Source organism: Polynucleobacter necessarius (genome assembly GCF_900095185.1).
GTDB lineage: Bacteria > Pseudomonadota > Gammaproteobacteria > Burkholderiales > Burkholderiaceae > Polynucleobacter.
Genome location: NZ_LT606948.1, coordinates 113,607 through 167,172, shown reverse-complemented (window position 1 = coordinate 167,172; position 53,566 = coordinate 113,607). Strand labels below are relative to the sequence as shown.

Sequence of the window (53,566 nt, the reverse complement as noted above, 5' to 3'; positions counted from 1 at the left end):
AAGTCTTATCTCTGGCTGGGACGCTTAATGGGGTTAACTGCAGGATTCACTTCATTTGTTGCTCATATCGGTGGACCCCCAATCACAGTGTATATGTTGAGGAAAAAACTAATACCGATGGTTTATACCTCAACCTTAGGAATTTTTTTACGATTATTAATGTTGGAAAGCTAGCGCCTTATGCCTATTTGGATCTAGTGAATTACAAACAATTTGCAACCTCGATTATTTTATTGCCCTGCGTTCCCATTGGGGTTTATTTTGGCTTCTACTTAGCCAATAGAATTTCCATGAAATGGTATTGCCGTATAGTCCAATTCTTTTTACTGATTGCCAGTATTAAATTAATTGCAGATGGCCTTATTGAGCTGCTAGTACGTCTTCCAAGAAACGTGAAATATCCATGAGCTCCTCCTGATGAACTGAGTGCTCCATGGGATATTCATTCCAGTCCACCTGGTAACCCATTTGTTCTAACATGGCTTCGGATGCCTGTGCACGATCTAGTGTCACGACTGGATCATACGTGCCATGCGCCATGAAGATGGGTGTATTAGTGTTAGCAGAGTGCTTTTCTAAATTGACTGTGATTGCAAGGGGTAGGTACCCTGAAAGGGCAATGATGCCTGCAAGTTTATGAGGAAAGCGTAAGCCAATGTGTAATGCCATTGCACAGCCTTGTGAAAATCCCGCAAGAACAATCTTGTCATAAGCGATACCACGACTAGCTTCTTTTTCGATCAATTGAACAACCGACACTGCTGATTTTTGTATCCCTACAGAATCCTCCTGATCCATCAGATTTCTTCCAATAATGTCGTACCAAGCAGGCATGACGTATCCACTATTCACTGTGACAGGCATACTAGGTGCACTGGGAAACACAAAGCGAATACCAGGACATCCAGCTAGCTTTAACTCTGGAACGATTGGAACAAAGTCATTACCATCAGCTCCGAGACCATGTAGCCAGATCACTGCGGCCGATGGGTTTGGGCTAGTTTCTAATTCGAGACAAGGAAGCATATTTCAGTCTCAGTAGTGTTGTTTGAGGGGTAAAGCTCATTTAAGGCATTTAATTTGTTCTTGATAATCAGTGGCCGTATGGGTGTAAGATCATTTTATAGAATTAATCTCGATAAGGTGTATGCATGAAATCCTACCCTATTGCTTTAGAGTTAACTGTTTGGGAAGATCTTGGTCTCAATCAATACGAGGTGACTATTGACGAGGTTTCTAAAATTTCAATCAAACGTACCGATGATGTATTACGCACAAGAGATTTATCTGGCAATGAAGTGAGTACTCTGATTGCTGCAATTGAATCGCTCAGCGTTCCGGTTAGCGAAGAGCCCGAAACCATTGAGGGTAATAAGCCTGCGTTGAGTTATGAGCTGATCGTAGAGTCTGCCCACTTCTCACTTGAGTTTAATTGGGAAGATGTTGATACGCATGGAAAGTGCTCAAAAGCGTTTGAATCTGTTGTGACATTGACTGCTGTAGTTGAGAGTTTAGATTTAGCGCATTAGATTTCTACTACAACAAACTCACCAAGTGATACTTTCTCTCTCAATTGGGAGAATGAAAAGAGCGCTTTTGTTTTCCGTGTATTCATCACCTCAATTTTTCCCTCGGGAGTCAGATTAGCAAGGTAATCCCCCTCGGGAAAAAGGGCTTCTGGAACGCTCTCTGTATCAAATAATTGGGCTGGCAAAACCAAGTTTTTTGTAATTTTGATGCGCATAAGGCATCTTAAGTTTTCGTTATCGAATCGATACTTAGGTTTGCACAAAGTAAAAACTATTCGCACCATTTCGGTGTTTGATTGAGCCCCCTTGGACAATTAATAAAACTGTGTTTTTGCATGCCGATTTGACCTGGCAGCCTGGAATGTGCACTCATTAAGTGCATCCCGGATTTTTGCTAATTTACTTCGGTTTAGCGCTTTTGCGAGTCTTCTCATAGAAGGCATCTGGCTTAGAAGATACCCATTGAATAAATTTTTTCATCTTTGGATGTTCTTTTAGGATTTGGGCGTGATGGTATTGCTGTGCTAACTCAGTTTCTGTAAAAAGTGCATGAATTTGTTCGTGACAGATACGGTGAAGAAATTCAGTCGTCTTTCCATCTTTTGATTTTGGGATTAGGTGATGAGCGTCTTTCTGGGAATCAGGAATAGGCCGATCGCAAATCGGGCAAATTATTACTGAGGCCTTCTACATTTGTGGACGGTCTAAGGCGATCAGTTTTTGACGAATTTTGCCAATCATGAAATCAGTTTGATGGTGTGAGGGGTCAGGTAAATGGGTTCAAGCTAGTTTGGTAAATAAGTCTTAAACTTGCTTGATGCCAAAAATAAATCCCAAAAACCTCACTGAGCCAGACTTATCACGTCTTATTGAAATGGCATGGGAAGATCGTACGCCGTTTGATGTCATCGAGAAAAACTTTGGAATAGGGGAGCCACAGGTGATTGCGATCATGCATACATCATTAAAGCGTAGCTCCTTTGAGTGGTGGCGAAAAGAGTAACGGGCAGCGCAACAAAGCATCATGCTTTACGGGGTGAAGATGTGACCCGGGTGTATTGTCCAACTCAATATAAAAACAAATGAAGCACCTTAAGCGTTTAATTCTGATTCTAGGAGATCAGCTAGATTTACAAAGCGCTGCCTTAAAAAACTTTGATTGCAAGGCAGATGAGATCATCATGATTGAATCGGCGAATGAGGCCGGACCCATAAGGCTAAGATTGCTTTATTCCTGACAGCAATGCGTCATTTTGCGGATGAGTTAAAAAGACAAAACTATCCAATTGCTTATATACAAGAATCACCACTTCCGATTGTGCAGGCTCTCAAAGAGCACATCTTAAAGAGGGGAGTTTAGCGCCTGGTTTGTGTTGAGCCTGGCGAGTGGCGTCTTAAGCTCGCCATTGAAGCATTGGCAAAAGAGCTTCAATTAGAGCTTGAGATGGGTGAGGATGAGCATTTTTATTGCACTCGACAGAAGTTTATTGATTGGGCGGCAAACAAGAAAGAGCTTAGGTTAGAGTATTTCTATCGTTTGATGCGCAAAAAGCATCATATGTTGCTAGATAGAGGGTAACCCTGAGGGGGCGGTCAATGGCATTTTGAGGGGTCTGCACACTTCAAAATCTTCAGACCTTCCATGTCTTTATGCCCGCACTGAGTGCACCCCTAAATTTGAGTAATTTCTTGTTCAGTTGCGAGCCCACATGCATTACACGGGAGCCCGCGTTTAATGTCTTTAATCCAAAACCCAGGTGTTTGACATTGGGGGTAGCGGGAGATTATCTTATTTGCTAGATCTTCAGCAGCTTTAAAAATGTTTTCCATTCTGGTGGGATTAGCAAAGGCGCGTAAATCATTTTCTACGTAGACAATTCCTTTTTTGGATTGAGGATGATATTCATCGGTAGGCTTCACCACCAAATAGTGTGAGGGAAAGAGTACGGATTCAGCAAACTTTTGCGATTCCTCCCAATGGCCTGTATAGCTATGTTCATTTTGTGCTGGCGCACTAGAAAACCCAGTGATTTCCAGGCCATGTTTTTGATCAATTAGGACCAATAGCTCATTATTCCAAGCCAGCATTCCCGCACATAGGGGTCGCTGACAAAAGCGCCCTCATTAGCGAGTCCCAAATCAAGCTTGAGAAGATCCATACCGATGACTGCCTTTTTACGGGCAGCGTCTAGAGCGGGAAAGTGATTCCTAATGACATGCCCATATATAAGGCTGGGTTAACTTCAGGTAGCGCATGCCGAAGGACTGTTGGCACTGCGATATAGGATGCGCTGGATGCCAGCACCATGAGCAAGATAGTATTACCTAAGGCTAGTCCAAGTAGCTTACAAAATACTAGCGCAAGTAAAGCATGTGATAGAGGTGGGCCGATCGCATAAAGCAAGGTAATTGATGATGGTTTTCCTCTTAAGCCACTAAAGTTTCTTGTTGCCATGAGGCTTATATTCAAATATTGGGCGCAGGTGTGTTGGTTTGGACTGCCGCCAAGATGATAATTTCAGAGCCTTTTGTACGTGATTTGCAAGTGTTTCAGAACACTGAATAAATACTGGTCATTCTGGGAGTGTTGTTTGGAGGCTGTATTAGAAGCAAGCTGGCACTAGAGGAGACAATTGCGCTAGCCGCAGTAGAACCCGCTGTATCCCAAACACTGCCTAACGAGCAGTCCCAAATCTTAGGAGGTAGTTCAATGAACAAAATTCTTGTGCCGGTAGATGAATCAAGCAATTCAATGATGGCTCTCACGCATGCTGTTAATACTTATGACAGAGATCCACAAGCGCAATTCCATATTTGCAATGTTCAGCCAACCTTGTATACCCACATTCGAAAGTTTCTGAAGAAGAAGACTATTGTGGAGTGGCAAGCAGAGCGTGCAAAGATGGCTGCCCAGGCTGCTGCAGATTACCTAGAAAAGGCTGGTGTGAATTTCTCATTCACATACGTGATTGGCGATAAAGGTGAGGCATTGCGAGATGAAGCGCATCGTCTAGCTTGCAATCGTATTGTGATCGGCACAGCAAAGAAAAATACGCTAAGTCGTTTGTTTGAAAATTCGACCACTGCTAAATTGCTAGAAATCAGCGAGGTGATTACTGGAAAGTTTTTAACTACTCTAGAGCGTTGTGGGGCATCCCAGCAGTTGGCGCTAGCGCAGCAACCGCCCTCATGACTGCTGTTATCGATTAGCTGTAAATCCTGCTGTTCTTTTTGCCCTCTCCGTGAGGGCATTTTTTTGGTTAAATACTCAGTTAAAAACAGAGTATAGGTCAATAATATTCTGCTTTATTAAGAATAAAGATGTCTTTATATTGATCCTACATTCACTACAAAGGAGATGAAAGATGGATGTCATATTAGAAACTAAGGATCAGATAGAGTCAGACTTTAAGGTGTTTACCGAGAATCGCGTCAAGTTTTCACTCAAAAGACTATTTTGGTTGGTGCGCAAAATTAAGGTGAAATATTCTTCAGTGGATCACGCCAAATCGCGTTGCAACCAAAACTGCATCATTGAGTTGCAAACTTTTGATAACCGCCAGATTGAAGTGAGCTTTACTGCTAGAGATCGCCGTACCGCTTTAGAGATGGGTTTGAAAAAGGTCTATAAACATATACAGAAGGCATTTAATAAAGCTCAGAGATATGGCCGTTTATCTAGGCATGTCTATGTTTAGTCTAGAAATCTACGATGTAGTTAAATGTGATCTAATTAAATGAATAAACGGGGAGTAGCCTGCCCCGCAATGGATCTCACATTTCGTCATTACGATCAATTGGTCCAGTATGTGAGCTATGAAGGCAAGACCATTTACTTTTTATTAAATGGCTAAATATTGATTCTTCATCTGAAAACTGTCTGCTTCCGTAGACCCCTACGAGCTCATGCCCCGAAAATAGGGGCATTTTCTTGCTCAGCAATCGAGTAGGTTGGATAATTCTCGTTTACATTCTTTACGAGTTACTCGAATGGCGCTGTCTCGTTGGCTGGCTTTAACTTTTATTGGCGCATTAATGATCGCTAATGTCAGCGCACAGACCAAGAAGTCATTCACGATGAATGAGCTGATTGTAATTTCTTTGGAATCCAGTCCCCAAGTTTTGGCTGCGCGTGAGCAAGTCAAGGCGATTAAAAGACAATTATCCACAGCCAGAGCAATTCCAAATCCTGACTTTGAAGTTGGCACTGGGCAGCAACGCTCTGCAACCGGCCCATTAACCATGGGCAGTGTTTCTTCATGGGCTGTTACGCAGCCATTAAATATGCCTTATACTCGCTTATCTCAGGGTGAATGCTGCTGAAGCAAATTTGCGCGCAGCTGAGGCAACTAGGATTGCTTGTGAGATTGAGGCTATATCTCGAGTGCAGCAACGTTGCTATGAATTAATGCGTCGTGAAGCAGAGCAAAAAGCTGCTGAGGAAGATATGAGTCTGACAAAGCAAATTCGTGACCGTATGCAAATTCGCTATGACGTAGGGGAAACAGCTCGCTTTGAGCTCATTCGTGTTTAAACAGAATTTTTCAATGCACAAATTGCAGCAGAGTCGAGTAAGTTACGTGTGGAGTAGGCTCGCAGTCAGCTACGTCAATCAGTAGGTCATCAGCTACCCGCAGACTTCACTGTTGTTATAGAGCAACCTAAGACCGAAGTATTACCTTCTTTAACTAGCCTTTTAGGTGAGGCTCAGGCACAAAGTCCAGAGTTACAAAAAGCTAAAGCGGAGGTAGAGGCTGCCGAATCAAAGCTCAGTTTTGAAACAATGCTCGCTTACCCCATTTGGCTTTTAAGGTTTCTTAATACAACGCCCCTAACTTTACTGATCGTCTCTATGGGTTGCAGGTCAGTCTTCCAATTTGGGATTTTAAGGCTGGTCAAGTCGCCGAGGCTGCAGCTAATGCTTCAAAAGCTAAGAAGCAATTCAATGCCCAAAGTCAAACTTTAGATCAGTACATGGAAACTGCTTACAAGCTTTATCAAATGACGAGTTATCAAGTGAAGGTACTCAGTCAAGAGGTAGTGCAATTGGCGGCTAGTGCGCAGCGTATCGCAGAGGTCTCATATCGTTATGGGGAGCAGCGTGGAATGCTTGAGTATTTAGATGCACAAAGAACGTTTCGTGCTGCTAGAAATGATTTGATTAAAGCGCGTTTTGATTTGGTATCGGTAACGACCGAGATTCAAAGATTGAGAGCAAGTCCAGAATGGCTTGCGAAGATAGAAAGTGGAATGCAATGAAGCAAAAACTGAAAAAAATAATTAGAAAGGTAAAAGTCTGAAAGACCTTTTTGGTTCGAAAGCTTAAAGTTCATACAAAGGACTTGTCTAGCCAAATTCTGCAGACCCAAACACAGCTATATGAAAAGGGCCACCAATAGATTGCAAGTCATGTGCCTGCAGTCGGTACTCGTTATGACAAAACCCCTCCATGGTTTAAGAGGGGGATATTTTATCTGCCTTGGTTTGTTGCATTTATCCTTGTCTTAAATTACTTCAACGTCTTCGATCTAAAGCCTCCTGTTAAGTCAGTCCAGGACCCCCCAATGTGGTTGTTGTAAATACTGATTTGCAAAAGACGGTTACCGATGGCAAAGCCCAGATATCACCTTTTGTAGAGGAGTTACGTACCTCGGGAAGAATTGATTTCAACGAACGTTTTCTCTCGCGCATTGGTGCAAATGTTACAGGATGTGTCTCTGAAATTTTAGCTGTACCGGATCAGATGGTGAAGCAGGGGGCACATTCTGGCCAAGATTACTTCTACTGAATTAACCCAATCTCAATTGGCATATCTAAAAGCCAAGAGTGCCAGGCAGCTAGCTGATCAGACGGCGAATCGCGCTAAGATTCTCTATAAAGAAGACGTGATTGCATTGGCTGAGTTGCAAAGACGTGAAGCCGAATCCAGTAGTGCTAAAGCTGAAGTCCGTGCTACTAATGATCAGTTGAGAGTGCAAGGTATGGATCAGGTCAGTATTGATAAGCTTGCTAAATCCGGTGTAATTGAGTCCATTAATAATGTGATTGCTATCATTCCCGGTGAAATAGTAGAGCGCAAGATCAACAAGGGCCAAGTTGTGCAGCCATCAGATGCATTATTCACCGTTGCTGACCTTGATACCTTATGGGTAATTTCTGAAGTTCCAGAAAGTAACTTATATTTGATTCGCAAGGGTTAAAAAGCTTCGGTAATTATTCCTGCATTGCGAAATCAAGATATCGTGGGTGTTATTGCGCATGTTGATTCGATTGTGAACCCTCAAACTCGAACAATTGTAGTGCGAATGGAGCTTCCCAATCATGATGGCCAGATTAAGTCGGGCATGTTGGCAACCATGCTTATTGAGAGTAAGCCTATTGATAAATTAGTGGTACCAGGCAGTGCGGTGGTGCGCGAGGATAACCATGACCATGACCATGTTTTTGTGAAATTAGATGATGAGCTTTATCGCATGGTGCCCGTTAAGCTTGGCCCCGAAGGAAAAGGTTGTCGTCCAGTGATTTCTGGTTTAAAAGAAGGTCAAGAAATTGCAGTACACGTAGCCTACCATCTAAATACTGAACGTAAACGTCAGTTACGTGGTGGTTAGCATGATTGAAAGAATCGTTCGTCTATCGCTACAGCACCGCCTTCAGGTGGTTGTTATTGCCATTGCATTATTTATCGCTGGATTATTAGCAACGAAACGTTTATCAGTTGATGCGTTCCCTGATGTCACCAATGTCCAAGTACAAGTAGCTTCAGAGGCGCCTGGTAAATCTCCAGAAGCAGTTGAGCGCTTTGTGACCATTCCTATTGAATTAGGTATGACTGGTTTACCAGGTTTAACAGAGATGCGCTCTTTCAATCGCCATGGTCTTTCGATCATTACTTTGGTATTTACCGAGAAAACAGATATCTATTTCGCGTGTCAATTAGTTACCGAGAGACTGATTAAAGTTGCCTCAAAAATGCCAGTGGGTATCACACCTGTTTTAGCCCTACCGTCTACTGGTTTGGGTGAGATTTATCAGTACACACTAGACCACCCATTGGACCAAGAGTGTGAGCTTACTGTGGATGAGCTCTCGGATCGACGTGCAGTGCAAGATTGGAGTGTGCGTCCAATGTTGCGCTTGATTCCTGGTGTAGCTGAAATTAATACTCAACGCGCATATGCGCGAGAGTATCAAGTTCTGGTTAACCCAGAGCGCTTACGCCACTATCAAATTAGTTTGCAGGAGGTCTATCAAACCCTTGCAAGAAACAATGCCAATTCTGGTGGCGGCCAATTACCCACTTATGCAGAGCGATATCTTATTCGTGGTTTGGGTTTAATTAACAAACACGAGGGATTATTCTTCAAGAAGTGAAAGGTATACCGGTATACGTTAGAAACGTTGCTGAAGTGACAATTGGTCGTGAAATCCGACAGGGTGCTGCGATTAAAAACGGCTACACCGCAAGTGTCGCCGGAATTATCCAGATGATGCAGGGTGGTAATGCGCAAGAGGTGGTGAATCAGTATCACACTGAAAGTCGACGAAATTAATGCAGGAAAGTTGTTGCCCGATGGTTTGCAGATTATCCCCTTCTATGACCGTGCTGATCTAGTCAATGCCGCCATATTTAATGTGGCGAAGGTTCTACTGGAGGGTGTCATTCTTGTCATTATTTTGCTCTTCCTTTGCTTGGGCGAGGTGCGCTCTTCATTAATAGTCGTTGCTACCTTATTACTTACACCGCTGTAGACGTTTTTAGTGATGAATCGTTACGGAATATCCGCAAACCTGATGTCATTGGGAGGTTTAGCAATTGCGATCGGCATTATGGTTGATGGCTCAGTCGTAGTGGTTGAGAATACATTTGCAAAATTGGGTGAACGTCTCAAGTCGGACGAATCCAAGAGCAGGATCATCTTAGAGGCTGCTACCGAGGTAGGAAAGCCAGTGCTTTTTGGTGTAGGCATCATTATCTTGGTATTTATGCCCCTCCTCTCGCTTGAGGGGATGGAGGGCAAAATATTCGCCCCGATGGCAATTACGATTGCAATTGCGTTAACAATCTCATTGATTGTGTCTTTTACTTTATCTCCAGTGCTGTGTTCCTACATCTTGAAGGGTGGTAGCGGGGATGACACCAAAGTAGTTAAAAAAACTACGTGGCCCTTATGAGCGTTGGCTTCATTGGAGTTTGTCTCATCCTAAATTAGTTGTGAAGCACTCTTTGATAGTGCTGGGCATCAGCTTGGTGGGGTTTGTTTTGCTTGGTAAAGCGTTTATCCCTGTGATGCAAGAGGGGTCCTATTACTCCTGTGATCGTCCGAGCACCAAATATTTCGTTAGATAAGTCGATTAAGTTGGAGTTTGAGGCGATCAAACGTATCATGACTATTCTCGGTGTTGAAATGGCAGTATCGTGTTTGGGTAAAGGTGAATCGCCAGCTGATCCGGGTCAACCTAATGAGTCCGATCCCATCGTGCCTCTAAAGCCTTGAGGCGACCGCGATCTCAGCCAAGAAGCAATTGCCCAGCAGATTCGTGAAAAGCTAAACACTCTCCCAGGTATATAGAGCTCGCAATCTCGCAGCCGATTGCTGCTAGGGTAGATGAGATGGTTTCTGGTGTGCGTTCTCAAGTTGCCATCAAGATCTTTGGCGATGATCTCGCGGTATTACAAAAATTGGGCTCGCAAATTAATCAAATCCTGACCAAAATGAAGGGTAGCAATGATCTTTGTATCGAACAGGCTTCAGGATAAAACTATCTTAATATCAAAATTGATCGAGATGCGATTGTTTGTTACGGTATCAATGTTTCAGGACGTACATGAGGCGATAGAGACTGCAAGTGGAGGGAAGCAAGCAAGTGCAGTCTATGAGGGTGAGCGCCGCTTTCCATGAGTACTTCGTTACCCTAGTCCCTATAGGAATAATATTGATGCTATTCAAAATAGCATTATTCTGCATGCTCCAGATGGAGCGCAGGTGCTGATGCGCGATTTGGCAGAAATTAGTTTGGTTGAGGGCCCCGCTCAAATTTCACGTGAATCTGGTAAGCGTCGACTAGTTGTTGGTGTGAATGTTCAGGGGCGTGATTTAGGTGGTTTTGTAAACGAGGCTCAAGAGCTAATTGCTAAGAATGTTGATTTACCTCAAGGGTACAAATTGCAATGGGGTGGTCAGTTTGAAAATATGCAGCGTGCTATGGCTCGCTTGATCATCATCCCATTAACTATTTTGGCCATCTTCTTTTTGCTCTTTAAGCTATTGAAGTCTGTTAGACTGACTGGTCTCATCATTATGGTTTTACCATTCGCATCGATCGGCGGGGTATTTGGCTTGTTTATTACTGGCGAATATTTATCCGTCCCGGCAGCCGTAGGATTTATTAACTTGCGGGGTATCGCAGTTCTCAACGGCGTTGAGTTGATTTCCTTTATTAAGCAAATGCGCGAGGACGGCTACAGCATGGAAGAGGCATTACTTCATGGATGCGGACACCGTTTTAGACCGGTAATGATGCCTGCTGCTGTTGCGATGCTAGCGCTTGTGCCGATGTTGTTCTCGGGCGGCCCTGGATCAGAGGTGACTCGTCCCCTTGCAGCGGTTGTGATTGCTGGCTTGATTACTTCAACAGCATTAAGTTTATTGGTATTGCCTGTCTGATATAGATGGTTTGAAGAGAAAGAGGTGGAAGCATGATGGAAGTGAAAGCGGTCATTCGCCCTAATAAATTACCAGCTCTGCGCACGGCCCTGATGGAGACGCCTGGTTTGCCAGGCCTGGCTGTTGCTAAAGTCGAGGGCTGTAGTGCGCCTTCCAAAACCAACAAGGCAAACATTAAAGATGAGCTGACTGAGTACTCTGCCAAGGTTAGAATAGAGATTATTGGCAATAATGACATTGCTGAAGTACTGATGGATAGGATCGTAATGGTTTGCCAAACGGGGCAAGTAGGTGATGGTGTAGTGTGGTGCACCGAAGTACCAAAGGCATACTTTATTGCCAAATCATCTACTTAGGATTTAATAATCCCCAAGGCTTCTTTGAATAGAGGATTTTCTGCAGATCCGAGCCACTCAAACGCCAGCATCTCTGTTGTTAAAAAAATTGCGCTAGCTGAGGCTAGCCGATGAAGTGCAATATCTCGATCCAGTGGTCTGCGTGAACCAACTGCATCAACCAAAATTGAAACCCGAAAGTTTTGACGCAATCGCTCTAAAGCGGTTTGCATGACGTAAACATGAGTTTCGCAGCCAGCGAAAATGAGGTGCTCTCGATTTTTGGAGAGTACATTGACAAGACCGTTTTGGCGGCCGTCAAAATACTCTTTTGAAATCATTTGTTCGCAAAATGGAGTAATTTCCGCCGCATTATTTCCAAGGCTTTGAGGGCTTTGCTCCGTTCCAACAATAGGAACCCCAAGAAGTGTGGCAATCTTCGCAATCCTGATACATTGTTGTAGCACTTTCTTTTCCTCATAAATTGAGGGCATCAAGTCACTTTGTAAATCGATTCAAATCAGACTTGATTGTTTTGGGGTTAATTTCATGAATGCAGTATGGTTCAGGCAGATGCCAATCAATTCAACCTGAAGGAGTTGGAGTGCCTGGTGTGGGAACCCTTCTCGAAAATGAAGGGTGTTAGTGTGCTGGTCGCCAATGACGACCAGCACAGAGGTTCGCCGATATTATTTGACCAATAAACAGGCTGTTTTGCAGAGCTAGAAACTCGCTGTGCTACTGAGCCAATCAACACATCTAGTAAACCACTGCGACCTTTGGCGCCCATTGCGATGATGTCTACCTTGTCTTTGTTCGCCAAAGCAATAATCTCTTGTGAGATAGGCCCGCGTCTGATCACCATATTGTGTTTGACGCCTGCTCAACGAATTGCTTAACGTGACCAAGACCAACATCATCATGGACACTGACTAAAGTCACATTCACAGGGCTACGTGAATTCTTGGCAAGCTTATTAGCAACGTATTTGACGGCATTTCAAGAGGATTTAGATCCATCTATTGGCAGCAATACTTTCATTTCTTATTACTCTTTCTTGATTCATTAATATATTTTTAGTTTCAGCCAAATACAGAGCGTGAACCATCATTGTTTTAAGATCTATATGGCCTAATGATCTCTTCAAGACCATATGCATCATCTTTGTCTCCCATTGCATCGATATGCTTTCTCAGTTTGCCGACCTCTCTGCAGTTCATTTTTCTGAGCTTCTTGGGGGGTCAATACTATAGGTATCCACCAGATGTCTTCGACGTGATGAGCATATTTGAAGTCGGATGATCTAAAAGATTGCAAATAATGCGGAAGAAAGAAGTAAAAATATTAATGTCATGCTTTCATCTCATGCTCATTTAAAAGACTTGTCATGCAAATGAGCGCTTGAGGAATTCAGTCAAATATTACAAATAAAATAGTCTGATTACCTAATTTATTGCCTCAAGAAATGTTGGCTGAATAGTGTTGTAGCGGGGGAATGATTAATGCCTGCTTTAGTGGCTACCAGTAGGTTTCTCTTAGCCCATGGATCCTCTAGTAGCACTGTCTTGAGTCCCATGGCTTTAATTTGGGCTGCACAGGCTTGAATAGGTAATACACCAATGCCGAGATTTACTGCAATCATTTGACACATTGCATCATAGCTACGTACCTGAATGCGTAGCCGCATTTGTTTGCCTCTAACCTTTCGGCGCTTCGAGAGGTGAGTTACAGAAGGGAGCTGCCTCGATTGAGGCCAATAAAGTCATATTAAAGAGATTCCTCAAACGAGATACTTTTTCTTTTATTGATCGCTACCCATAACTCTTGTATCAAGACCAGCGGTATTGGTGGGCCCATCAGTAAAAACGCCGATATCGGCTTATGCCATATCCATGAGTGCTATGACGATATCACCACTGATCTGCTCCTCAACTTCTACTTGGATGTCTGGGTAAGACTTTAGGAAGCTAGTCAATTCCGCTGGTAGAAATTCGGTTAAAGCAGACATATGGGCCCAGAGTTGCACATGCCCTTTGACCCCCCCTTTTTTTTGTGGAATATTCGCTAAACTCATTGCTAAGCTGCTCAAACCCCTGAAACAGTCTCAATGCGTGTTACATCACTGCGTGACCAGCATGCGTCAATGTGCCCCCCTTAACTAATCGGTCTAGGAGCGCGCCATACCGATGGTTTCTTCGAACTCAGAGATCCTTCTGCTAGTCGCAGAGAGGGCTAGATTACATTCATTGGCACTTTTGGTAATGCTGCCAGATGGTGGACAATCGCACAGAATAGCTTGAGGGTAACAAAGTCGACTCTGGCGGGGTTTAGAAGGGATGTCATAGGCTTACCATACCTTCGAAAAATGAGCAGGCTATATCTCCAAATAGCAATTTTCAAGCGGAATGCAGCGAGGTAACTTGAGGTAAATACAAATTTAGGAGAGGTCATGGAGCCGCTAGCGAAGATAAAAGTAGTCGAAATGGGGCAACTCATTGCTGGGCCGTTTGCTGCTAAAACCTTGGCTGATGTTGGCGCTGATGTGATTAAGATTGAGCCGCCAAAAGTGGGTGATGCATTATGAAAGTGGCGACTATTAAAGACGGTACATCTATTTGGTGGCAAGTGTAGTCGCGTACGACAAAATCCTTATCACTAGATCTCAGACAAGTCGAAGCACAAGAAATCGTTAGGACCTTAGTTAAGGAAGCGGATGTTTTAATTGAAAACTTTCGTCCTGGGACATTAGAGGGCTGGGGTCTTGATCCACAAGAATTGCTTGAACTCCATTCAAAATTAATTGTTTTACGAATTAGTGGTGACGGCCAAACAGGTCCTTATAAAGATAAGCCTGGATTTGGTGTGGTAGCTGAAGCAATGGGCGGTTTACGGCATCTGATGGCTGAACTTGGAAGGGTGCCGGTGCGTGTGGGAATCAGTACATGGTGTGCTTGGAATTTTGCTGGCATTACAAGAGCGCCATATATGTCAGTCTTGGAACAGTGGTAAGGGTTAGATCATTGATCTTGCTCTGTATGAGGCAGTTTTTAATTGCATGGAGAGTTTGTTGCCTGAATCCAGCGCTTTTGGAGAAGTGAGGCAAGCTGCCGGTAGCGCCTTGCTAGTAGGCATTGCCCCAACTAACGCCTATCAATGCGCTGATAGCGGATATGTATTAGTAGCAGGGAATGTGGATGGTATTTTAAACGCCTCATGACAGTCATTGGACGGGATGATCTAGGCAATGATCCTGAGTTAGAGAATAACGATGGTCGCGTTAAGTGCGTGGTCGAACCTGATCGAGCGATTGGTGAATGGGCAAAAACAGTTAACACAGATAAGACTTTAGAAATGTTAAATTCTGTTGTCGTACCTGCAGACCGAATTTATACCGTGGCAGATATAGCTAATGATCCACATGACAAAGCTCGAGAAAATATTCAGACGATTCAAATGCAGGATGGCTCAAAATTAGATGCGCCTGGAATTATACCAACACTCTCTCGCACCAATGACTTCATCAAAACTCTGGCCCCAGATATTGGCGAGAACACTGATGAGATTCTCAAAAGTATCGGTTTGAATGACTCGCAAGTCGCCTCTCTAAAAGAGCGCAGGGATTGCCTGCACGAAATAAATAATCAATTCAAAAATATAAAAGAATATCCCGGGAGCAAGAAACAACTATGACCAGAATATATTTCAACGATGTTGTAACAAGAGATGGATGTCAAATTGAACCGAACTTCATTCCTACTGACGATAAAGTGAGATTGATTGATGAGCTGAGTGATTGTGGCTTCGTCAAGATTGAGGTCACCTCCTTCGCATCGACTAAAGCAATACCGATGTTGCGTGATGCCGAAGAGGTGATGGGACGAATCAAACGTGCCCCTGGTGTCGAATACACTGTATTGGTACCCAATTTACGTGGCGCTGAGCGTGCTTTTGAATCGAGGCAGATGAATTTAACTTGGTGCTGTCCACTTCTAAAACTCATAACTTAGCTAACCTCAGAATGGGACGAAAAAAGAGCTTTGCTGGACTAGCGGAGGTCATCAAGTTTGTTCATGGCAGAACACCGATTAATGTTTCGCTCTCCACTTGCTTTGGTTGTCCTATGGAGGGGGAAGCTCCTCAAGTGGTTGTGGAAGAATTTGCTCAGCGTTTTGCAGACCTTGGGGTGAGGGGTATAAAAATTTGCGACACAACTGGTATGACTAACCCAGATCAAGTGAACAAGATGTGTGAAGGATTGCAAAAGCGGTTCCCGAATTTACAGCTAACCTTGCACTTTCATAACGCCAGGGGTATGGGTTTAGCTAATATCTTGGCGGCTGTGCAAACAGGAATTGTGCGCTTTGATGGGTCTTTGGGTGGCTTAGGTGGCTGCCCATATGCTCCAGGTGCAAGCGGGAATATCTCCAGTGAAGATGCGATTCATATGCTCGACGCTATGGGTTATGACACTGACTAAGGAGTTGCCAAAAATTGTTGGACATGCAGTGCCAGGGCAAGTTGCTAAAGCAGGAAGTACGTTCACATCACATCCTGAGCCAAGTTCCGTTGATAAACTCCGTCGTGCGCAATAAATTCTATTCAAAGGATAGATATGATTGACCATTTAGATCATTTGGTGTTGACTACCGCAAAGGAGTCGGAGTGCGTTGATTTGTATACTCGTGTTATGGGTATGAAGCTAGAGTCATTTATTGGTGGGACCCCACCAGTTGCGCGAAAAGCGTTTAAGCTTGGCAATCAAAAGATCAATCTGCATCTTAAAGGTAAAGAGTTTTAGTCTAAAGCTGATATTCCAACGCCTGGAGCGCTCGATCTTTGTTTTATTGCAGATCGTCCGCTAGAGCAGGTGATTGAAAAATTAAAAGTAGAAGCTTGGCCCATCATTGATGGTCCAGTCATCCGCACTGGTGCTACTCAAAAAATCAATGCCATTTATGTTCGTGATCCAGACCAGAACCTGATTGACATTTCTGAATGAATGTAATAGAAAATAATCGAGAGGAAATGAAAAAGTATTGATTTATAAAAAATTTAGCAGTTCTTGCATTAGTTGGCATTACTTCAATCTGTATTGCGCAGGAATCCTCTCCAAACAGGCCAATTACATTAATTGTCCCTAGTCCAGTCGGCGGCACAACAAACGTTACGGCACGCTTCATCGCCGAGCCATGATCTAGAGCGCTCGGCCAACCCGTGATCGTTGACAGTAAGGGCCGTGCCTTAGGAAACATTGGGGGGCAGGCTGTTGCAGTTGTTAAACCTGATGGCTACACCTTACTAGTTGCTTATAAGTGGCTATCAGGTCGGTAACCCACACCTTTTTAAGAAGGCGCCATGGGACCCTATCAAAGACTTTGCTCATATAGCATTTTAACTACGGCACCACAAGGCATTGTTGCCACTCCAGGTCTGCCAGTAAATGACTTAACAGAGTTGGTTGCATACGCCAAAGTAAATCCAGGAAAGCTCAATTACGCTTCATCTGGAAACGGATCAGTTCAACATATTGCCGCAGAATTATTGAAGCAAATTACCGGTGCACAAATGGCCCACATTCTCTACAAGGGAGCGTGGCCCGCAGTTCAGGATTTGATGGCGGGGCAGGTTGACCTCTTTATTACAACTCCAGCTTCTGTGATTGGGCAAATTAAAGGCGACAAGCTAAAAGCTTGGGCGGTAACGAGTGCAATAAGACTTAGCGCATTACCAAATCTGCCAACGGCAAGTGAACAAGGCATTAAAAACTGTAATATTGACTCTTGGTTTGCCAAGTATGCGCCTGCGGGAATGCCTCCAGCAATTATGAAGAAGTTTAATTCTGAAATTAATAAAAGTTTAGCTCGACCTGATATTCAAAAAAGGCAGAGGATTCTGGAACTTTTGTTGAGCAAATGACTCCAGCGCAGCTCGATACTTTTACGAAGAAAGAATATGACCTTTGGGGTAAGGTTATTAAAAGCGCAAGCATTACCGCTGAATAATTAAATGGTTAACAGAACTTCTCTAGTAATTAAAAAGATTTTCTTGATCTGGTGATTACCTTTCCGATTTTTTAGTTCAATATTGCCAGCCCTGCTAGGGGTCAAAGAACTAAAGTGGATTACAAAGTAACAACGTGATCCAGAGCTAAAGTAATTCTAATCTTTTCGCCAATGCCATGATTGTGGTGGCTTGGCACAAGGGCTAATATTTCTGCGCCTGATTGGAGTTTGAGGGTATAGAGAAAATCTGCACCTCTAAATGTTTTGCGAACAACTTCTGCAAGCATGGGGCTATTGTCATCATGCTGGATATCATCTGCTCGGAGTAACACTTATATTTCCTTGCCAATATCATTGCTGTGGTCGCGCTCGAGTGGTAGTTCGCCAATTTCAAGTTTGATCTTATTGCCAGATTGAATGATGCCTTTCATGAACACCCCTCGTCCTATGAAATCAGCGACATAGCGGTTGGCTGGTTGATGATAGAGTTCATAAGGCATATCCCATAGAAGAACTTTACCGTCTGCTATGACACCAATTTTGTCTGTAATTGCAAATGCCTCAAATTGATCATGAGTGACCAGTAGGGCAGTAATGGTTATTTGCTTTGAGAATATCGCGCATCTCCACTGCAAGTCGCTCCCGAAGTTCAATGTCTAAACTGGATTAACTGGCTCAAACCCACAGATCGCCCTCAATATGGTAGCTTTACCATAGCCTGAGGAGACTAACAGGCAGCCAATCTCACCTTCCATGCGATCGAGATCGAGATTGAGACCGTTAACGGCAATAACTCGGCTTTGACTATCTCGGCTTGGATAGTCAATTTTTAATTCTTTGACAGAAAGCAGTACGTGCGCTGAGTGCAGCCCTATAATTTTCTCATCTATGCTGGTGGTTTAATGCATATCAAGAGTCTAAACGGATTACCGAATTCATGAAACGTGTAGTGGTGCCAATTGCCTTGTTTTTATTTTTGCCATTCCTTTTCCCATCTGGAGGCAGTACAGGAGTATTGGCCTCTGGAACGTTGAGTCATTTATGGAACTATGTTCTCCGTGGTTCTATTGTTTCAACCCTCATCCTAATTATCGGGGTTGGTGTAGGGGGTTTTATATTGGGCGTGGGTAACGCTTGGATTATTGCGAGCTATGATTTTCCTGGTAAGAGAGTCTTGGAGTGAGTGTTAATCCTTCCCTTGGCAGTCCCCACGTATGTGATGGCTTATCTTTTTGTAGATCTTCTGCAGTTTTCTGGACCTATTTAGACAGCTCTTAGGGTAATGCTCAATATGGAGTCTCTTTGATTCTTTCCTGATCCAAGATCAATGGCTGGTGCTATCTGGACCTTCTCAATTAATGGAGGTCTTGGCTGATTTTGGTGCGGTCTTCTACTTTGGTGTACAAACTTTTCTAACTGGTATCTTTAAAGTCTGGCTTGCATTCAGTGATCGCTTAGCTGCAGTCCAGTTGGCCTTGGGATTGTTGCGTTGTGTATTGCAAAGTGTCGAGGGGGAAAAAATTTTGCGGTTTCTCGTGCGCTAACGTATTTATATGCTCATCCCGATATTGATGAGCGGGTCAAGCTAGCGAATCAGCACCTAAAAGATAATAATCTTGTATGCCAAGGTCTAATAGCCGACCCATCGTCAAGGATAACAGGAAAGTCTGGCCCTTTGCAGTGATAATTAAAGTTGGCGATTGTATTAGAAATAGCGGCTTTTTGCTTTCACTACTCAGGTCTCAGTTAAGGTGAGATACGCCTAAACATTATTCTTAAACTGGTGATAAACGGATTCAAGGTGAATGATTAGGAGTATTTATTGGATGCACATAGCATCCATACCTTTACTGAATTCATCTATTACTATTGGGCTTGTAAACAAATAGGCATCGCCATAAGGACCAAATATCAAACCCTTGATTGAAATCGTTACTCCTGCACCCAAAGGAAGTCTGCACGGTAATCGCGTCACTGCATTGCGTTGGCAGGATTTCTTGGAAGAGCTTGGCTATGCAGTGCTTGTTACCGAGTCTTGGTCGGGTAGCGATGCTGCCGTATTAATGGCGCTTCATGCCTATCGCAGTCATTCGTCAATTATGGAGTTTCACAAAAAACACCCTAATAGGCCTATTATCAATTCCCGTACACCTTCGCTATAAAGCTCAAGTGATTTACCAATCAGTGCGGGTTGATATTGCAAATGCCACTGCTGGACAAGGTTTTCGGGTGGTGGTCATTGGCCATCTTCGGGAGGAGAAAGATCCCTTTTGCATTGTTCGCCGTCTTCCCTTGCTGCCACCGAATCCTAAAATCACCGTTCAGCATTTAGGAATGGCTATGAATGAGCAAATGGAGCACACCGCCAAGTTATATAAGGAATCTCTGGAGCGTTACCAATGGGTTGGAGGGGTCGGACATTTAGAGGCGTTGAAGATGCTTGCTAATAGCCACCTCATGGTTATTTCTAGTCGTATGGAAGAGGGGCGCTCACGTGGTATCAGAGGCAATCGCGCTAGGGATTCCGGTCATAGCCTCCGAAATACCAGGTAATAGAGGTCTACTTGGAGACGATTATCTTGCTTATTACCCGGTTGATAACGAGGTGGCTCTTGCAAGTCTGCTGTATCGCTCTGAGACGGTGCCAGATTTTTATAGCGCACTCAAAAAAACAAATCGAAATTTGAAAAGATCTCATTCGCCCAAAGCGAAAGAGGCAGTCTATTCAAGAATTGATGAACCGGTTAATGAAGAATTAAGAAAATTGGTAATTTTGAAAATACATCACTGAATACAGATACTCTACTGGGCGTTTACAAAACAGACTAAAAAGTGTTTCTTTGGGTCGGTTTAGCAGATAATATCGCCGAACCCAGCGCGACGTAGCTTTTCCACAAAATATTCTTGGATATATTTATCGCTATTTTCAGTATGAATTAAATCACCAGCACTGAATGAAAGAATAGGATTCCCTCTCGCTTTATCTGAGATGATAATTTGTACATCTGAGCGTGCTCGTCAGTGCATTTCAATGTGTGATTGAGCGGCATCATAAAAGACATGGTGCTCCCAATCCCGAATCTGGAAGTGACTATTCAGCAGTATATTTAAATTAAATGCTGCGGTGACGCCTAAGGAGTCGTTGTAGGCGAGATCTAGAGTTTCAATATCCTTGACTAAATCAACGCCAATAAGAAGCCCCGCATTGCCATGACACTCATTAGCTAAATTGATCAAAAACTGATCGGCTTTGTCGGGGTCAAAGGTGCCGATCGAAGAATCTGGATAAAAAAATACCTTACGAAAATCTTCAATATTAGGAAATGCAAGAGACAAACTCAAGTCGATAGCATGAGCGGACATCTCAATTTGCGGAAACTGCTTTTGTAGATCTGCGGCGGCGATTTCCAGATATTCTTGTGAAATATCAAGCGCTCTATATTGCTTTGGCTTGAGGGTGTTAAAAAGCATGCTTGCTTTCCCGCAGTTGCGAGCACTAAGATCGACTAAAACATCACAATGAGCTACTGCATCAGCTATATCTTGCTGATATTGATCCATGATCCATTTTGCTGTACGCGTTGGATAGTATGCTTCAAGCAGCGTAATAGCATCAAAAAGATGAGAGCCAATGTCATCGTAAAAAACTTTGGCGATATCGAAGGCGTGTCCGCGCTAAGGCTGAGAAGTAATTCCTGAGTCAGCATTGTGTTCATGTGATTCATTATCTATGAAGGCCAGTTAGCGGGCTGCTTACCCCAAGTTATGCATCTGCACTCGACGTAGTTTATTGACTTGAATGGGAAGCTCTCCAAGCTCAGATACATATAACTCTTTTAAGATGTTTTTACTAACATTGCTAGAGGGTAAATCGAAGACCACATGACCATCCCGAATGCCAATAATACGAGGATACCAGCGTAGGGCAATATTGACTGCATACAGGCTAGCAACTAGCGTTGCATTTCTTTTCTTCGCTTCTTCAATGAGTACACCAATAGTTTGAGTCGAAAGAACTGGATCCATTGCGGATACTGGTTCATCGGCCAATATCAGCTGAGGTTCTTGATAAATTACCCTTGCAACTCCGACGCGTTGTAGCTGACCACCTGAAAGGCAGTCACATCGATCGAATGGCTTATCAGCTAGCTCCAAGCACTCTAAGCAGGATTGTGGATTTGCTGCAACGTGATAGGAGGTGCTTGATGAACTAAACCAATTTTTGAGCGCAAGAGCCTAAGCGATGATTTGGAGGGTCTCTAAGGATTCTCCTCTAGGTGCTGCAGCAGTACCTTGTGATGGCTTCAACGCTGTGGCTAAGCTGCTGCTTAGGAGCGTAGTCTTGCCTGAGCCCGAAGGTCCAATAATGGCGATGCATTCGCCAGCTTCTGCTGCTAGTGAAATTTGACTAAGTGTCGACGTTCCAGTGCTGTGTGCAAACCTGAGATGCTGTAATGAAAATCCTACGTGATTACTTAATCAATCCAGCGGATCGAGCTGCCTTTTCAATATCATCATAATTTGACGACTTGGTTGGGACATATTTATTGGCACGCTGTAGATCCATAATGTCTTTGTAGTTAGGATTATTTGCATCTAACTTTAAAAATGCCTCAGTGATTTTCTTGACTGTTGTAGGGTCAAGATCCCCGCGTGCTGTCCAGTTGTAGTCAAAGTAGGGGGGTGTAGTAGAAAGTACTTTTGACTTTAGAGCATTAGGATTTTTTTCCTCATCTAGTTTTGCCCAAACGGATGCATTCATGGCGCCAACATCAGCCTTGCCGCTTGCTACACAGGCAACAGTTGCATCATGTGTACCAAAAAAGGCGATGTTTTTAAAATATTTATCTGGATTTACGCCAGCTTGCATGAGGAAATACATTGGCATAAGGTGGTCTGATGTTGAGGATGGCGAGTCAAATGCAATCGTCTTGCCTTTTAATGCACTTAATGATTTTAAGGGGCTATCGGCTGGCACAATAAAAAGACTCGTGAATTTTTCATCTTCAGTTCTTTGTATGATTGGGTTTGCAGTGCCATTAGTTCTTATCCTGCACATAAGTAAAGCCACCTAGCCATGCCATATCAATCTTTTCCGCTGCCAATGCTGCTACTGCTGCTGCGTAGTCAGTGACAGGTGTGAACTCAATCCTCATGCTAGTTTCTGTTGAGAGGTACTCACTCAAAGGTTTAAATTTGCGTTGCAACTCAGTTGGTGATTCATCAGGAATTGCAGAAATTCTCAGTGTCTCCTGCGCTTGGGCCGGACTAATAGTAATAGTTGTAATAGTGGCAATGCTAATTACAAGAAATGCGTGAATGAAGTACTTCAGCGTGTTTAGCTTGATTGATTTCATAAAAATGATTTTCTATTGAAGTGGATACGGTTTGAGTTAGGGTGGTTTCAGTCAACAGATAAACCTTTGCCTGACACAAACTGACCAATTTTTTGAGCACTATTGAAACCATCTGCATTCAAGATGGCAAGGACTTCTGCCTCTTGTTCTGGCGCATATGAAATTAGTAATCCGCCACTGGTTTGTGGATCAGTCAGGACATTTTGTTGCCAGAGGGCTATATCGCTTGCGAGCTCTATTTCATTACCGTAATCAGCCCAATTGCGTGTGGAGGCACCTGTAAAGATGTCGGCTTTAACATGTTCGACCGCTTCTTGAATCACTGGAATTGCATGCCAATTCACTTGCGCTTTTAAGTGCGATCCTCTAGCTATCTCCAGTAAGTGTCCCGCGAGGCCAAAGCCTGTGACATCGGTCAAAGCATGTACGCCGTCTAATTGCGAGAGTGCAACACCAGGTTTATTGAGTTTTGTAGTGAGCGCAATCATTTCTTGGTAGCCTTCCTCTGAGAGTACTTCTTGCTTGAGAGCCGCAGAGAGAATGCCAATGCCCAATGGCTTGCTGAGGATGATGCTATCACCCGCTCGAGCACCGTTATTGCGCTTCAATTTTTTTGGATCAACTACGCCAATTGCAACTAAGCCATAAATCGGCTCTACTGTATCAATTGAGTGACCACCAGCAATCATGATGCCTGCATCATTACAGACGGACCCTCCACCAGAAGTCACTTGCCGGATTACTTCTAGGGGTAAAATTTGCATTGGCATGCCCAGAAGTGCAAGTGCAAAAAGGGGTTGAGCGCCCATTGCATAAATGTCAGAAATTGCATTCGTTGCAGCGATACGGCCAAATTCAAACGGATCATCCACAATTGGCATAAAGAAATCAGTTGTAGCAACAATCGCCTGATTTTCATTAATTTGATATACGGCGGCATCTTCATTGTTATCCGAGCCCGCTAATAGAGCAGCAGGTAGATTGCGCATCGGCGCAGCTTTCAAGATGTCACTTAATACGCCTGGCGCAATCTTGCAGCCGCACCCTCCGCCATGAGATAAAGAGGTAAGACGGCCGTTATATGATGTAGTCATAGGGGATTAATAATTTATATAAGGTTGGAAATCGACACAACATCATGAGCTTGCTCAATTTAGAGTAAATACGTACGAAACCCACAAAAATGATCGCTTCTGTGGGTTTGATAAAAATTGCGAAACCCCACTCTCCTGAGGCGATCAGGCGTAAATGGGCTTCCCCTTTTTGGTACTTGATAGGTGCCATCAAACCAGGGCTGTGAATAGTCGATATAGGGATTTGCGCTGAATCCAGGGAAGGGCGCGAAAGTGCTACTTGTCCACCCCCATAAATTCGAGGGTTGTCACGCTATCTGCTTTTGTGTCATTAATAGGCTGAGCTCATGTTCATTAGGTAAGCGTACATGAAGATGTACGCAAAAACATAAGGCATCTGTATAACTATAATATGGCGTACAGCTGATGATGGATTTAAGGGAGGCCACTGATTAAAAAATCGCTCAAGCCAAACACCCCCCCCCTCTTTTTTCCAGAGAGAGGGCGGTGTAACGGGTTTAAGTTCAGATTGCATGGGTTGCGATTCTAGAAACTCTGGATATTCACCATTAGTGACTGGTCTACTTGCAATATCAAAGGCAGGGAGATCGATGGAGTGCGCCCATTTTTCATTATCAAAAATAAAACCAAAGCCAGGTTTAGAGCCAGCCTCTATTGAAGATTCTGAAAAATGAGTCCAGCTTTGTTCACCTATCTCAGGGGTGGTAACTTTAGTGAGCGGTTCAAAGGGCGGGGAGCGTCCCAAGGACTGCCACATATACGCAAACGCCTCATTGTGCATATCCTGATGCAGGATGGCAAGTTGAACAAAGTAGGCAATTTTATGATCGATTGGTTTAGACAGCAATTCTTGGGTCCTGCTAACCATGGCTATGGTTGTAGTCCAACAGGCTATCTAAGGATGGAATTGGGGTAGACCAGCGATCATGATGCGCTATCTCTGAGGAATTAAATAAGCAATCGACCTTCTCTATAAATGAGGGTTGTTTCACTTGACCGTTGCGATGAATACAGGTGCCGACACCAATAACGGTTGCTGATGCCAAACCCGTCATGATGACTGGACGAGCATATGGAAGTTCTATTGAAATGAGTAATTTTCATTCGTTGCAACCTAGAGCTAAGGCCGCCTCTTTTAAATTTGTAGGAACCTCTATCAAGCTAATATGGGTCGCATTAACAATCGTTAATAAGCCATAAAGAAACAATACTAAAACTGCTAGGATAGCCCCTATTGGATCCAGGAGGGCAATCAATATTGTCAGCAGTGTAAGCGAAGGGATAGTTTGTAAAATCCCAGTAGCTCCTAAGATCTAAGCGGCATATCGAGGGCGTCGATAGGCAAGAATACCCAGAGAAACGCCGATGAGAAGGGCTATGACTGAAGAGATGGTGACTAGAAGAACATACTAACGAAGAGCGGTAAAAGAATCTGGGCCAATAAGTGGTTTAAAAAATCTAGAGAGTTGCGATACCTTCAATTGATCATTTGTGGATGCCTATAAAAATGTACGAGCTACTTTTTCAAAACTGACGCCTGACCCAGCTAATCCATTTAACTCTGCCATTGAAGTCTCATCTAATCTTCCTGCTAAGTCTTGTAAGGACTGTTCATTAAAATCGGAGCGCATTAAAAGTACTGCGTCATAGCGTGGAAATGCGTTTCTATCATCCTCCAATAGGATTAAGTCCTATTGCTTAATCGCTGCATCAGTAGAGTAGGCATCCACGAGATCAGCATCGCCTCTTACAAGAGCATCGTATGCTAAACCATGTTCCAACACCTTTCCAGGATTTACTTTTAAATCATAAGTCTGAACAAGCATGGGCCAGCCATCAGTCCTAGTCTTAAATTCTGAGGATAATGCAATTCGAAGGGTGGATTGCTTCTCAGTGCTCCGCTTTGTAAGATCACTGATACGTTTTAAGCCCAGCGCTTTCACCTGTTCTGCTCTCATCGCAAGTGCCCGGTATATTCTGGGTAAATATCAAGCTGACCATTCGTTAGAGCTTGAACAATAATTGTGGTGTTACCAAGGCCCTGTCGATGAATAGATTGCACGCTTTGATCGCGCAATGTTTGATTGAGTATCTTCCCCAATACATAGCTTTCTGTAAAACGCTTTGAGTCAACCACAATATTCTTTTCCGTTGGCTGTGCAAAGGCTATATTGCCTATGCCTATGCCTATGCCTATTGCAATGCAAAAGCTGAACTTAAAGCATAAAAGAGACAGGGTTCTACTGGAATACAAGGGGGCTTAACCTTATGACAGATGTAAAGACTCATCATCAAAGCCTTTGGCCAATCTTGCCTGGCTGCACTTCTATAAAAGGATCGGTTGCCGATGGCAAATTCGACGCAATGCGATAGTTTGACATACCCTATATGACTGAGGGTTAAGGTGACTGAACGTCTAAAACACGCGTATTGTCACCTCACCATTAGTGAGCTTTACTCAGTCAATTGTATGTAGACTAGCATTGCATGCTATTAATTTAAATCTATTTATTTAATAGTATTTCTCTGGTGGCACAAAAGTATTATTTTTTGTAATATGGAAGAACAACACAGAAAGAATAAATGAAAAAATTGTCCTAGCATTTTGTGCTGCAATCACTTCTTCTATGAAGTGTATGGCGGCGCCACAAGAGCCAATTTATTCTGTTGTTGAAAAAGAGCAAAAACCATTCCTATCAACACTAAAGGAATTAGTGTCAATTGAGTCAGGTAGCAGGGATCGTGATGGGCTCGATAAACTATCCAAGCTCATTTTTAATCGCCTCAAATCACTGAGGTGGGCAGGTTGAATTTATTGAGCCGGATGCAAGTATGTATCGCATGCACGATACACCTGCAAAAGCTGGACGCCTGGTACAGGCTGAATTCAAAGGTGCTGGCACGAAAAAAGTGCTTTTGATAGCGCATATGGATACTGTTTATCTTAAGAGGATGCTAGCAAAGCAGCCTTTTAGGCTATATGGGGATCGTGCTTATGGCCTCAGTATATCAGATGATAACCAAGGGATCGCATTAATTTTGCATACTATTGATAGTTTAAATAAGTTGAAATTTAATGAGTATGGAAAAATTACAGGACTCATGAATGGTGATGAAGAGATTAGTCCTCCAGCAGCTAGGGCATATTTATCCAAGCTTGGCGCGGAACATGATGTAACTTTTTCATGTGAGGCATCACAGGTTAAGTCAGACCGCATTGCACTGACCACTGCAGGAGTTGGAGCCGTGAATTTAAATATTATAGGCAAAGCATCCCATGCTGGCTCTGCCCCCGAGTTAGGTCGAAATGCCTTGGATGACCTTTCATTTCAGATACAACAAATGCGTGACTTGTCTGATCCCAAGGTAGGAATCAAAATGAACTGGACTTTCGCAACTGCTGGTACTAATCGAAATGTAATACCTTCAGTTGCATTTGCCACTGCTGACGTTCGGGTAATGAAAAAAGAAGATTTTGATGTCGTGGAAAGCAAAGTGCGTGAGCGTCCCCAATCACAACAAATACCAGATGCTAAAGTAGACATTGTGTTTGAGCGCCGTCGCCCGCCCTTGGTGACTAGTCCGCAAGCCTTGCAAATGTCTGAGTACGCGAAAAAGATCTATGCAGAGCTTGGGCGTGATTTAGTTTTAGGGACCATTGCCGCTGGCGGTGGTACTGATGCCGCATTTGCGGCATTAAATACTCAAAACCCGGTAATTGAGAGTATGGGTGTCCAGGGGTTTGGTGCTCATTCAAACGATGATGAATATATTTTGGTGAGCTCCATTACACCAAGAATGTATTTGCTCTCGCGACTAATCATGAATATATCCCAAGGCAAAGTTCAAAGTAAGCAATAAGGCTCCAGATTATTAAATAGCTAATATTCATAATCATGTCGTATCTCCAATATATAGTTACACTTAACTTCCTGATATTTATTTTCGGAGCTTTTTTTGAAAAATACTGAGTTGCCGTTAATTGATGACATTCGTCTATTGGGAAAAATGCTGGGCGATATCGTTCGTGAGCAAGAGGGTGATTCGGTATATGGGTTAGTGGAGCAAGTTAAAAAACTATCTGTAGCCTTTCACCGTGATGCAAAGCACAAGGCCAATCAAGAATTGGGAAAACTACTTAAAGGGCTTAGTAGCGATAGTGCTGTAAAGGTATTTCGAGCTTTTACTTACTTTAGTCATTTAGCTCATTTGACTGAAGATAGACACCACATTTGCCGCCGAGTAGCGTATGAGCGAATTGGTAGTTATCAAGACGGCAGTATTTCAGTGGCCATGAAAAAGCTTCACGCCGCTGGTGTCACTAGCAGCATGATCTCGAAGACACTGGAAGAACGCTTGATCTCACCGGTGCTCACTGCACATCCAATCGAGGTTCAGAGAACCAGTATTTTGGGAGCCGAGAGAGATATTGCCAACTTGCTGACTATTCGCGATCAAATTAAAGAATTTTCTAAGGCTAATAACCCACAAAAGGACGCTTTGCTCGTTTAAGCGTTAAAGGCCAATGAAGAACAAATTCGTGCGCACGTACTCCAGTTATGGCATACCTGCTTGTTAAGATTTACCAAGCTTACTGTTGCTGATGAGATTGAGAATGATCTGACGTATTACAAAACTACTTTTTTGAGAGAAATTCCAAAAATATATGCACAACTAGAGGACTTGCTTGCAGGAAATTCTGTAGCCAGTTTTCTGAAAATGGGTCAATGGATCGGTGGTGACCGAGATGGTAATCCCAATGTTAGTGCTAAGACGCTGGAGTATGCTGCCTCTAGACAGGTAGAAATGGTATTGCGTCATTACTTAACTGAAGTCCATTATTTGGGTAGGGAGTTGTCTGTCTCTGCACTTCTCCTAAGTTTTCCAAAAAAGATGCAAGAGCTTGCCGCTAGTTCGCCAGATACTAATGAACATCGCCAGGATGAGCCATACCGATGGGCGCTCACAGGTACAGATGCTGCGCGACATGTGGGTTCCGCCACAAAATCCCTATACAAGTGCACAAGAATTGTTATCGGATCTAAGGACAATCGAAACTTCTCTCGTATCTCAGGGTGCAAAGGCGCTAGCTGATCGCCGCTTGCGTGACTTGATGAGGAGGGCGGTTGAGGTCTTTGGTTTTTATTTGGCTACAGTGGATTTGCGCCAAAGCTCAGATATGCATGAGGCTGTCCTCTCTGAGTTGCTGTCCGCAGCATCCATTCAACAGGACTATTCTAGTCTCTCGGAGGAGCAAAAACGTCAGCTCTTGCAATCTCTATTAAAAGATCCTAGACCGCTTAGGGTTGTGGGTCATCAATACTCTGATTTTGCTATTTCTGAAATCGCTAGAGTTTTGAAATGGCTAAGAGAATGCGCGAGCTATTTGGCGATGAAACGATCCGCCATTACATCATTAGTCATGCAGAAACGGTTAGTGACTTGCTAGCAGTTGTACTGCTCCAAAAAACGTAGGCTTAATGCATGAAACGTTAAGCAAAAAGTCCTCAGCTGACCTCATTGTTGTCCCATTATTTGAAACAATTGAGGATCTTCCGAATACCGCACCCATCATGCAAGAATTTTATGCGTTGCCAGGTATTCTCGATTTGGTAAAACTAGCTGGTGCTGAGCAGGACTTATGTTGGGCTACTCCGCCTCTAACAGGGATGGTGGAATTGTCACTAGCAATTGGGAGTTGTATTGTGCAGAGCTTGCGTTGATTAAGGTATTTGAGTCTTTCGAACAAAAGCATGGAATAAAACTTCGTTTATTCCATGGCAGGGGCGGTACAGTAGGTCGTGGAGGTGGTCCAAGCTATGAGGCTATTCTGGCGCACAGCCTCCAGGCACTGTGCGTGGTCAAATTCGTTTGACTGAACGGGGGGCGAAGTAATTGGGTCAAAGTATGCCAATCCTGAGATTGGTCGTCGCAATCTAGAAATCTTGGTAGTTGCCACATTAGAAGCTACATTGTTAAAGTCACCTAAGCAAGCAAGGCCTTTTTGGATGCTGCTGCACAAATTTTACAAGCTAGTATGGATGCTTATCGGAGTCTCGTATACGAAACCCCAGGATTTGCCGAATACTTTTGTGACGCAACACCCATTCGAGAAATTGCAAAACTGAATATTGGCTCTCGCCCGGCTAGTCGAAAGGCGAGCCAAAGGATTGAAGACTTGGGCTATCCCTTGGGGATTTCGTTGGTGTCAGTGCCGTTTCACACTTCCTGGATGATTTGGTTTTGGTTTTGCGGTAGAGAATTTCTTAAAGCAGCCCAAGGCTGCCGATAGACAAGCTGCGTTCGCTCTTTTACAAAAAATGTATCAGGATTGGCCATTCTTTGGGACCTTGCTATCAAATATGGATATGGCTCTAGCTAAGAGTGATTTAGCGCTAGCCTCACGTTATAGCGAATTGGTTCCTGATGCAAAGCTTCGCAAGACAATATTTACCGCTATCGAAGCTGAATGGAATAAAACCGTAGAGGCTTTGAACTTAGTTACAGGAGAAAAAGTTCGCTTGACTAAGGATCCATCGTTGGCAAGGTCAATTCGCAATCGCTTCCCCTATATCGACCATTGCATCACTTGCAGATAGAGTTAGTAAGGCGATATAGAGCTGGTAAGCATGATGAGCGGGTGCAAAGAGGCATTCCATATTGCGATTAATGGAATCGCGGCTGGACTTAGAAATACTGGTTGATATTTTCTTTGATAAGGGGTGGTGTGGGCGAGATTGATTCTATGGAAACTTCGTTTGGATTCCGTTATGGAACTTAAAAATACCAATCTATTCAGTTGCATTCCAATGAAAAAATTCTCTCTATTCTTGCTCGATGTAATTGCTTCAAGCTGCTTCGCGAATTCCGATAAGCCTATTACACAAGTTGAAACAGGCTCGCTTCAAGGTATTGTTGAATACAACATGATTGTTTTCAAAAATATCCCATATGCAGCGTCGCCTGTTAGTGATTTATGTTAGCGCCCACCGCAGCCTGCGGCATCTTGGAGCAGTATTCGAGATGCATCCAAATTTGGTGATTCCTGCCCGCAAATGTATGTCAAAAATCTAAGTACAGGTCTTGGCTTGCCAGGTAATGAGGATTGCTTAAATCTGAATGTTTTTACACCTCAAAAGCCAGGTAAAGATTTACCAGTGATGGTTTGGATTCATGGCGGCGCATTACAGACCGATAGTGCCAAGGATCCCTTATACGTACCAATTAATTTGGTAAAAAATGGCGTTATCGTAGTAACCTTGGATTACCGTTTAGGTTCACTAGGTTTTTTGCTAGCGAGGAATTAATTGAGGAGGCAAAAATAAATGGTGAGCCGGTAGGTAACTACGGTACGATGGATCAGATTGCCGTACTCACATGGGTCAAGCGTAATATTGCGGCGTTTGGTGGGGATCCTAATAATGTGACCATTTTTGGTGAATCTGCTGGTGCGCGAAGTGTTACTTGGCTAATGGTCTCTGATGCAGCTAGGGGTCTATTTAATAGAGCAATCGCTGAGAGTGCGCAGCAAAGTCCCATACGAGGCTTAACTGAGAAGCGTCTAGGAATGGCTCCAGCAATAGAAATGGCTAGTAAGTATAGGACTACGCTCGGAGCGAAGTCATTAAAAGAACTGCGAAGTTTGCCCACTCAAAAGTGGGCATTTACTGCAGATAATTTAAAAGCAGGGGGAGTGTGCCAGCTCCATGATTGATGGCAAGATTCTTAAGGGTGATCCAATTCCGCTGTTTGCATCGGGTCAGCAAGCTAAAGTAGCTTTTATGATCGGAACCAATGCTTGGGAGGCAAGTCTATTTGTATTCAATCAACCTCCTATTGATGTCCTAGCAAAGGCATATGGCGAGGACCAAAGAATTATAGATCAGCTCTATAGCAATATCCCAGAAAAATGCGCTTTATCCGCTGACTTAATGGGTGATATGCTATTTCGTGCCAGTACAAAATTTTTAGCAGACAGGATGAATGACATTGCTCCAGGGTATGCTTATTATTTTGATTACTTCACCAAGAGTATTAAACCGTCTTATCCTGGTGTTCCGCATGCATTTGAGTCAGTTACGTATTTGGAAGTTACGGCTTACTCTCTCAGGCAGTAAAAACAGTAGCAACCTCCAAACACTATTGCTCTGAGATTGAAGCAGCAACTGCTGAAAATAAAAAAGGTGTTTGGCCCGTGTATTTTTATCTCAGCACCAACAAATTCGATCCACAAGATATTGCAATATCTGAAAAGATGGCTAATAGTTGGGCGCAGTTTGCAAAAATCGGTAATCTGAATATAGAAGAAGAGGGGCAAGTAAATTGGCCAATTTATAGCCTCAAAGATGAGGTCATGAGAAGCTTTTCTGAAAAGGGTGAAACCATCAAAGGCATGCTGAAAGATCGTGTGGATTATCAACCGCTTCATTTGAAAAAACTCTACATCTCTGAGTGATTCAACTTAATGTAAGGAGGGCATTATGAGTCGAATAATTATTCCTATACTTTGTCGAACTGTTTCCATCACTTTATTTGGATGCAGGAAGAAGGCTTCTGAAGCTACAGATTCATCTAAATCGAGTACAGCAGCTGCCGAGGCAAAAGTAAAAGAGGCTAAGTCAATTGCATTGGAAGCCTATGTGGATGGTTATTTATTGCTGACTACTGCAGTAACGCGAGTACAGATCTCTCATGTCCCTAAGCAAGAGGGCTTGAAGTCACCAATGGGGCAATTTACCAACGTGCCTCGATCTCCACCTGCAGATTATCGAGGGGTATCCGCGCCAAATGCAGATACGTTGTACTCAATAACTTGGGTAGATTTAGCTGAGCCTGTGGTTTTCAGTCACCCAGATATGGGTAAACGGTTTTCTCTGTTTGAGATGGTGGATTTGTGGATGACGATTGTGCAAACGCCAGGAAGTCGACCTAACGGCGGTAAAGCAGCTCACTACCTTATTAACTGGTCCAAACTGGAAGGGTGAAGTGCCCAAGGGTATGACTCAAATTGCTTTTTCCAACACGATATGCCGTGATCTTGGGACGCACCTACGCGGATGGTACGCCAGCTGATTGCAAGCTTGTAAATCAATTGCAGGCAAAGTATTCATTAATTCCTTTGACTGCATTTAGTAAAAAGTTGAAATATGAGGCGCCTGCGATCAATCCAGAGCCGGGTTTTTCAATGACGGATAAACCGTAAGATGTAATTTTGGGTATGGATACGGCCGCTTATTTCAATCGAATGGCAAATTTGATGTGTAAAGATGCTCCACCAGCCCCCGAAGATACAGTTTGGCGCTGACTATAGATGAAGCGAGCTGTTGTTGCTGCATTTGGATGGCCATCTAACCTTCAGGAAGATGAGTTTATCCCTATGCTGAGGTGGATAGTGCTGGTAAAAAATTAGTGGGTACTAATAAGTACACCCTGACTTTTACAAAAGGAGCTACTCCACCAGTTGAGGGTTTTTGGTCCATTACCATGTATGTGATCGATGGTGGTTGGTGGTTGGTGGTGTGTGCCAAATGCTTTAAATAAGTTCACTGTCAGCCCGCGAGATCATTTGAAATCAAATCCAGATGGTTCGATAACGTTGTATTTTCAAGCTGAATCACCAGGTAAGGCATTGGAACCAAACTGGTTACCAGCACTAAAGGGTAATTTCATCCCAATGATGCGAATGTATGGGCCTAGGACTAAGAATCCTTCTATTCTTGATGGAACCTGGGAGCCGCCTCCGATCGTTAAAGTGCAGTAAGGAAAGCTTCAAGAGTATTTTATGCTATCGAAACGGGACCACATTGCTGTGATCCCTTCGTATAACTGGTGGGATGGGTGAGCTTGTCTTTGTCGAAACTTTGTTTCCGAACTCACAGCTATTGGATTACCATTTGATTGGCGTACCTCTGAGCCAGCGCCACCAACCAATCATCTTCCAGTAAGCGTCTCTTTGTCTGTAGTCAATAGGGTCAATTAACCCAATGGCGCCTAAGCGCAATATTTGCTTGAGTGAGTTAAGGCTGCTGATGTAATGATCATTCATTGCAATTGCATACCAGGAATAAAAACCTGTAATTGCATACATCAATAGACCGTATATAAAAAAGGAGTAATAAGAAAGTAGGCTCAGGACGATGCATACCCAAAGAGAAATGATGCCTAATAGCTCAATGACAGGAGCAAATGTCTCAATAAAAATAATATGTGGAAAAGAAACCCAACCTATCAGAGTATCTTCCTTGTTACACATCAGTTCTTTATGCCAGCTTAAGATTTGCAAAGCGCCCCACATCCAGCGAATATGCTGCTTTTTTAATCCGACTTTATCTTTGTGGGTACCCTAGTCCAGCATATCACTTCTGGAATGGTCCATATCTTGTAAGGGGGCTTATGCTTTAAATGGTAATCATGAAGAGACAGAATAATTTCCAAATCTTCACAAAAGGCGGCTTTTTTGTAGCCTCCGACTTTGAGTGGCACATCCTTTGTCAATACAGTAAGCGCACCTTCAATAATGAGTAGGCCATCTAAATATGACCAGCCAGTTCTCCATGAAGTGAAAGAGTGTAAGTACTCAATAATTTGAACCCCTACAAATACTGATTGGGAGCCCCGCTTTCTTTTAATCCTACCTTCTTTGACAATAATTTCATTACTAGGTGCTATGCTCCGAGCGCAACTAATGTTGGCTCATTCATACATTTAATAGCGAGTTTCCCGAGTGCATCAGGAGTAACAATTGAATCGCTATCAATGCAGCATACATAAACACCGGTGCTATATTGAATCCCAACATTTAGGCTATCAGCCTTTCCGGTATGGTCTTTTTGAATAACCTGAAGTCGTGAGTATTTTTTAGATTTGTAAGTGCTTAAGACTATGGACTCACTGACTGCGTTTGAGGGATTTATGCTGTGCTCTTCAAGTTCGCAGTGCTCCCTAAGATAGTCAAATGTTTTATCGCTAGAGCCATCATCAACAACAATGATTTCATAATTTGGGTAGTCTGCAGAGAGTGCCGCCTGGATGCTCTCAACAATTCCTTGAGCCTCGTTGTGAGCTGGAATAATAACGCTCATTTTTGGGGCGCTCAACTTTTCAAAAGGTACGTTTTCCTGATTAATAGATCGGTAGCCGAGGTGACGTAAATGTTTCCTAAGAAGAGCCGCGACAACAATATAGGTAATTAATGCAACTAATAGATGCAAATGAAAAAATACTCCATATATCGAACTACTTGAGATGAGAGAGTGGTGATGTTCATCTAGGTCAGCTCAAGATATTGAAAAATTTGATTTGGAAGATTTGTTTGAGTTAAGTCCTTTCTATAGTTAAAGATTTGCTCATCAGGAATCTCTACTATGGCAGCCAATGCTTGGGTTGTTAAAAGCACACCTTTTTCATAGGCATGAATGATCAGTGGAAGTGACTCCTTACCAATCATGCGAGCTAGTGCCACGCAGGCATATGGTGAAACAATTTCCTGATCTGTATATAGTTTTACATGATTGATATGGCTATTAAAATTGGATAGTCCAATGGCTTCAAGAGCTATGCATTTCTCTTCCAAACCTCCGCTATTGAGGCAGTGAGGGATGCATTCAAGTACATTTGTTTTGGTTGCAACGACTATGTATTTTGGGCGATCTGATTTAGGGGTGTTCTCGAGCAATCTTACCTATCCATATGCAATATCTATTTTATGAAGTCGAATTAAAGTGTTAATACGGCTTATCTGATCTTGAGTATTCTTGCCCTCTTCACAATGCTTTGCGGTTTGATGTAATAACAGAATAAAATGATTGTGTATTTTTTCACTTTGTAGGCGGCTATGCTTTATCACAATAGTCAGTATTAGGATAAAAATTCCGCCAAATAAACTAGCAGTTAGGGTAAGCGCATAAAGCAATAAAGGGTCAACAAGCCAATCGAAGTCCAATTTGCCACCCATTTCTTTGGTAATGACTACCTTGTTTTGCATGCCATGCGGCTAAGGTAAGTCCAATTTCATTGTTTAGCCAATAGAGCCCATCTACAAGGTATTATTGTGTATCTATAGTAGTGAGATTTCCTATGTTGACTACCGTTGGTTCGTGACCGCTAGAGTATGTCAGTCCAATGCGGTGATTATTTTTTGCAAACCATTGGACTTGATATCTGCTTAACCAGCCGCTTTTTTGGCTATTTAGAGTTGAATAAGTTGCAACATAAGCCATCCTCCATTGATCAATATATTTATCTATTCCCAAATTTTGATTGCTAGTCCTGCCATCCAAATAACTGCTCTCTCGTCCAGAAATTCAATAATTAAATTCATAAGGCAATTTACCGCTCAAGTCAGCACCATAAAAATTTTGTGCAAGAAATTGAGGGTTATGGGCGTGAGATCCCTCAATATTCACTACGCCATATTTAAGTGGATATGCATAATTGAGGTAAGCGGCTTGGTCTATCTGGGTAAATCGCTCTGCATTCAGTATTTGCAGATAAACAAATCCATTTTGTTTTAGCGGTAGCATTAGATCAAAATACTGACTTTGCCATGGGACATATCCGTTTGTTAGCCGTTCATAGCTTAAACCAATTTCTGCATAGGGTTTTGAATTAAAAATTGCAGGTCTATCTAGCAACTCGGTAGGTGAGTTTTCTGTCTGTGCAGAAGAGCCGAGAGAGATCATCGTCGTAGTAATGATGAGTGCATTCAAGGCTTTTCACATATGTATTTAATAATTAGAACTATATGTTCCAGAATAGGCTTCTCAAAATAGAAGTGCAAGCGTTTTTGAAGGTGGGATGGTTTATGTCCGGTAAAGCCCTTATTGATTTGACTAATTATGGTGCTTAATTATTTAATTTAATTAATATTAGTCCTATCTTGGTAAAGGGCAACCCATATTATTTAGGTCGAACGAGAATTCTTGCTTCAGTCGCTGTAAAGTCTTGGAGATGAAAAAGAAAAAGGACTGCATTGCTGTGATCCCTTTGTATAGCTGGTGGGTCGGGCGAGATTGACTTCGTCAAAACTACGTTTTTGCACTCGCGACCAACGGATTAAATGATGTGAAATTGTATTTGAACAGTTGTTATGACATTAGCTTAAACCTGCGGGGAAAGTGGTGCGATATCAGCGGCTGGTCTTCTTGGCTTGATTGGATGGAGGTGGAGGTCGTATGGCATTTGCAGCGTTTAATTGGAGTGTCTGGTTAAATGACGCTTGGTTTATCAGATCAAGAAGGTATTGTATAAGGGAGCCATAATAGATATGGCCCAGTTATTTCGTAATCTTGGGCGAAATTCACAAATAAATCTAGGGACCAAACTAATAAGAAATAGACTTTTGCAGTAGGTTAGGCATTATTGCAATAGGGCTCCTAGTAAGCTGACCAGCAACCTATCTGGGATGGAATTTTTTTTGACAACTTAAATGCTGGGTCATAAAAAACTTCTTGAGACTGCCCTTATCTAGATGCTTCAAAGCTATATGTTTAGAAGCATTTTGACTTGGCAGTTAATGAAATGAATTACGATGATGAGCAGAAACCTGCTTACTGAATATTGAAGTATTTGACTTGATTTCTACCATTGTTCTTGGCTTGATACATCGCTAAATCAGATGGATTTAATGCCTCATCAACTGTCATTTCTTGGTCACAGGTAATGACCCCAATACTAATCGTATATTTAATTGTCCTGTGATCTATATTACAGGCGCTTGCCTCAACTAGAGAGCGTAAACGTTCTGCAAATTGCAGCGCGGAGTGCTCGCTTGTATTTGGTAGAAGAATGGTAAATTCTTTACCACCGATTCTGAAGACGCTATCCTCTTCGCGAAAATTTTTTTTGCTAAAGATGCAAAATTAGCCAAAACTTGATCACCAATATGGTGACCGTATTGATCATTGATTGATTTGAAATAGTCAATATCTCATCTTCAGTAGAGATGAAGGCATTTTTATTCTTTTTTAATAACCCTAAAAAACTCTTCTATTAAATCAATTAGTCAGGCTGTCGAATTTAGCATAGACACGTAGTTGTTTGGCTGTTGATTCGTTCAGAATCATGACTATTCCTAGGGCGAACAAAATGGAAATTACTAGCTGTTCGTAAAGGATGGCATCAGTATAGGGCTAAGGTTGATTAATTTTGATCAGACCATCTGCAACGGGTCTGCTGGAATAGTCTTGAGCGAAGGGTATTAAATAAACCATGCAACAGAAGAGAGAAGCCAAAAAGAAATTGAATTGGAAAGACTTCTAACCCACCTTTCGTAAGTTTCATGCCTGCGATAAAAAAATTCCGGATACCAGGCTAGCGATAAAGAATCTAAGGGGCTGATTTGGCTCAACGACTGTCAGGTAAGTTGCTAGTAAGAGGTCAATTACGATAACGGTCAGAACCATCTTGCTATGCTTAAAAACCTCACCGACATGAAGATAACAAGCGCGTATCGTTAAAAATCCTACGCACATCAATGCTGATTGTTCATCAGAACCAATACTACTTTTGGAAAAAAGGGGGCTGTATGTGGAAAATGGAGAGATTACAGCAGTCCAGTAGAAACGCAAAAACCCAATCCCGTAAACCGGGAACATTTCTATTAAATTTGTATAGAACAAATAAAATGGTGGTCTATGTGCATAGACTTAACCATAAAGCGAGAAGAAGACTGTTGTTATAGAGCATTTGGAACTGCTATGCAAGACACATTAGCGTGGTTTCGCCATATTGGCCCTTAGGCCTTAAATGATAAAATTTGTAATTAATTTGAGAATAACATGTTTAATGGTTTGGGCTTAGAATATAAGAAGCCTTGAAAGTGATTGCAGTCATTTTCCATGAGGGCTTTTTCTTGTTCGATACTTTCAACTCCCTCCGCTATCACAGTAACGCCAAAGGTTGGTGCAAGTGCGACAACTGACTGATGGCAAGACTCTCAAAATCATCTGGTAAATCATGTGCGAAGGATTGATCAATTTTTACCTCATCAATCGGGAACTAGCGAAGATAATTGAATGATGAGTAACCCGTACCGAAATCATCTAGAGAAAATTTAAAACCAATATTTTTCAGCTTTAACATCTGAGTTTTTGATTTTTCTAAATTGTTCACTAAGCTGGTTTCAGTAACTTCAATTTGTATTCTATGAGGATCAACCGATGCCTCGGCTGCCATATTTGACAATTGCTCAAACAGATCGGCTTGTCCCAAAAGAGAGCCGCCAATATTACTTGACACTAATAAGGCTGGATTATTAGATTTGGAGACTAATTCATTAACATCTTTACATGCTTGTTTGAAGACCCAACGATCAATCTCTGAAATAAGCCCAGCATGCTCGGCTATAGGGATAAAATCTACTGGCAATAAAAGACCTCATCTCGAGATGATTCCAGCGTATCAGAGCCTCAACTCCAATTAGCTCTCCTCTTGCATTGACTTGGGGCTGATAGTAAATTTGAAATTGGTTGGTTATTGGGGCAACTCGAATCTCTTCTTCAATTTTGATTCTTTGTGAGACTGATTCTTGCAAGATGGGATCAAAAAATCTTGAAGTATCTTTGCCATCATCTTTTGCTGCATAAAGGGCAAGCTCAGCCTAAACCATTAATTCATGAAGGGAATATTTGCTTCCGAGCATCACAATGCCAATACTTGTCGAGAGGGCAATTGTATTGTTCGACACCGTAAAAGGCTCTTGAATGCGCCTTAATACATGACTGGCAAAATCTTTTGTTAGCTGTTTAGCGTCAGCAGGATCCTTGTTCACATCTTCTATCAGAATGGCAAAGGCATCCCTTACAATGCGTGCAAGATAATGCTTAGCATGCAGGACTTCTTGAAGCCTAAAGACAAACTTTTAAAGAATCAGATCTCCGGTTGAGTGACCATGAACTTCATGGATATATCTAAAGTCATCAAGATCTATATGAAGAAGAGCGCCCACATTTTTGCCTTCTACATTGAGTTTTTCTAAATCCTCTAAATGCTCTATAAGATACCTTCTATTTGGTAGGTTAGTCAGGGGGGTCAAAATAGGCAAGGTTGTGTACCTGAGTTTCAAGATTTTTACGGTCTGAAATGTCTCTGGTCAGTAAAACTAATGATTTTTACCCATTTTCTGGAGTCCAAAGGTGCCTACCTCGCGCTTCAAATTGCAAGGTGCCATTTGACGTCACCATTGGGTATTCAATCGGTTTTGTATCTCCATCCTTTATTACAGAGCGAACCCATACTAAGAAAAAGTCTGCTTGCTCTTTGGGCAGCACTTCATGCAGAGTTTTATCAATGACCTGGTCTTTTGGTAGAGCAAGCAAATTTTCATTGGCAGAAAATATCTCTAAGTATTTTCCATTTTCATCGAGCACTAACAATAAGTCTGGTATCGCTTCAGAAATAGTATTTAAGCATGCCAAGGCTCTTTTGGTTTCTTCTGCAGCCGTAATCTGCTTTTGTTGGTGTTGCATGAGTAGGCAGAGCAGAAGGTTGGCGAGACAGGAAGAAGGAGGCGTTCAACCGCCAAAAACTGTATGTTTTGAAAGGCAGTGGTTGTTAAGGTGAGATAAACAAGAACAAGAAGTGTGGAGTGTGCAAGAAACCCCATTAAAAAGAATGAAATTCCTTTGGCTGGAATCCATTTTTGTTTAATGGCATAGTGAAATGCCGCTCCAATGGTAAAAGCGTATAGGATTGACATCACCACCGATGCCTCCCACATAGAGCCGAAACGCGGCGGCAATGATTGCAGTCGTTACCCCAGTGATGGGGCCACAAAACAAAGTTGCTGCATTGATGACAATTAAGCGAATGTCAAAAATAATCCCTTGAAAGAGGGATGCCGGACTATTCATGCTAATGACAGTAACAATTTCTAGGGCGATTCCAGCCAAGACTCTGCTGCTAATGGTGGTGTTAGACCAAACTCTAAGAGTCTAAGTGATGAGCCAATACAGCACAAGTGCTATTGCTGAGGCTTCTATGAATTGTTTGATCATAGATGTTTTCTCATACTATGAGGAATATCGCAAAACCGTAATAATATATTAGCCCTATAGTTAATAATCTGCAAACATTGCCTAAAAACGATTTTTTTAGGGTGTGTGAGTATCATTTAGCCGATGAAACATCAATTTACTGTATCAATTGAATTTTGCCAACAGATGTATTCGACCAGCATTTATTACAAACATTACTAGATTGGCAATCTTGCTCGGTCAAATATCCTAAGCTATCAACAAGTGCCCTATTTTATGTAGGGCACTTCTTTTACTGAGTTGATTAAACCAGTGAGAGATCAACTTCAATGTTTCCACGAGTTGCGTTGGAATAAGGACAAACCTGATGAGCTGTATCCACTAAATCCTTAGCAACTGATTTTTCTAAGTCGGGTAAGGCTATGGCCGATTTGACAGCGATACCAAATCCTTGTGGAATTGGACCAATGTCAACACCAGCAGCGATAGAAGCATCATCAGGCACCTTAACCTTTTTTAGTCCAGCAACATGCTTGAGTGCTCCCATAAAGCAAGCTGAATATCCAGCGGCAAAGAGTTGTTCAGGATTGGTTGCTATACTGGTGCCACCCATTCCTACCGCCAGTGGTGTGAGTATGGGCTGTTTACATTACTTTTTCAAGTGTGTTCATGGTATTACTCCTCGAATTAAAAAATATGATGACTGTGTAAGTATTGGGTGGTGCAAATGGCGATTCCAGCAACATCAATGGCGTCGCCGATAATCAATCGAGTAGGTTCTGTTTTTCTCAAGGCATCGATGATCATGGCTTGCCTCCATTGATGATATTGCTGAAGAATTTTGTCAAGTCTTTTGCAAACTCATGATTGAGAAAGTACAAGCTCTCAGATACGTTGAAATGGTTCTTCATTTCTCGATTCTTTCGTTTATTAATGGCGATGGAGAGATTCTGAACCGATATCTGTTATCAGTCCAAGGAATTAAAGTGAATTAAATAATCAAACAAATCAATAATTAGTGAACGCCTTGTTTTTTTAAAGCATTTGGTCCGCTCTTTGCCCACTTAAGCTGTTTTTCTGTGGATATCCACTTGATCAAGCGCTTAACTTTTTATTGTTTGTGATCAAATGAAGTATTGTGACCGCCAGCTTGAGATGAAATCACTTAAAAAAATCTATGTATTGGGTGCAGGTGCCGTAGTGTGCTTCTTTGTAGGTATCTTGGCTCGTGCGGGTCTTGTGATGTCACGCTTATCGTTCGTCCCGATAGAGCTCAGGCGATTAATGAATTTAGGCTTGAACTTGATTGCCAGCGTTTTTAAGATGTAGTGCATTTAAAAGCGAGTAGCGACATCTCATTAATAGCTGATGCTAACTTAGTTTTGTTAAGTGTTAAGTCACCAGACACAGAGCCAGTTATTCGATCGATCGCTTCAATTTTGCCATTCGATACTGTGATTTTAAGTTTGCAAAATGGCGTATCCATCGTACCGATGGCAAAAACTTTTTATCCAGCAGTTGTATATGTTGCTGCTGGAATGAATGGATATCGAACCGTGAAGCATCACGGAAGGGGTAAACTCGTGCTCGGCATCTATTGATGCCATGACAGATCAAGATTTAAAGATCTTCGCTACGATTAGGCAATTATTTACTGAAGCCGGGATTCCTTGCGCTATCGCTCAAGATATCAAAAAGCAGATGTGGCTTAAGTTTCTGGTTAACTGTTCTTATAATGGAATTTCAGCAATTGGAGGCATTTCCAATGGCGACATGGTCGCATTTCTGGAGGTTAGGAATTTAATTGATCAAATTACTAAAGAATTTCTTTTAATTGCTCATAAGGAAGGTGTGGGTATTAGTGAGTGCGAGGCAAGAGAAGCCAATGAGTCAATTGCTAAGACTATGGCTACTCAAATTTCCTCTACAGCACAAGATCTGGGTAAGGGCAGAGAGACGGAAATAAACTATTGGAACGGATATATCGTTGCGCTCGGTAAGCGTTATGGAATAGAGATGCTATGTAAGTTATCTGTTTGCGCGATGGTTAAATTGTTAGAGAGCCAAATTCAGTCCAGCGCCCTTGATTAAGTAGTTTTAGAGTTGGATCGCATCTCATTCAGTAACCACTCCCCAAATAATTTAATTTTTTTATTTGATTTTTCACCACTCCGATAGGAGTGAAAGCGTGTTTCTTCCTTAATTCTTTTAAATTGATTGGCTCCAATTTTAACCAGCTCACCCTTTAATAGCTCGGGTTCAGCTAAGCAACTACTCTCAAGTACCACCCCAAGGCCATCTACAGCCGCTGAAATGGATAAGGCAGCTCTATCAAATGATAGTCTAGGCTGACTACTTTGTACTAGCTTGTTAATTTCAAACCATTTATTCCATGTCATTTGATTGATAGAGGAGTCAATTAATGTCAGTTGGGAAATTTATAACCTTGCCGAATTCTTCGCATTGAGAATTTTAGGTGAGCACATGGGCAGAATATCTTCGTGACCAAGTGGTGTGTGGATTACGCCTGCGCTTCCTAAAGTAGCTTGGTGTGAAATAGCGATATCAATTTTTCGATTGCGTGTTAAATCAATTGCTTCAGGTCCAGACGTTAATCTTATAGAAATAGTAGGATTTGCTTTAATAAACCTTGCTAGCACTAAGTTATTCTTGGCTGGAATTTTCCTTGGGTTGCTGGCGGGTCTTTTATTGTGACTTACTTGGTGGTGGCTTGTTCGGAAAGAGAATATTCAACATCCGCCTAAGATTCCGTTTGGTGAAGTAGCAAGATCATTGATCGATGGATTTTGGGCTTTGATGCTCCCATTGATCATTATTTTTGGCTTCACACTTGGAGTTTTTACACCAACAGCGGCCTCCGTAGTTACTGCGATATACGCCATATTTGTAGCCGCTGTTATTTATTGCGAGTTAAGGTTTAGTGAGTTATTAGAGTCGTTTTCTAGGGTGGCTCAAACGACAGCGATTGTAATGTTTTTGGTTGCCGCGGCAATGGTCTCCGCTTGGTTAATTGCTGTGGCTGATTTGCCTTCGAAGGTTGTTGGTTTACGTGAACCATTTATGAATCATCAAATATTGCTGATGTTTGCAAGATTGTGGGCACAGCAATGGAGATGATTTCAACAATTCTGATACTGACCCCGGTTTTGGTTCCGGTTGTGAAGCAGGCAGGCATTGATTCAATCTACTTTGGCGTGCTATTTATTATTAATAACAGTATTGGATTAATTACGCCTCCTGTAGGTACTGTTTTGAATGTTGTAGCTGGCGTAACAAAAACTTCAAGGTCCGATTTAATGAAAGGGGTTATGCCTTTCTTGATAGCAGAGTTGATCATCCTTTTATTAATGGTTTTATTCCCGTCATTTGTGACTGTACCAATGTGTTGGTTCTTGTAGTATTTGAATCGTTGTATGCAAAAACCCTCACTAGATATGGTGGGGGGTGTTTGAACCGTCTTCTTGTCGGGTAACCCGACAAATCGCCCTAAGCGTCCTTTTAAGAGACGCTCGCGGCCAATCAGTCTCAACCCAGCGCCTTCCCATCCGCGCACCCGAAGCGTTCGACAAGATTCCCATTGTGACCGAACAGTCACCACATTTTACCAACCTGAAAAGTCAAACCTCCCACTATTACTAATGAGGGTTTCTTGATGTTGGTGGGTCGGGCGCAGGAAGTGGGCTATCGTAATTTCTGCAGTCTCGATAGCTTTAGTTTGGAGTGTCCGGCTAAGTGACACTTTGTTTGTCGGGTTAACCGACAAGGCTTGTATTGCTCCTTGCAGCTATTGGCATTCTCTCTAAATCTTAAATAATGTATTAATCAAAAAGGCCTTACTTAATTAAGTTATCCCTGCCTAACTTGCCTTTTAAAAGATCAATTCCGTATTTAATTACCGCCGCAAATAGTATTGATCCAACAACATCGCCAAAGAATATGGCAACAAAGTGATTCCAGCTGCCCGATTCTAGGTCTCTAGCCGCAAACCATAAGTGGTGCAATCCTGAGCTTAGAAATGAGTAAGCAACAATAACAGTCAAGAATTGCTTCATAGCAATATTACCTAAGTCAGATTGAACTTTTAAATTGTGAATCACAAAATGCCGGCCTAGAAGAGGAGCTAACCCAGAAATGCTCACAATTCCAATAATAGAAATATGATCGTATTCAAAAAAACCAATTGTGTTGATCAATACAGAGGCTATTACTAGGCCTAGGACGGCTGAGTAATCGAATATAAGGGTTAGAAAGATTCTCAATCCTGCGGGCAGAAAAATCCAATTAACACCCTTGGCTTGTTCAAGCGGGGTGGTAATAAATTGGTTGAAGTAAAAGAACGCCATATATATAGGGCGGTGCTGAGAAGGATTTCAAAGAGAAATTGGCTCGAGGCCTGTCAATACGGCATGGAATAATTATTGATTTTAAACATGCCCAGCATACTGGTGTTTACCCCTTCCAAGAAGGGGTAATATTTTCATATGAAAGCTTAAAATCAAACCTACAGCCTATATCCGCTTCTTAATCTGCCTAGATGCCTTAGATCGCATGAATCCAGGTAAGAAGTTAGATTCAATAGAAGAGCAACTCCTTAATCAAGTTATCTTAGCCGCGACTCAAGGCAAGGAGTTATTGGTTGGCGATTTAATTTCGCTGAGTGAGTGTGGCTCACAGGCAACGCTTCATGGCCGTATTAAGAATTTGGTCGTAATGGGTTACATCAAGTTGAATGAAGATAAGGTAGATGGCCGCAAGAAGTTTGTTGCGCCAACGGCTAAGGCATTAAAGTATTATGAGCATTTATCCGCTTATCTAGAAAAAGCCATGAAAACTACTTAAGCAATATTGTCAGTGGCTAAAGCTATTAAATAAATAAAAAACCACCCTCGGGTGGGTTTTTATTTGCAGCTATTCAGTCTACAGTAGTTCAACTCCAAAGTTTTTCATCATTAGGGTAAATAAATCAAAGCAAAAAACTGTTACAACAATACTTGCCCCCAGCGTCATCCAAAATCCTAGCCTTGGCAATAAGCAAGGGAATCGTAAAAACATTGGTAGGGTTGGGATCACATACCAGAAGGTGTAATAAGCGTGATTAGCTATTTTCTCTTCTGGTTGATTTTCAATATAAAGCCAAGTAAGCGTAAATAAAGTTATTAGCGGTAATGCCGCAATAAAGCCACCCAACTTATCGCTTCGCTTGGCAACTTCAGAGATAAAGACCACCATACCTGCGGTAAGAAGATATTTGGTAATGATCCAAGTCATAACGTCTCCTTAAAACAACTTATCTACTTCAAGTAATGTCAGCACACCCATAATCGCAAAAATTGCTGCGGCAATGGAGTGAATGAGCTTCATCGGAATTTTTGCGGCAAACTGATTGCCAACAAATACCGCTGGCACATCAGCAATCAACATGCCTAATGTAGTTCCCATAACCACCGCCAATGGGGCTGCGTAGTGAGCCGCCAGGGCGATGGTAGCCAATTGAGTCTTATCTCCCATTTCAGCGAAGAAAAAAGTAATAAACGTAGCGCCAAATACGCCAAGGTGTTTAGCTACTTGAGTCTCTTCTTCTTCAATCTTGTCGGGTATTAATGCCCAAATCGCCATGCCAATAAATGACACACCTAGAATCCAACGTAATACCTCAGGATTGACCATGGAGGTAATCCACGCACCCAGAGCACTAGCCAAGCCATGATTGATGATGGTTGCAGCAAGAATGCCTAAAATGATGGAAATAGGTTTTTTAAAGCGCGCCGCAAGGAAGAATGCCAGCAGTTGGGTTTTGTCACCCATTTCAGCAAGAGCCACAACGCCAGTGGAAATTAATAATGAATCCATTTGATAGTCCTCTAGGCTGTGATATAAACAAATGACTACAAAGCACCCACAGCCTAAGTAAGTGTTTGTAGTCAAAAGTCTTGTCAAGTATGAAACCGCTTACACCATAAGCCGAAGGCTCAAGTATGTTGATGTAAGCCGGCTTCTAAAAAGAAGTGAGGCTACTCCCTAGTGACCAATGGATTATATCAATATTGATGCGAATTTTTGATCAAAGCTAGATTTGATGTTGAAGGCGACTTGCTTTCAGTGACATTTATTGCTTTAGAGTTTCTGATACTCAATGCCACATCCTCATACCGACGACGCATTTTTCTGCATAATTAGACCCCTCTGTGACGACGTAACTCCTCAGGTGTTCTTGGGGTAAGTGTGGGTACGCAGGATGGCTTACCATCTTGACCAATTGCTACCATCGTAAAAAAGCAACTATTTACATGGCGCTTAATCTGCGATTGAATGTTTTCTGCAATAACTTTTATGCCAATTTCCATAGAAGTATTGGCCGTGTAATTGATCGAAGCATAACAAGTGAGTAATTCACCTACATGAATGGACTGTCTAAAAGTAACCTGATTTACGCTAAGGGTGACTACTTGCTTACCTGCATAGCGACTGGAACAAGTGTATGCCACTTGATCAAGTAGCTTAAGTAAGTCGCCGCCATGCACATTGCCGGTAAAGTTAGCCTTATCAGGCGTCATTAAAACCGTCATCGTTAATGGGGCATTTGAGTAGTCCATATTCTATCTTCCGATTAAACAGTGCGGCTTTGCACAAGGGAGCATGAGGAGCCAGTTGTGCTTAGCGATTGCCATCTGTTCTTTAAAGAGGGTGCCCCAATTTGGGGGATCAAGCTGAAGATTTGCCTCTGAGTCGCTCATCATATTGCGCGGCACTAAACCATGTTTTTCGTAGCGTCGTTGGATGGGACGATTCCACCAGCTAATACAATGTATGAATAAATCTTTGTAATGACGATTACGAGCCCAAGTTATTGCTTCATCCATCATCGTGATGGCAGTGCCTTGTTTGCGATATTTGGGGCTCACGATTACACCAAACTCCACTTCAGTGCCGCGCGAAGCAATATGCATAGTTCCCGCCCACTTGCCATCAATCTTAGCGACCAAGAAATGATTGTTTCTCAGATTTTGAATAAATGTTTTTACCAAGGCATCAATTGCTCTTTTGCTCATTGAGTAACCGAAGTGGTTGTGTAAAGTTTGTGGATCTTGGGTTTTTAACCAAGATCCATATTTCGCATACTGATCTCGCAATAGGAACTCAGTAGTCAGCATGGTGTTACTCAATGTGACAATGCTGTTTGTAATACTTAGCCTGCTCAGATCTGGCTTCAATTCATGCTTCTCTTAAGACTTTTAGACTTAGTGTGAGCTGGCTAATATAACCATTGGTTTTGATGAAGTGCTCTAAATCGCTGCTTTTGGATTGGTTACCGAAAACGTGATTAAAGAGGCTCAATAATTATGTCATTTAAGGCTCCTTATCTAAATGTATTAGGGTTAATACTTAATCAGGTTACCACTTTTTTAAGTATGTTGCATGAAAGCAACATAATCTTTAGTTATAAAAACCCCTTAAAACAGGTTAAAAATGCAGTATTAGGAGTGGTAAGACTCCTTGGAGTATAAATTGCACCAAAATAAAGAAGATACTCTCGATGCCTATAAAACTTAACAAGTTAGAATGAAAAGTCCAGCCATTTCAATGAGGAAGGATCTGTTTATGGGCACATTAAACGAAACAATTGAGAGATTAAGAGAGATTAGAGCTCTTGAGTTAAAGAATTTCAAGTCTCTAAAAAGATGGATGAATTAGAGATGCTCTCAGAAGAGATTAAATACTAGTGCCTTTATGGCGGCAATGGTAAGTCTGAGAAACTGGATGCACAGGTGAACTAGTATCCTGCGATCAAGGTTCATCCAAATAGTAGTAGCCAAAAAAGGAATAGGTTCTTTTTCAGCCATCTCACGATCTTCGGTAGTAAAGGTAGTCATTAACGCTCTCCCTAAAGAATGGAGATTACCTATGGGCTGTTAGAGCAAACTTAGAGGGACATAATGGAGCAGAATTGCCCTTCATCTCCCATAAGTAGATTTCATTCTTTATGAATAAAAGTGACAAATTTATCGCCAATAGAAATATTTTCTAGAAATTTTCAAAAGGTGAAATTGTCATATTTGGGCTTGATGAAACAGCTTCAAATATGACAACCAGATTTGGTATTCATCAAGATGTCACAAGAACGGTCGAGCATCACAATCAATCTCAAAGATAAATTGCAGGAGATAAAAATGCTAGATCACAATCCCAGCAACAAGATTATTGAATGGCGAAGAATGTCTGCCAAGTATTACCAAAAGGCGGCTTGGAATCAATTATTGGCTGTAGATAACTACCGAGAAAAAACTTTGCAGCAAGCCGATCGTTTTGCACAACTCTCATTTGAAGATCAAATGGCAGCCATGGAGTATGCCGAGTTAGCAGATGCAGAGTCTGCTTTAATCCTCGAGCTAGAGCTTGAGGATTAAATTGAATCATAAGTATTCTTTTCTTGGATCTTGTGAAGATACTTAAGCAATCAGCTCAGATCACGCATCTCTGGTTCTAGTGGCTTTAGTGCTGCATCATCAAACACACCATAGCCACCTTCGGGTGGTTTTTTATTTGAGCGGCAATATCGTTTAATACAACAAATCCACTAAAGTTCTTAGAGGTTTGATATTAGTCAATATATGAACTATATTAGTACGTATATGAACTTTCTACCTATTATTAAAGAACTCGCCAGCGCTTATCAAGCATTTGATGGCTACTCATCTACACATATTCGAGGGCTAGGCCTCTTGCCAGTCCAGTTCGATGTGATTGCTACGCTGGCCAATCAGCCGCCAATGAGCTTTAAGCAGTTGGGAGAAAAGACGTTGATTTCTAAGAGCTCTCTTACTGGTGTAGTTGAGCGAATGGTTCAAAAAGGCTTGATTGCTACTCAAGAAAATCCCGATGATGCCCGTAGTCATTTGCTCACGCTAACTGCTAAGGGGCAAAAGATTTTTAAAAAAGCTTTTCCAGAACATATGAAGCACCTTGAGTTGGCATTTGACAAGCTATCAAAAAAACAAATGAAAGAGATTGAAGAATCTCTTCAAACCCTTAAATCCATGTTTATTAGCTAAAGGAAACACAATGAATCCACATGTCGCTCAAAAAGCCCCATACGCAGCAGAAGTCACTGCGGGTCAGGCTTACTACTGGTGCTCTTGCGGTCTAAGCAAGAATCAGCCATTTTGTGATGGTAGCCATAAGACCACTGAATTTATTCCAGTTGCGTTTACTGCTGAAAAGACCGAGACCGTCTATTTGTGCGACTGTAACCATAGCGCCAAAGGTGCGTTTTGCGACGGCAGTCATAACAAGCTCTAAAAGTTCTATATAAATTACTAAAGGAAAAAACATGAAAACCTGCTAGGCTGTATTGCTATTGCGGCATTGTTTCTACCAGCAGGACTCAATAAGTTCATGGGCGTTGAGGGCACAACAGGGTATTTCGCATCGCTTGGATTGCCTGCTGTTGTTATTTTGGTTTGGCAATCTTTACAGTATTGGCTTCATCAGGTGCTGGTTCAATTGGTGTTGATGGCCGCAAGGCAAAGACTGAGTAATTAACTTGTATTGAGCTAGAGTCATGCATCCTAGGCCCTGGTCGATTTCGCCCCGAGTCACCAAGAAACACTAAAACCACCTTCAGGTGGTTTTGTTTTGTTGGTTTACACGTCAAATCAGTGGTCGCCCAATCCTCAATCTGAAGTTAAGCTACAAGCGTCCTTTAAAAGGACGCTTGAATGCAAAATCTTAACCAGCTTTTCTCTAACCTTAGCGCATGCCAAACTGCAGATGTAATCCGCCTTCAAGGTGATTTAGTGGCCTTGTTCAAAAGACCTGATAGTGGTCAATGGCAATGCCGCTTTAAGTTGCCCAACGGCCAATGGCATTCCGCGAGTACTTTTCACGCGGATCTGGGGTTGGCCACGCAGTTTGCCGTAGCAATCTATGAATGGTCTATGGCAAAGATTGCTCAAGAATGAAGCCTGAAATCTAAGACTTTTAAACAATTAGCTTTGGAAGAGCTCGAATCCTTAACCACTGCCGCTAGAGAAGGTAAAGGAAAGAGCGTATATCGTGACTATTCTTTTGTGATTAATAAGTAGTATTGCATTCCATTCTTTGGACAGTATCAAATCACCCAAATTACACCCCAGCTAGTGCAAGAGTTCGAGTCCTGGTGAGATAGTCAAATTGGTAGACATCCCATGACTAGTGCCAAGCGAACCCATAGTGCTGCCTATAACCGGATTGTTGAGCGGGCTCGTAATCAAGCATTGATTCCCAAGGACTTGTCTATTCCATTATTAGATATCCAAGGCGCTCCAGGAGAGGCCCACCCTGCCTTTAGCGAAACAGAGATTGCCCAGCCTTGGGAACAGATGGGGCATAGAGGTAGAACGATGTTTATTTGTCAGTTGTGTCGATCTCATGTAGAGTTCTTACTTGTTGTTGGGGTAAGAACGGGAACCGAGACCATGCCACTGCGCTGGAAGCATTTGCAGTGGCATTACATTGGACCTCAAAAGTATCTAAAGATCTGGGTATCGGGAAAAACAGGACCCAGATACCTAATAGCCAAACACGCAGTGATTGAAACTCTGAATCGATTAATCGTTTTTCAAGGGCTGCCATTTGAGGATTTGACTCAATTAATGGATGCTGGCTACAACCGCACAACCTTTGTCATGGAAGACGGCACGCAACCTGATAGTTTGAATGGCACTTTTGAACGTTTGTTAGGAGACTGCAATTTACTCAAAGATGTAGCAGGGCGTAATCGTAGTTTTTATAGCCTACGTCATACATATGCTACATTTGCACTAGCTGAAGGTGTTGACATACACATCTTAGCTAGGCAAATGGGTGCTTCTACACTCATGATTGAACGACATTACTCCAAACTAACGCCAATGATGGCGGCGCCAAAGTTGGCTTGATTACGCTTTGACCACTTCATAAAAATCAACACTATCTATAGAGTGGCAGCACTCAAGCTTCAAGTGGCTTTCATGTTCGAACCAGGATTCAGTAGCCATTTCTATAACAGCATCTTCAACTTCATCAGCATCAAGATAATTCGATTCATCAATATAAAAGAGTTTGGAGAAAATTTTTTCCTTAATCAGTGATGCGGAAACTCTATAAGCGGTTAAAGTTTTCATTTGATATTCCTCATTTTTTAAATTAGTTGGTATGTACAGCCACTATTAGTGGCTGTACTTTTTTACTAGCTTTAGACGATGTCTGTAGGAGTGACTACTTGCTTGGCAGGCAATTGCAAGCGACCTTTACGCCAAATATTGGCAATTACTTCAGGAACCTTTTGAGCATCAATCCGCTTCTGACAGTAGTTGCGCAAGTTCACCTCTAGGGTTTCTAGATTGGCTTTGACACCCTTAGCCATAGAGTGAATCATTTGGTTTTTAAACTTTTGGCCAAAATTATGCACATGCAAGATTCTGTAGACTCCCTTGGCGTGGTCGTAACGTGCCATAAAAAAGACAACATCAGCTCGCTTACGATCATCGCCAACAATGTATTTGACGATAATCATCGTTTCCGAGGTATTTTCTTGCACTTTAATGTCGCGATCCTTTAAGGCAGATTTCATAACGACAATAATGTGATGGTGATACTCAGATAAACGTACTTTCAGAGCAAAAGAATAGATGTCTGAAAGTAGCTTATAAAGCGCTTGATTTCCACGAATAATGAATTCTTCCTGGAATTTTGCCGCTTGATCAGTTAAGGCATCACATTCTTTGAGCGCAAGCATAACCTCTTGATCTTTTTTATAGACATTTTCAGATCTAAACTCTTGAGCCTATTCTTCGGTTGTCGTGCCAAAAAATGAGTCAACATTGATTTCCTCATCTATAGATTCTGAGGAACTTGCTGACCTAGCAGGGACAATATTGACCTTGTCAGTCACCAATAAAGAGGTTTTGACTTTTTCCAATACCTCAGGTGATAGATTTTGTTCGATTGTAGTCACGGTACTTCTCCTTTAAGTATGTCAACTTGGCGGTGGTGGCGAAAGTGCCTGGGTAAGTGCCGTATCGACAAAACCGAGAATAGAGAGATATCTACAAGTAATTGTTTACAACATAGATCTACAATCTTATTTGTAGACATTATGGAAATAGATCAATCTTGTGGGGAATTAACACGGCCGATATCGTTCATCCGGGGTGGCATATACAAGAGCATTACGCCCATTTCTTGTGGTTTCAATATTTGCGCTTTAGTCCTTCCTACGCTTTAGCTAAAAAATCGAGAGCTCATGGATTAAGTGCTCAGGAGAAAAAGTTCATACCAGCGGACTTTGCCAGAGTGCTGGCTACCTATGATCTATTGGGTGATGTGCACAACACCGTATTTCGTTATTGGTGGCAGCGTAATGGTTATGTTGTGTTTGGCGTTCCTTATGAGGCGCCTACGGTACAGGCGCTTGCATTGATTGATGGGAGTAATAAACCTCAGAAAAAAAGATGAGATGGGATTTTCACAGTTCTTGAGTGAAGCACATGAACATCTCAATTTCGGTAAAGCGTTGGCGCTATCCATTCCTTTAAATCAATCAGTCAAATTAAGCCTCTCTCAAGTCA

The 53,566-nt window shown here is 42.3% G+C and carries 71 protein-coding genes, 22 pseudogenes and 1 riboswitch (2 of these 94 only partly in view); of the genes and pseudogenes, 47 read left to right on the top strand and 46 right to left on the bottom strand.

The features are described from left to right. Positions 1–174, top strand: the final stretch of a protein-coding gene (locus DXE31_RS01070) for a sulfite exporter TauE/SafE family protein (RefSeq protein WP_197712083.1). It extends 417 nt beyond the left edge of the window; only the last 174 of its 591 coding nucleotides appear in the window; its start codon lies beyond the left edge, outside the window; the stop codon is at positions 172–174. A 186-nt stretch (positions 175–360) separates the two neighbouring features. Here DXE31_RS01070 and DXE31_RS01065 read toward each other — a convergent pair whose 3' ends face one another. Further along, positions 361–1,026, bottom strand: coding sequence for an alpha/beta hydrolase (locus tag DXE31_RS01065; RefSeq protein ID WP_114697511.1), 666 nt, complete (start codon positions 1,024–1,026; stop codon positions 361–363). Between the two features lie 125 nt (positions 1,027–1,151). Here DXE31_RS01065 and DXE31_RS01060 point away from each other — a divergent pair, with 125 nt between their 5' ends. Continuing rightward, positions 1,152–1,529, top strand: coding sequence for a hypothetical protein (locus DXE31_RS01060; RefSeq protein WP_114697510.1), 378 nt, complete (start codon positions 1,152–1,154; stop codon positions 1,527–1,529). Here the strand turns inward: DXE31_RS01060 and DXE31_RS01055 are convergent. Together DXE31_RS01055 and DXE31_RS10810 are read right to left on the bottom strand one after the other, a co-directional pair. After that, positions 1,526–1,744, bottom strand: coding sequence for a hypothetical protein (locus tag DXE31_RS01055; RefSeq protein WP_114697509.1), 219 nt, complete (start codon positions 1,742–1,744; stop codon positions 1,526–1,528). The two genes, DXE31_RS01060 and DXE31_RS01055, sit on opposite strands and share 4 nt — an antisense overlap. A 184-nt stretch (positions 1,745–1,928) precedes the next feature. Next, entirely contained in the window at positions 1,929–2,192 is a 264-nt protein-coding gene (locus DXE31_RS10810) for an HNH endonuclease (RefSeq protein WP_269460617.1), read from the bottom strand. A 154-nt stretch (positions 2,193–2,346) separates the two neighbouring features. Here DXE31_RS10810 and DXE31_RS01045 point away from each other — a divergent pair, with 154 nt between their 5' ends. After that, positions 2,347–2,532 (top strand): TIGR03643 family protein, encoded by a 186-nt coding sequence (locus DXE31_RS01045; protein WP_231969242.1) that lies wholly within the window; start codon positions 2,347–2,349, stop codon positions 2,530–2,532. A gap of 79 nt (positions 2,533–2,611) precedes the next feature. Next, positions 2,612–3,108 (top strand): annotated as a pseudogene (locus tag DXE31_RS10805) (cryptochrome/photolyase family protein). Positions 3,109–3,200: 92 nt separating this feature from the next. Here DXE31_RS10805 and DXE31_RS01025 read toward each other — a convergent pair. Continuing rightward, on the bottom strand, positions 3,201–3,617 hold the full coding sequence (locus DXE31_RS01025) for a DUF6671 family protein (RefSeq protein WP_114697505.1): 417 nt from the start codon (positions 3,615–3,617) through the stop codon (positions 3,201–3,203). 100 nt (positions 3,618–3,717) lie between these two features. Beyond that, positions 3,718–3,999 (bottom strand): sodium-dependent bicarbonate transport family permease, encoded by a 282-nt coding sequence (locus tag DXE31_RS01020; RefSeq protein WP_269460562.1) that lies wholly within the window; start codon positions 3,997–3,999, stop codon positions 3,718–3,720. Positions 4,000–4,239: 240 nt separating this feature from the next. Here DXE31_RS01020 and DXE31_RS01015 point away from each other — a divergent pair, with 240 nt between their 5' ends. From DXE31_RS01015 to DXE31_RS00970, 9 genes and pseudogenes are all read left to right on the top strand, one after another. Beyond that, positions 4,240–4,722: a universal stress protein gene (locus DXE31_RS01015; protein WP_162785508.1), complete on the top strand. Its 483-nt coding sequence runs from the start codon at positions 4,240–4,242 to the stop codon at positions 4,720–4,722. A gap of 172 nt (positions 4,723–4,894) precedes the next feature. Further along, positions 4,895–5,227: a hypothetical protein gene (locus DXE31_RS01010; protein ID WP_114697503.1), complete on the top strand. Its 333-nt coding sequence runs from the start codon at positions 4,895–4,897 to the stop codon at positions 5,225–5,227. Between the two features lie 253 nt (positions 5,228–5,480). Then, positions 5,481–5,852 (top strand): TolC family protein, encoded by a 372-nt coding sequence (locus DXE31_RS11895; protein ID WP_162785507.1) that lies wholly within the window; start codon positions 5,481–5,483, stop codon positions 5,850–5,852. Then, entirely contained in the window at positions 5,839–6,063 is a 225-nt protein-coding gene (locus DXE31_RS11890) for a TolC family protein (RefSeq protein WP_269460561.1), read from the top strand. Before DXE31_RS11895 ends, DXE31_RS11890 begins: the two co-directional genes overlap by 14 nt. 317 nt (positions 6,064–6,380) lie before the next feature. After that, a pseudogene (locus tag DXE31_RS00995) lies at positions 6,381–6,788 on the top strand (TolC family protein); the annotation flags it as partial. 307 nt (positions 6,789–7,095) lie between these two features. Then, on the top strand, positions 7,096–7,317 hold the full coding sequence (locus tag DXE31_RS00990; protein WP_114697499.1) for a hypothetical protein: 222 nt from the start codon (positions 7,096–7,098) through the stop codon (positions 7,315–7,317). A gap of 16 nt (positions 7,318–7,333) precedes the next feature. After that, positions 7,334–8,140, top strand: a pseudogene (locus tag DXE31_RS10795) (efflux RND transporter periplasmic adaptor subunit). 1 nt (position 8,141) lies between these two features. Then, positions 8,142–11,197 (top strand): annotated as a pseudogene (locus tag DXE31_RS12290) (efflux RND transporter permease subunit). Positions 11,198–11,229: 32 nt separating this feature from the next. After that, on the top strand, positions 11,230–11,553 hold the full coding sequence (locus tag DXE31_RS00970) for a P-II family nitrogen regulator (RefSeq protein ID WP_114697496.1): 324 nt from the start codon (positions 11,230–11,232) through the stop codon (positions 11,551–11,553). On the opposite strand, the gene DXE31_RS00965 is transcribed toward DXE31_RS00970, so the two are convergent. The 4 genes and pseudogenes from DXE31_RS00965 to DXE31_RS10785 form a co-directional block, all read right to left on the bottom strand. Then, positions 11,550–12,047 carry an isochorismatase family protein gene (locus DXE31_RS00965; protein ID WP_269460616.1) on the bottom strand — a complete coding sequence of 166 codons (498 nt, stop codon included), beginning with the start codon at positions 12,045–12,047 and terminating at the stop codon, positions 11,550–11,552. The genes DXE31_RS00970 and DXE31_RS00965 overlap by 4 nt on opposite strands. 65 nt (positions 12,048–12,112) lie before the next feature. Beyond that, positions 12,113–12,400, bottom strand: a pseudogene (locus DXE31_RS09970) (universal stress protein); the annotation flags it as partial. 582 nt (positions 12,401–12,982) lie between these two features. Continuing rightward, on the bottom strand, positions 12,983–13,219 hold the full coding sequence (locus DXE31_RS10790) for a LysR substrate-binding domain-containing protein (protein ID WP_231969239.1): 237 nt from the start codon (positions 13,217–13,219) through the stop codon (positions 12,983–12,985). A gap of 192 nt (positions 13,220–13,411) precedes the next feature. Next, on the bottom strand, positions 13,412–13,606 hold the full coding sequence (locus tag DXE31_RS10785; protein ID WP_231969238.1) for a type 2 periplasmic-binding domain-containing protein: 195 nt from the start codon (positions 13,604–13,606) through the stop codon (positions 13,412–13,414). A 375-nt stretch (positions 13,607–13,981) separates the two neighbouring features. Here DXE31_RS10785 and DXE31_RS11885 point away from each other — a divergent pair. From DXE31_RS11885 to DXE31_RS00935, 4 pseudogenes are all read left to right on the top strand, one after another. Then, a pseudogene (locus DXE31_RS11885) lies at positions 13,982–15,222 on the top strand (CaiB/BaiF CoA transferase family protein). Continuing rightward, positions 15,219–16,124: pseudogene (locus DXE31_RS00945) on the top strand (hydroxymethylglutaryl-CoA lyase). Before DXE31_RS11885 ends, DXE31_RS00945 begins: the two co-directional pseudogenes overlap by 4 nt. A 20-nt stretch (positions 16,125–16,144) precedes the next feature. Then, positions 16,145–16,531 (top strand): annotated as a pseudogene (locus tag DXE31_RS00940) (VOC family protein). Between the two features lie 215 nt (positions 16,532–16,746). Beyond that, positions 16,747–17,448: pseudogene (locus tag DXE31_RS00935) on the top strand (Bug family tripartite tricarboxylate transporter substrate binding protein). 205 nt (positions 17,449–17,653) lie between these two features. On the opposite strand, the gene DXE31_RS12285 reads toward DXE31_RS00935, so the two are convergent. Next, complete coding sequence (locus DXE31_RS12285; protein WP_331851974.1) at positions 17,654–17,866, bottom strand: TOBE domain-containing protein; 213 nt, start codon at positions 17,864–17,866, stop codon at positions 17,654–17,656. After that, positions 17,867–18,200, bottom strand: a pseudogene (locus DXE31_RS12280) (ABC transporter ATP-binding protein); the annotation flags it as partial. A gap of 271 nt (positions 18,201–18,471) precedes the next feature. Here DXE31_RS12280 and DXE31_RS09965 point away from each other — a divergent pair. The 4 genes from DXE31_RS09965 to DXE31_RS00915 all read left to right on the top strand — a co-directional run bounded on the left by DXE31_RS09965 (position 18,472) and on the right by DXE31_RS00915 (position 20,087). Next, on the top strand, positions 18,472–18,717 hold the full coding sequence (locus DXE31_RS09965) for a hypothetical protein (RefSeq protein WP_197712078.1): 246 nt from the start codon (positions 18,472–18,474) through the stop codon (positions 18,715–18,717). 151 nt (positions 18,718–18,868) lie between these two features. Then, positions 18,869–19,078, top strand: a complete 210-nt coding sequence (locus DXE31_RS09960) for a hypothetical protein (protein ID WP_197712077.1) — start codon at positions 18,869–18,871, stop codon at positions 19,076–19,078. 375 nt (positions 19,079–19,453) lie between these two features. Then, on the top strand, positions 19,454–19,696 hold the full coding sequence (locus DXE31_RS00920) for a hypothetical protein (RefSeq protein ID WP_114697494.1): 243 nt from the start codon (positions 19,454–19,456) through the stop codon (positions 19,694–19,696). 7 nt (positions 19,697–19,703) lie between these two features. After that, positions 19,704–20,087 carry a hypothetical protein gene (locus DXE31_RS00915; protein ID WP_114697493.1) on the top strand — a complete coding sequence of 128 codons (384 nt, stop codon included), beginning with the start codon at positions 19,704–19,706 and terminating at the stop codon, positions 20,085–20,087. A gap of 465 nt (positions 20,088–20,552) precedes the next feature. Here the strand turns inward: DXE31_RS00915 and DXE31_RS00905 are convergent, their stop codons facing one another. The 11 genes and pseudogenes from DXE31_RS00905 to DXE31_RS10765 all read right to left on the bottom strand — a co-directional run bounded on the left by DXE31_RS00905 (position 20,553) and on the right by DXE31_RS10765 (position 26,122). Continuing rightward, the gene (locus DXE31_RS00905) at positions 20,553–21,191 is read right to left on the bottom strand and encodes an L-histidine N(alpha)-methyltransferase (RefSeq protein WP_162785595.1); all 639 of its coding nucleotides are present in this window, start codon (positions 21,189–21,191) and stop codon (positions 20,553–20,555) included. A gap of 96 nt (positions 21,192–21,287) precedes the next feature. Next, entirely contained in the window at positions 21,288–21,560 is a 273-nt protein-coding gene (locus DXE31_RS09670) for a P-loop NTPase family protein (protein ID WP_231969562.1), read from the bottom strand. Positions 21,561–21,578: 18 nt separating this feature from the next. Next, positions 21,579–21,689 (bottom strand): annotated as a pseudogene (locus DXE31_RS12635) (phosphonate ABC transporter); the annotation flags it as partial. A gap of 81 nt (positions 21,690–21,770) precedes the next feature. Beyond that, entirely contained in the window at positions 21,771–21,938 is a 168-nt protein-coding gene (locus DXE31_RS12630; protein WP_162785594.1) for an ATP-binding cassette domain-containing protein, read from the bottom strand. A 67-nt stretch (positions 21,939–22,005) separates the two neighbouring features. After that, a pseudogene (locus tag DXE31_RS00895) lies at positions 22,006–22,891 on the bottom strand (putative selenate ABC transporter substrate-binding protein). A 47-nt stretch (positions 22,892–22,938) separates the two neighbouring features. After that, on the bottom strand, positions 22,939–23,985 hold the full coding sequence (selD, locus tag DXE31_RS00890; RefSeq protein WP_114697490.1) for a selenide, water dikinase SelD: 1,047 nt from the start codon (positions 23,983–23,985) through the stop codon (positions 22,939–22,941). Between the two features lie 59 nt (positions 23,986–24,044). Continuing rightward, positions 24,045–24,251, bottom strand: a pseudogene (locus DXE31_RS12625) (hypothetical protein); the annotation flags it as partial. A gap of 44 nt (positions 24,252–24,295) precedes the next feature. Then, the gene (locus tag DXE31_RS00880) at positions 24,296–24,742 is read right to left on the bottom strand and encodes an SUMF1/EgtB/PvdO family nonheme iron enzyme (RefSeq protein WP_231969236.1); all 447 of its coding nucleotides are present in this window, start codon (positions 24,740–24,742) and stop codon (positions 24,296–24,298) included. Positions 24,743–24,845: 103 nt separating this feature from the next. Beyond that, complete coding sequence (locus DXE31_RS00875) at positions 24,846–25,040, bottom strand: hypothetical protein (RefSeq protein WP_114697488.1); 195 nt, start codon at positions 25,038–25,040, stop codon at positions 24,846–24,848. Positions 25,041–25,085: 45 nt separating this feature from the next. After that, the gene (locus DXE31_RS00870) at positions 25,086–25,241 is read right to left on the bottom strand and encodes a hypothetical protein (protein ID WP_162785501.1); all 156 of its coding nucleotides are present in this window, start codon (positions 25,239–25,241) and stop codon (positions 25,086–25,088) included. A gap of 243 nt (positions 25,242–25,484) precedes the next feature. Further along, positions 25,485–26,122: pseudogene (locus tag DXE31_RS10765) on the bottom strand (glycine betaine ABC transporter substrate-binding protein). A 704-nt stretch (positions 26,123–26,826) separates the two neighbouring features. On the opposite strand from DXE31_RS10765, the gene DXE31_RS00850 reads away from it, so the two are divergent. The 12 genes and pseudogenes from DXE31_RS00850 to DXE31_RS12605 all read left to right on the top strand — a co-directional run bounded on the left by DXE31_RS00850 (position 26,827) and on the right by DXE31_RS12605 (position 33,745). Further along, on the top strand, positions 26,827–27,846 hold the full coding sequence (locus DXE31_RS00850) for a glutamate carboxypeptidase (RefSeq protein WP_231969235.1): 1,020 nt from the start codon (positions 26,827–26,829) through the stop codon (positions 27,844–27,846). A gap of 147 nt (positions 27,847–27,993) precedes the next feature. Then, positions 27,994–29,860 (top strand): annotated as a pseudogene (locus DXE31_RS12620) (phosphoenolpyruvate carboxylase). 70 nt (positions 29,861–29,930) lie between these two features. Then, positions 29,931–30,277 (top strand): annotated as a pseudogene (locus DXE31_RS12615) (phosphoenolpyruvate carboxylase). Between the two features lie 4 nt (positions 30,278–30,281). Continuing rightward, positions 30,282–30,584 (top strand): annotated as a pseudogene (locus DXE31_RS11850) (phosphoenolpyruvate carboxylase); the annotation flags it as partial. A 396-nt stretch (positions 30,585–30,980) separates the two neighbouring features. Beyond that, positions 30,981–31,292: pseudogene (locus DXE31_RS11845) on the top strand (carboxylesterase family protein); the annotation flags it as partial. Beyond that, the gene (locus tag DXE31_RS11840; RefSeq protein ID WP_331852023.1) at positions 31,292–31,699 is read left to right on the top strand and encodes a carboxylesterase family protein; all 408 of its coding nucleotides are present in this window, start codon (positions 31,292–31,294) and stop codon (positions 31,697–31,699) included. The pseudogene DXE31_RS11845 and the gene DXE31_RS11840, both read left to right, overlap by 1 nt. Next, complete coding sequence (locus DXE31_RS00825) at positions 31,692–32,102, top strand: carboxylesterase/lipase family protein (protein WP_114697480.1); 411 nt, start codon at positions 31,692–31,694, stop codon at positions 32,100–32,102. The genes DXE31_RS11840 and DXE31_RS00825 overlap by 8 nt, the downstream gene beginning before the upstream one ends. Positions 32,103–32,179: 77 nt before the next feature. Then, entirely contained in the window at positions 32,180–32,440 is a 261-nt protein-coding gene (locus DXE31_RS00820; RefSeq protein ID WP_162785498.1) for a carboxylesterase family protein, read from the top strand. A 25-nt stretch (positions 32,441–32,465) separates the two neighbouring features. After that, the gene (locus DXE31_RS09955) at positions 32,466–32,969 is read left to right on the top strand and encodes a DUF1254 domain-containing protein (RefSeq protein WP_197712076.1); all 504 of its coding nucleotides are present in this window, start codon (positions 32,466–32,468) and stop codon (positions 32,967–32,969) included. Positions 32,970–33,022: 53 nt separating this feature from the next. Next, the gene (locus tag DXE31_RS09950) at positions 33,023–33,187 is read left to right on the top strand and encodes a hypothetical protein (protein WP_197712075.1); all 165 of its coding nucleotides are present in this window, start codon (positions 33,023–33,025) and stop codon (positions 33,185–33,187) included. A 176-nt stretch (positions 33,188–33,363) separates the two neighbouring features. Continuing rightward, positions 33,364–33,525: pseudogene (locus DXE31_RS12610) on the top strand (DUF1214 domain-containing protein); the annotation flags it as partial. Next, a complete protein-coding gene (locus tag DXE31_RS12605; RefSeq protein ID WP_415077783.1) occupies positions 33,482–33,745 on the top strand; it encodes a DUF1214 domain-containing protein in 264 nt (87 codons plus the stop codon). The pseudogene DXE31_RS12610 and the gene DXE31_RS12605, both read left to right, overlap by 44 nt. Before the next feature lie 126 nt (positions 33,746–33,871). Here the strand turns inward: DXE31_RS12605 and DXE31_RS00810 are convergent, their stop codons facing one another. The 13 genes and pseudogenes from DXE31_RS00810 to DXE31_RS00740 all read right to left on the bottom strand — a co-directional run bounded on the left by DXE31_RS00810 (position 33,872) and on the right by DXE31_RS00740 (position 41,571). Then, entirely contained in the window at positions 33,872–34,267 is a 396-nt protein-coding gene (locus DXE31_RS00810; protein WP_162785497.1) for a hypothetical protein, read from the bottom strand. Positions 34,268–34,649: 382 nt separating this feature from the next. Continuing rightward, positions 34,650–35,195, bottom strand: a complete 546-nt coding sequence (locus tag DXE31_RS00805) for a glycosyltransferase family 2 protein (RefSeq protein WP_114697477.1) — start codon at positions 35,193–35,195, stop codon at positions 34,650–34,652. Positions 35,196–35,251: 56 nt separating this feature from the next. Next, on the bottom strand, positions 35,252–35,557 hold the full coding sequence (locus DXE31_RS00800) for a hypothetical protein (protein WP_114697476.1): 306 nt from the start codon (positions 35,555–35,557) through the stop codon (positions 35,252–35,254). A gap of 108 nt (positions 35,558–35,665) precedes the next feature. After that, positions 35,666–35,968, bottom strand: a complete 303-nt coding sequence (locus DXE31_RS00795; RefSeq protein ID WP_114697475.1) for a hypothetical protein — start codon at positions 35,966–35,968, stop codon at positions 35,666–35,668. Positions 35,969–36,287: 319 nt separating this feature from the next. Further along, entirely contained in the window at positions 36,288–36,692 is a 405-nt protein-coding gene (locus tag DXE31_RS00790) for a hypothetical protein (protein WP_114697474.1), read from the bottom strand. An 840-nt stretch (positions 36,693–37,532) separates the two neighbouring features. Further along, a pseudogene (locus DXE31_RS09655) lies at positions 37,533–37,852 on the bottom strand (GGDEF domain-containing protein). Positions 37,853–38,746: 894 nt separating this feature from the next. Beyond that, positions 38,747–38,896, bottom strand: a pseudogene (locus DXE31_RS12600) (EAL domain-containing protein); the annotation flags it as partial. Between the two features lie 86 nt (positions 38,897–38,982). Further along, positions 38,983–39,351, bottom strand: coding sequence for an EAL domain-containing protein (locus DXE31_RS11835; protein WP_114697470.1), 369 nt, complete (start codon positions 39,349–39,351; stop codon positions 38,983–38,985). Beyond that, positions 39,296–39,517: an EAL domain-containing protein gene (locus tag DXE31_RS12595; RefSeq protein ID WP_162785496.1), complete on the bottom strand. Its 222-nt coding sequence runs from the start codon at positions 39,515–39,517 to the stop codon at positions 39,296–39,298. Before DXE31_RS12595 ends, DXE31_RS11835 begins: the two co-directional genes overlap by 56 nt. A gap of 66 nt (positions 39,518–39,583) precedes the next feature. Continuing rightward, a pseudogene (locus tag DXE31_RS10750) lies at positions 39,584–40,018 on the bottom strand (diguanylate cyclase domain-containing protein). A gap of 76 nt (positions 40,019–40,094) precedes the next feature. After that, positions 40,095–40,451 (bottom strand): PAS domain-containing protein, encoded by a 357-nt coding sequence (locus DXE31_RS00750; RefSeq protein ID WP_114697466.1) that lies wholly within the window; start codon positions 40,449–40,451, stop codon positions 40,095–40,097. 177 nt (positions 40,452–40,628) lie between these two features. Beyond that, on the bottom strand, positions 40,629–40,889 hold the full coding sequence (locus DXE31_RS00745) for a LytS/YhcK type 5TM receptor domain-containing protein (protein ID WP_114697465.1): 261 nt from the start codon (positions 40,887–40,889) through the stop codon (positions 40,629–40,631). A gap of 373 nt (positions 40,890–41,262) precedes the next feature. Next, positions 41,263–41,571 (bottom strand): Ohr family peroxiredoxin, encoded by a 309-nt coding sequence (locus DXE31_RS00740; protein WP_114697464.1) that lies wholly within the window; start codon positions 41,569–41,571, stop codon positions 41,263–41,265. 515 nt (positions 41,572–42,086) lie between these two features. Between DXE31_RS00740 and DXE31_RS00735 the strand changes: the two genes are divergently transcribed. Genes DXE31_RS00735 through DXE31_RS00725 form a run of 3 tightly spaced genes read left to right on the top strand, consistent with a single transcriptional unit; the run spans position 42,087 to position 43,049 of the window. Then, the gene (locus DXE31_RS00735) at positions 42,087–42,287 is read left to right on the top strand and encodes a hypothetical protein (protein WP_114697463.1); all 201 of its coding nucleotides are present in this window, start codon (positions 42,087–42,089) and stop codon (positions 42,285–42,287) included. Continuing rightward, complete coding sequence (locus DXE31_RS00730; protein ID WP_114697462.1) at positions 42,287–42,559, top strand: ketopantoate reductase family protein; 273 nt, start codon at positions 42,287–42,289, stop codon at positions 42,557–42,559. The genes DXE31_RS00735 and DXE31_RS00730 overlap by 1 nt, the downstream gene beginning before the upstream one ends. Positions 42,560–42,563: 4 nt before the next feature. After that, entirely contained in the window at positions 42,564–43,049 is a 486-nt protein-coding gene (locus DXE31_RS00725; protein ID WP_114697461.1) for a ketopantoate reductase family protein, read from the top strand. Here DXE31_RS00725 and DXE31_RS00720 read toward each other — a convergent pair. Then, positions 43,046–43,357: a LysR family transcriptional regulator gene (locus DXE31_RS00720; RefSeq protein WP_114697460.1), complete on the bottom strand. Its 312-nt coding sequence runs from the start codon at positions 43,355–43,357 to the stop codon at positions 43,046–43,048. The genes DXE31_RS00725 and DXE31_RS00720 overlap by 4 nt on opposite strands. A gap of 39 nt (positions 43,358–43,396) precedes the next feature. Then, entirely contained in the window at positions 43,397–43,618 is a 222-nt protein-coding gene (locus DXE31_RS12590) for a LysR substrate-binding domain-containing protein (RefSeq protein WP_415077782.1), read from the bottom strand. A gap of 88 nt (positions 43,619–43,706) precedes the next feature. Between DXE31_RS12590 and DXE31_RS11830 the strand changes: the two genes are divergently transcribed. Next, positions 43,707–44,096, top strand: a complete 390-nt coding sequence (locus DXE31_RS11830) for a TRAP transporter large permease subunit (protein WP_331852022.1) — start codon at positions 43,707–43,709, stop codon at positions 44,094–44,096. Further along, positions 44,093–44,377, top strand: coding sequence for a TRAP transporter large permease subunit (locus DXE31_RS11825; protein WP_269460556.1), 285 nt, complete (start codon positions 44,093–44,095; stop codon positions 44,375–44,377). The genes DXE31_RS11830 and DXE31_RS11825 overlap by 4 nt, the downstream gene beginning before the upstream one ends. Positions 44,378–44,812: 435 nt before the next feature. Here the strand turns inward: DXE31_RS11825 and DXE31_RS10745 are convergent, their stop codons facing one another. After that, on the bottom strand, positions 44,813–45,076 hold the full coding sequence (locus DXE31_RS10745; RefSeq protein WP_231969234.1) for a hypothetical protein: 264 nt from the start codon (positions 45,074–45,076) through the stop codon (positions 44,813–44,815). Positions 45,077–45,527: 451 nt separating this feature from the next. Between DXE31_RS10745 and DXE31_RS00705 the strand changes: the two genes are divergently transcribed. After that, complete coding sequence (locus tag DXE31_RS00705) at positions 45,528–45,818, top strand: MarR family winged helix-turn-helix transcriptional regulator (RefSeq protein WP_231969232.1); 291 nt, start codon at positions 45,528–45,530, stop codon at positions 45,816–45,818. 78 nt (positions 45,819–45,896) lie between these two features. Here DXE31_RS00705 and DXE31_RS00700 read toward each other — a convergent pair whose 3' ends face one another. The 5 genes from DXE31_RS00700 to DXE31_RS09645 form a co-directional block, all read right to left on the bottom strand. Next, on the bottom strand, positions 45,897–46,247 hold the full coding sequence (locus DXE31_RS00700) for a DUF3147 family protein (RefSeq protein WP_114697457.1): 351 nt from the start codon (positions 46,245–46,247) through the stop codon (positions 45,897–45,899). A gap of 9 nt (positions 46,248–46,256) precedes the next feature. Beyond that, on the bottom strand, positions 46,257–46,829 hold the full coding sequence (locus DXE31_RS00695; protein WP_114697456.1) for a TMEM165/GDT1 family protein: 573 nt from the start codon (positions 46,827–46,829) through the stop codon (positions 46,257–46,259). 5 nt (positions 46,830–46,834) lie between these two features. Continuing rightward, a riboswitch (yybP-ykoY riboswitch) is annotated at positions 46,835–47,011 on the bottom strand. 141 nt (positions 47,012–47,152) lie between these two features. Continuing rightward, a complete protein-coding gene (locus DXE31_RS00690) occupies positions 47,153–47,572 on the bottom strand; it encodes an acyl-CoA thioesterase (protein WP_114697455.1) in 420 nt (139 codons plus the stop codon). Between the two features lie 3 nt (positions 47,573–47,575). After that, positions 47,576–48,130 (bottom strand): GNAT family N-acetyltransferase, encoded by a 555-nt coding sequence (locus DXE31_RS00685; protein ID WP_114697454.1) that lies wholly within the window; start codon positions 48,128–48,130, stop codon positions 47,576–47,578. A gap of 549 nt (positions 48,131–48,679) precedes the next feature. Further along, positions 48,680–48,850: a hypothetical protein gene (locus DXE31_RS09645; RefSeq protein ID WP_162785493.1), complete on the bottom strand. Its 171-nt coding sequence runs from the start codon at positions 48,848–48,850 to the stop codon at positions 48,680–48,682. Between the two features lie 297 nt (positions 48,851–49,147). Between DXE31_RS09645 and DXE31_RS00680 the strand changes: the two genes are divergently transcribed. From DXE31_RS00680 to DXE31_RS00655, 6 genes are all read left to right on the top strand, one after another. Then, positions 49,148–49,384: a hypothetical protein gene (locus DXE31_RS00680; RefSeq protein ID WP_162785492.1), complete on the top strand. Its 237-nt coding sequence runs from the start codon at positions 49,148–49,150 to the stop codon at positions 49,382–49,384. Positions 49,385–49,609: 225 nt separating this feature from the next. Further along, on the top strand, positions 49,610–50,029 hold the full coding sequence (locus DXE31_RS00675) for a MarR family winged helix-turn-helix transcriptional regulator (protein ID WP_114697452.1): 420 nt from the start codon (positions 49,610–49,612) through the stop codon (positions 50,027–50,029). 10 nt (positions 50,030–50,039) lie between these two features. Then, positions 50,040–50,276, top strand: a complete 237-nt coding sequence (locus DXE31_RS00670; protein ID WP_114697451.1) for a CDGSH iron-sulfur domain-containing protein — start codon at positions 50,040–50,042, stop codon at positions 50,274–50,276. A 39-nt stretch (positions 50,277–50,315) separates the two neighbouring features. Beyond that, positions 50,316–50,519 carry a DoxX family membrane protein gene (locus DXE31_RS00665; protein WP_114697450.1) on the top strand — a complete coding sequence of 68 codons (204 nt, stop codon included), beginning with the start codon at positions 50,316–50,318 and terminating at the stop codon, positions 50,517–50,519. Between the two features lie 548 nt (positions 50,520–51,067). Then, complete coding sequence (locus DXE31_RS12585) at positions 51,068–51,139, top strand: hypothetical protein (RefSeq protein ID WP_415078041.1); 72 nt, start codon at positions 51,068–51,070, stop codon at positions 51,137–51,139. A gap of 24 nt (positions 51,140–51,163) precedes the next feature. Next, on the top strand, positions 51,164–51,895 hold the full coding sequence (locus DXE31_RS00655) for a site-specific integrase (RefSeq protein ID WP_114697448.1): 732 nt from the start codon (positions 51,164–51,166) through the stop codon (positions 51,893–51,895). Here the strand turns inward: DXE31_RS00655 and DXE31_RS00650 are convergent, their stop codons facing one another. The 3 genes from DXE31_RS00650 to DXE31_RS09640 form a co-directional block, all read right to left on the bottom strand. Continuing rightward, positions 51,896–52,120, bottom strand: coding sequence for a hypothetical protein (locus tag DXE31_RS00650; RefSeq protein WP_114697447.1), 225 nt, complete (start codon positions 52,118–52,120; stop codon positions 51,896–51,898). 71 nt (positions 52,121–52,191) lie between these two features. Then, entirely contained in the window at positions 52,192–52,734 is a 543-nt protein-coding gene (locus DXE31_RS00645) for a hypothetical protein (protein ID WP_114697446.1), read from the bottom strand. 48 nt (positions 52,735–52,782) lie between these two features. Beyond that, positions 52,783–52,953: a hypothetical protein gene (locus DXE31_RS09640; protein WP_162785491.1), complete on the bottom strand. Its 171-nt coding sequence runs from the start codon at positions 52,951–52,953 to the stop codon at positions 52,783–52,785. A 158-nt stretch (positions 52,954–53,111) separates the two neighbouring features. On the opposite strand from DXE31_RS09640, the gene DXE31_RS00640 reads away from it, so the two are divergent. Together DXE31_RS00640 and DXE31_RS00635 are read left to right on the top strand one after the other, a co-directional pair. Further along, complete coding sequence (locus DXE31_RS00640) at positions 53,112–53,453, top strand: hypothetical protein (RefSeq protein WP_114697445.1); 342 nt, start codon at positions 53,112–53,114, stop codon at positions 53,451–53,453. Next, positions 53,422–53,566, top strand: partial view of a hypothetical protein gene (locus DXE31_RS00635; RefSeq protein WP_162785490.1) — the 5' end (the start) only. The gene runs 368 nt beyond the window's last position; only the first 145 of its 513 coding nucleotides appear in the window; the start codon lies at positions 53,422–53,424; the stop codon falls past the right edge of the window. The genes DXE31_RS00640 and DXE31_RS00635 overlap by 32 nt, the downstream gene beginning before the upstream one ends.

Bases quoted from the DNA above. Each gene is read 5' to 3' on its own strand.
- DXE31_RS00970 (WP_114697496.1), top strand. From the start codon at position 11,230: ATGATGGAAGTGAAAGCGGTCATTCGCCCTAATAAATTACCAGCTCTG.
- DXE31_RS00670 (WP_114697451.1), top strand. From the start codon at position 50,040: ATGAATCCACATGTCGCTCAAAAAGCCCCATACGCAGCAGAAGTCACT.
- DXE31_RS00795 (WP_114697475.1), bottom strand. From the start codon at position 35,968: ATGCAAAACAAGGTAGTCATTACCAAAGAAATGGGTGGCAAATTGGAC.
- DXE31_RS09670 (WP_231969562.1), bottom strand. From the start codon at position 21,560: ATGGATCCAGTTCTTTCGACTCAAACTATTGGTGTACTCATTGAAGAA.
- DXE31_RS00690 (WP_114697455.1), bottom strand. From the start codon at position 47,572: ATGGACTACTCAAATGCCCCATTAACGATGACGGTTTTAATGACGCCT.
- DXE31_RS01065 (WP_114697511.1), bottom strand. From the start codon at position 1,026: ATGCTTCCTTGTCTCGAATTAGAAACTAGCCCAAACCCATCGGCCGCA.
- DXE31_RS00680 (WP_162785492.1), top strand. From the start codon at position 49,148: ATGCTAGATCACAATCCCAGCAACAAGATTATTGAATGGCGAAGAATG.
- DXE31_RS00675 (WP_114697452.1), top strand. From the start codon at position 49,610: ATGAACTTTCTACCTATTATTAAAGAACTCGCCAGCGCTTATCAAGCA.
- DXE31_RS00650 (WP_114697447.1), bottom strand. From the start codon at position 52,120: ATGAAAACTTTAACCGCTTATAGAGTTTCCGCATCACTGATTAAGGAA.
- DXE31_RS09645 (WP_162785493.1), bottom strand. From the start codon at position 48,850: ATGACTACCTTTACTACCGAAGATCGTGAGATGGCTGAAAAAGAACCT.
- DXE31_RS00735 (WP_114697463.1), top strand. From the start codon at position 42,087: ATGAAGTATTGTGACCGCCAGCTTGAGATGAAATCACTTAAAAAAATC.
- DXE31_RS00700 (WP_114697457.1), bottom strand. From the start codon at position 46,247: ATGACTTGGATCATTACCAAATATCTTCTTACCGCAGGTATGGTGGTC.
- DXE31_RS11825 (WP_269460556.1), top strand. From the start codon at position 44,093: ATGATTTCAACAATTCTGATACTGACCCCGGTTTTGGTTCCGGTTGTG.
- DXE31_RS01010 (WP_114697503.1), top strand. From the start codon at position 4,895: ATGGATGTCATATTAGAAACTAAGGATCAGATAGAGTCAGACTTTAAG.
- DXE31_RS00720 (WP_114697460.1), bottom strand. From the start codon at position 43,357: ATGACATGGAATAAATGGTTTGAAATTAACAAGCTAGTACAAAGTAGT.
- DXE31_RS10785 (WP_231969238.1), bottom strand. From the start codon at position 13,606: ATGAGTTTAGCGAATATTCCACAAAAAAAAGGGGGGGTCAAAGGGCAT.
- DXE31_RS01060 (WP_114697510.1), top strand. From the start codon at position 1,152: ATGAAATCCTACCCTATTGCTTTAGAGTTAACTGTTTGGGAAGATCTT.
- DXE31_RS00695 (WP_114697456.1), bottom strand. From the start codon at position 46,829: ATGGATTCATTATTAATTTCCACTGGCGTTGTGGCTCTTGCTGAAATG.
- DXE31_RS00850 (WP_231969235.1), top strand. From the start codon at position 26,827: ATGCACGATACACCTGCAAAAGCTGGACGCCTGGTACAGGCTGAATTC.
- DXE31_RS00875 (WP_114697488.1), bottom strand. From the start codon at position 25,040: ATGACGGGTTTGGCATCAGCAACCGTTATTGGTGTCGGCACCTGTATT.
- DXE31_RS00685 (WP_114697454.1), bottom strand. From the start codon at position 48,130: ATGCTGACTACTGAGTTCCTATTGCGAGATCAGTATGCGAAATATGGA.
- DXE31_RS10790 (WP_231969239.1), bottom strand. From the start codon at position 13,219: ATGCGGCTACGCATTCAGGTACGTAGCTATGATGCAATGTGTCAAATG.
- DXE31_RS09955 (WP_197712076.1), top strand. From the start codon at position 32,466: ATGAGTCGAATAATTATTCCTATACTTTGTCGAACTGTTTCCATCACT.
- DXE31_RS01045 (WP_231969242.1), top strand. From the start codon at position 2,347: ATGCCAAAAATAAATCCCAAAAACCTCACTGAGCCAGACTTATCACGT.
- DXE31_RS09965 (WP_197712078.1), top strand. From the start codon at position 18,472: ATGAAACGTGTAGTGGTGCCAATTGCCTTGTTTTTATTTTTGCCATTC.
- DXE31_RS00740 (WP_114697464.1), bottom strand. From the start codon at position 41,571: ATGGGTGGCACCAGTATAGCAACCAATCCTGAACAACTCTTTGCCGCT.
- DXE31_RS01055 (WP_114697509.1), bottom strand. From the start codon at position 1,744: ATGCGCATCAAAATTACAAAAAACTTGGTTTTGCCAGCCCAATTATTT.
- DXE31_RS00645 (WP_114697446.1), bottom strand. From the start codon at position 52,734: ATGCTTGCGCTCAAAGAATGTGATGCCTTAACTGATCAAGCGGCAAAA.
- DXE31_RS01025 (WP_114697505.1), bottom strand. From the start codon at position 3,617: ATGCTGGCTTGGAATAATGAGCTATTGGTCCTAATTGATCAAAAACAT.
- DXE31_RS00750 (WP_114697466.1), bottom strand. From the start codon at position 40,451: ATGCAACACCAACAAAAGCAGATTACGGCTGCAGAAGAAACCAAAAGA.
- selD (WP_114697490.1), bottom strand. From the start codon at position 23,985: ATGACTACATCATATAACGGCCGTCTTACCTCTTTATCTCATGGCGGA.
- DXE31_RS01015 (WP_162785508.1), top strand. From the start codon at position 4,240: ATGAACAAAATTCTTGTGCCGGTAGATGAATCAAGCAATTCAATGATG.
- DXE31_RS00705 (WP_231969232.1), top strand. From the start codon at position 45,528: ATGAATCCAGGTAAGAAGTTAGATTCAATAGAAGAGCAACTCCTTAAT.
- DXE31_RS00725 (WP_114697461.1), top strand. From the start codon at position 42,564: ATGACAGATCAAGATTTAAAGATCTTCGCTACGATTAGGCAATTATTT.
- DXE31_RS12605 (WP_415077783.1), top strand. From the start codon at position 33,482: ATGGTGGTTGGTGGTTGGTGGTGTGTGCCAAATGCTTTAAATAAGTTC.
- DXE31_RS00880 (WP_231969236.1), bottom strand. From the start codon at position 24,742: ATGTGGCAGTCCTTGGGACGCTCCCCGCCCTTTGAACCGCTCACTAAA.
- DXE31_RS00655 (WP_114697448.1), top strand. From the start codon at position 51,164: ATGACTAGTGCCAAGCGAACCCATAGTGCTGCCTATAACCGGATTGTT.
- DXE31_RS00825 (WP_114697480.1), top strand. From the start codon at position 31,692: ATGATTGATGGCAAGATTCTTAAGGGTGATCCAATTCCGCTGTTTGCA.